The sequence below is a fragment of the Hydrogenobaculum sp. Y04AAS1 genome (genome assembly GCF_000020785.1).
In the GTDB taxonomy this organism is placed as follows: Bacteria; Aquificota; Aquificia; order Aquificales; family Aquificaceae; genus Hydrogenobaculum.
The window spans coordinates 1,479,883-1,537,553 of sequence record NC_011126.1 but is presented as its reverse complement, the minus strand read 5'-3'; the positions used below and the strand labels follow the sequence as shown (position 1 = coordinate 1,537,553).

Below are 57,671 nucleotides of genomic sequence, written 5' to 3'. Positions count from 1 at the left end.
ACTCATAAAAGATGACAAGTGTTGTTGAGATATTCTATATAAAACCTATCCTCCACAAGTCTCAATTTAGAAACTCCAGTATTATCCGTGTGTATATTCCAAAGAGGTGCTCTAAAACCTGTAGTTTCCATGATAAACCCGTGTATAAATCCACCGTGAGAAACAACGGCTATATGCTCGTATCTTTGGGCTTTTACAATATCTATAAACTCTCTTACTCTTTTTAGAAAAGATTCTTTGGACTCTTGGGTAGGAAGAGGGTGCTCTAATGGGTTCTTTGACCAAGATATCATCATATCTTTATACTCTCTAAACATCTCTATAAAGTTTTTGCCCTCCAACTCTCCAAAAGATATTTCTCTTATACGAGGTTCTATGATTATTTCTTTGTTTAGGGCTTTTGATAAAAAAATAGCAGTCTTTAAAGCTCTTTTTTGAAAAGATGAGTAAATAATATTTATTTTCTTATTTTTAAAAGCCAAAGACAAAAGCTTTGCTTGCATATATCCAAGAGGGGTTAGCTCACTATCTAAACTTCCTTGAAATATACCTTTTTCGTTGTATTCACTCTGAGCATGTCTTATAAGATATATATGTTTCATCTTTGATATATTTTAGCATAAAAGCCCTCTTTATCCAAATCTACCGGTTATATAGTCTTCTGTAAGCTTTTCTTTTGGATTTGTAAAGATAGTTTCTGTTTTATCAAACTCTATAAGCTTACCCAGATACATAAAAGCCGTATAATCCCCTATACGAGCGGCTTGTTGCATGTTGTGAGTTACTATCACGATAGCCATCTTCTTCTTAAGCTCTATGATAAGTTCTTCTATTTTGGCGGTGGATATCGGGTCAAGGGCAGATGTAGGCTCATCAAACAAAAGCACCTCTGGATTTACCGCTATAGCCCTTGCTATAACAAGACGCTGTTGTTGACCGCCAGACAAGGAAAAAGCGTTCTCGTTTAGTCTATTGCCCACTTCGTCCCAAAGAGCAGCCATTTTTATAGCCGCTTCAACCCTATCTTTTAACTCTGTTTTGTTGTTTATGCCCATCAGCCTAAGACCAAAAGCTACGTTTTCAAATATAGACATTGGGAAAGGCGTTGGCTTTTGAAAGACCATACCAACTCTACTTCTTAAGAGTATAAGGTCTGTGGATTTTGAAAGAATATTTTGATTATCTAAAAGTATCTCACCCTCATAAAGAATCCCTGGGTAAAGATCGTGCATACGGTTTAAGCATCTTAAAAGCGTGGTTTTACCACATCCACTAGGACCTATAAGAGCGGTTACTCTTTTGTCAGGTATTGGCATATTTACATTTTCCAAAGAAGGTTTTAGACCTTTCTTATAATAAAAATTTAGGTTTTTTATTTCGGCTTTTGGACTCTCAATAGCTATTACACTACCCATACGCACTCAATCTCCTTTAACCTTTGTTTATCTTGGCAATACGTCTTGCTACATACATAAAAGGCGCTGTAAAAGACCCTCCATGCACCAAAAACTTGGCTATTATAACCGCAGCCAAGACGCCTAACGTAAGGACAAATCCCGCCGCCCAGGCTTGTTCGTGCCATTCATGGTACGGACCAGTAGCGTATATAAATATCGTTATAGTAAGAGTGGCCATAGGTTTTAAAAGATTGAAGGTAGTATGGTCGTTGTTAAAAGATGTAAACAACAAAGGTGCCGCCTCACCCGCCATTCTAGCAAGACCTAATATAACACCGGTAAGTATACCAGTTTTAGCGGCTCTCATGGTAACTTTTTTTATCACATAGTGTTTGTAAGCTCCTAAAGCGTATGCAGCCTCCCTCATCTCCTTTGGCACAAGCTTTAGCATCTCATCAGTGGCTATCGTAATGTAAGGAAGGGACAAAATTGAAAGAGCCACAGAACCAGACAAACCGTTGAAGCTGTGAAGAGGTGCCACAAGCACTACATAAACAGCAGCACCAATGACTATAGCTGGCATAGAAATTACAATATCTGATAAATTTCTTATAAACATAGCCCACCAAGTACCTCTACCGTATTCTGCCAAGAAGATACCAGCCATTATGCCTATCGGCGTACCTATAAAAGCAGCTATAACGGTGATTAAGAATTGACCTATGAAAGCCATTCTGAGTCCACCACCGGGCATCCCAGGTGGGGCTGGATCTTTAGTAAAGAAATCAAGGTTTAGATATTGATATCCATGGTAAATAATAGAAACAAGTATCCATCCCAAAAATACTATACCATATAAAGCTGCCAATGTAGATAAAATCATCACAACGTTGCTCTTTACAACCCTTGCTTTGATTCTTACGTTTTCCATTTTCTTTCCAATCTCCACACAATAAATTTTGCTATAGCAAGAGTACTAAACGATATAGTAAGAAGTATCAAAGCTATATAGAACAAAGCTGACAAATAAAGATGCGTCATAGCTTCCGTAAACTCATCCGCCAGCGTAACTGTTATAGTGGTAACGGAGTTTAACAAAGATAACATATCGAAAAAATTACCAGGGTTGTGGTTGTTGCCATTTACAAAAGACACTGCCATGGTTTCACCCAAAGCCCTACCTATGGCAAATATACCAGATCCAAGAATACCAGAAGATACATATGGCATCACCACTTTTCTTATGACTTCCCATCTCGTAGCACCAAGCCCATAGGCGGACTCTTTCACCACCTCTGGTACCAAAGAAAAAGCATCTTTTATAAGTGAAGACATAAAAGGCGTAATCATAATAGAAAGTATCACGGCTGTTGTAAATGTATCTATTCCTATACCAGGACCGTTAAATAGAAATCCAATCACTGGCAACGTAGCAAGATGATCCAGTATCCAAGGTTCTATATGATTTTGCATAACTGGAGCCAATACAAAAAGTCCCCACATCCCGTATATAACAGTAGGTATGGCTGCTAAAAGCTCAATAGCGGTGGTAACTATAGGTTTTAACCAATGAGGGGCTAATTCAGTTATATATATAGCCACCCCTATACTTATGGGCGCGGCAAATATAAAAGCCCATATGGTAACATATATAGAACCAAAAAGCGGTGTGAAAGCACCAAAATGATTATCTACTGCATCCCAGCTTTTACTGGTAATAAAATGCCAAACTCCAAAAGCTTTTATAGCAGGGTATGCCTCTATGAAAAGAACAACAAATATAGTTATCACTACAAACGGAATCAAAGCCGCTGCTGTAAAAGCCGCAATTTTAAATAAGGTATTTCCTACCTTGCCGTTTCTTTTCATAGAAGCAGCGGGGCTTATAACCCCGCTATCTTTTAATTCTATCATAAATCTATACCTTGGTCATTACCAGCTTAAGCCATGCTTTTTCCAAGAGGCCATTATATCCTTTTTGACAAAATCTGGAAGTGTAATGTAATCAAGAGCTCTCAAATCAGCATCACCATGGTTAAAGACCCATGTATAGTACTGCAACACGTAAGAGTTGGTAGCTTTGCCTTTTGGAAGCAATATAAATGTCGGACCTTCTATAGGATAAGAGTCTTTACCTGGAGGGTTTGGAAGCTCCATATAAAAATCTTGTTTAATAGCTTCGTTCCAATTTGCTTGTTTAGCAGCAGCTATCATGGTTTGCATAGTTGGAGCAACCCACCAACCAGCCTTGTTTTCTAAGACTGCAACGTTGAAGTGGTTTTGCTTGAAATAAGCGTATTCTACATAACCTATAGCACCTCTAACTCTCATTATATAGTTTGTCACACCCTCAGAACCTTTACCACCTATACCCACCGGCCATGGTACAGAGGTGTTAAACCCTATCTTTTGTGCCCAAGCTGGACATACTTTTGTAAGATAGTTTGTGAATATCCAAGTGGTACCAGAACCATCAGCTCTGTGAACCGGTGTGATCGGTACGTGGGGTAAATTTAATTTTGGGTTTGTGGCTTTTATCCTTGGGTCATCCCAATATCTTATCTTACCCATATAAATATCGCATATTTGCTTACCGGCGAGGTGAAGTTGATAGTTTCCAACACCTGGTATGTTATAACCCATTACCACACCACCTATAGCATCTGGCCACTGAATAAGGCCCCTTTCCTTCAACTCTGCTGGTTTTAACGGAGCATCAGATGCACCAAAATCTATCGTTCTTTTTGTAGCTTGGAGTATACCACCGCCAGAACCTATACCTTGGTAGTTTACATGGTTTCCGGTGGCTTGCTTAAAGTGAAGAGCCCATCTTTGCATAGCAGGTTCGATAAATGTAGAACCAGCTCCTGTTATAGTCCAAGCCATAGCTCCTTGAATGCTACCAGCAAAAACAGCTACCGCTAAAACTTGTTTTAACTTCATACAAACCTCCTTACGTTTTGATGCTTTTATTATAAAAAAGAATTGTTAATTTTTCGTTAAGATGCCAAAGAAAATTCTATACCGTATTTACTGAGTTCTTCTATGAGGGTTTTTGAAAGCACCACATCCTTGGAGGTTTGTACTATAGCCCTATAGGAGCTAACGTCTAGTTCCAATACAACTTTTTGAGTTTTCATAACATCTTCGTTAGTCTTAGGCGTATATTTGTCCAGCATAGATTTAAGCTTTTCTAAAAAGCCGTTTTTCGCTTTTTCCTCATCTATCTTAAGAGTTAGCGTGTTGTATTGATTTAGCAAAGAATCTATAGAATAAAGATCATTTGCCACTATCTTAAGGTTTTCATTTTCAATGTCTATGTCTAAAACACCCTTTACCACCACCACTTCATCTTCTTTTATAATACCTTCAGAAGATGCATACCTATCCGGGAAAACCACAACTTCAACAATATCCGTTTTATCCACAAGGTTAAAAATAGCCATGTAAGAACCATTTTTGGTTTTTTTAATCTGTAAATCGCTTATAACACCCACAATCGTATATTCCGCCGATGCGTTTTGCCCAGCCTCGCTGTCTATGGCTTGGTTTGGCATATTGTCAAAATCTATATCTTCTATATTTGTTATGTCTTTGTTGTGAGATAAAATCCAGCTGTATTTGTCCAGTGGATGCCCAGATATATAAAAACCAAGAACCTCCTTTTCTAATTTTAATATATCTATAGAAGAGCTTTGTTCCATCTGCTCAGTGGATTTCGAGGCTTTTATACCAAACAACGACCTCTGGGCTATGCTTGATATATCCTGAGAATTCAAAAGCCTTGAGAGAAAATCTTCTCTATTTTTATAACCGCTTTTTTCTATAAGACTATCAAAAGCCCCTGCTTTTGAAAGAGCTTCTAAAACTTTTTTATTCACTTTCCTATTGTCTGTGTTTTTGGTAAAATCTTGAAAACTTAGAAAGTCTCTTCCAATTTTTTCTTGCATAGATTTTATATGTCTTGCGGTATCCTCACCAACACCCTTTATTCTTCCAAGCCCAAACCTTATGTGTCTTGGAACTTCTATCTTAAAATCTACATCGGATTTGTTTACATCTGGAGGTAATACTTTTATACCAAAAGACTTCGCATCTTTTAAAAGGTTTATAAACTTCTTATCGGAGTTCTCTGTAGAAAATTTCACAGCATAAAACTCATCTGGATAGTAAAGCTTCACGTAAGCAGTCCAAAAAGATATGTAACCGTAAGCCACAGAGTGAGATTTGTTGAAAGAATAAGAGGCAAACTCCTCTATTTCAGACCAAAGTTTTTCTATTTTATCCTTAGGATAGCCTCTTTCACAGCTTCTTCTTATGAAATCATCTTTTATCTTTGCCATGAGATCAGCCTTTTTCTTACCTATAGCCTTTCTCAAATTATCTGCCTCTCCCATGGTAAACCCAGCAAGAATGTTTGATATAAACATGATCTGCTCTTGATAAACAATGAGACCATAAGTTTCTTTTAGCACCTCTTCAAGCTCTTCAAATTCGTATACAACTTTTTCTTTACCAAGTTTTCTATTTATAAATTTATCTACCATCCCGCTTTTTATAGGACCTGGTCTATAAAGGGCTAAAGCGGCTACAATATCTTCAAATCTATCTGGTTTTAAACGTTTTATAAGCTCCCTCATGCCCTTTGATTCCAGTTGAAACACCCCTATCGTTTCACCGGTAGCTAAAAATTCGTAAATTTCTTTGTTGTTAAAATCCAAAGACAAGAAATCAATATCTACACCTTTGTTTTGTTTTACAAGCTCTTTCATCTTCCATAGCTCTGTAAGCGTTTTTAATCCGAGAAAGTCCATTTTGACAAGCCCAAGCTCTTCTAAATGAGCCATATCGTATTGGGTAGCTATGTTGCCAGTATCATCTTTTACCGATTTATCAAGATACAAAGGTGCCAACTCTATAAGGGGTTTTGGAGCTATCACAATACCAGCAGCATGCAAAGATGTATGCCTTGTAAGACCCTCAAGTTTTATAGATATTTCCACAAGCTCTTTTATCTGAGGGTCTTTTTTTGCAAGGTCTCTAAATTTTTTTACATTATCTTCAATATCTCCTCTGTGTCCATAACGCTCCATCAACTCTTCTATGGGCGTTATATACATCTCTTCAAGGCTTAGCCAAGTACCTTGGACGTTGCCTTGAGGTATAAGTTTTGCTAGTACATCGGCGTCTTTGTAAGCCATACCCATGGCCCTTGCCACATCTCTAAGGGTTTGTTTAGCTTTCATCGTATTGTAAGTAATGATCTGAGCTACAGAATCTTTGCCGTATTTTTCTTTTACATACTCTATAACCTTATCCCGGTTGTCCATGCAAAAGTCTACATCTATATCTGGCATAGATATACGCTCTGGATTTAAAAATCTTTCGAAGATAAGTCCGTGCTTTAACGGATCAACGTCTGTAATGTTTAGAGCAAAAGCCACCAAAGACCCAGCCGCAGAACCTCTTCCAGGACCCACGGGTATGTTGTTTGATTTTGACCAGTTTATAAAATCCGATACTATCAAGAAATAACTATCAAAACCCATATTTTGTATTACTTCTAATTCATAATTTAGTCTGTCCCAGTACTCTTTTTCTGGTATATTTTTGCTTATTTGAGATTTTTGTATACGGCTTTTAAGACCCTCAACGGCTAAATTTCTAAGGTAAGAAGATATATTGACATTTATATCATCACCTTTAAAAAACTCAGGAAACTTGTAAGATTTGTCTTCAAATATGCTTAAAGAATCTGCAACTTTTTCTGATATTTCAACAGTGTTTAAAAGCGCTTTTTCCCACTCACTCCACTTTCCTTCAAATTTCTTTACCATCTCCTCGTATGAGGCAAAGTGCATACCATCATAGTGCCCAAAAGCATCTTCTCCAAGCTCCTGAAGTGTTTTTTTCATCTGAATTGCCATCAACACGTTGTGAGCCCTCAAATCTTCTTCCAAAAGGTAATGACAATCGTTGGTGGCCGCAAACTTTACGTTGTATCTTTTGGCTATATCTATAAGGGTTTTATTGGCGGTTTCCTGAGCTGGTATATGATTTGATTGAAGCTCTAAATAAAGATCATCCCCAAAGATATCTTTAAACTTTTTAACCCAATTATAAGCCATCTCTTCGTTGCCTTGAGCTGCGTAAAAAGTAGGCACTCCCTTAAGACAGGCCGTCAAAGCGATTAGACCTTCCGCATGCTGCTCTAACACTTCATAATCTATCCTTGGTTTATAGTAAAAGCCTTCAATAAAAGCTATAGAAGAAAGCTTCATGAGGTTTTTAAGCCCAGTGTCGTTTTTTGCCAAAAGTATGATATGGTGGTTTATTCTATCTGTTATGTTATCTTCAGAACCTTTTCCTTTATGCTCAGTTCTTTTTCCTGTGGTAAAGTAAGCTTCCATACCTATAATGGGCTTTATACCGTTTGCCTTCATCTCTTTGTAAAAGCTCATAGTACCAAAAAGGTTACCATGATCCGTTATAGCCACAGCCTTATAGCCGTATTCCTTTGCCTTTTTAGCCAAATCCTTTATCTTTATAGCTCCGTCCAAAAGCGAATATTGGGTGTGAAGATGAAGATGCACAAAATCTTTCATAAATTTGATTATATGTACAAACAAAAAGTTTGGAAATAGCTTCTTAGCTTTACCACAAAAAGACCTTCAAGCTCCATCATCTTAAGTATCTAATGTTCTCAATTTTTATATTTTGTTATAATAAAAGCTATGATACCATATAAAAATTTAAAGTTTTTGGCTTTTAGGAAAATAACATGAGAAAAAGGATTTTGATAACAGGCGGTGCTGGTTTCATAGGATCTCATCTTTGTGAGAGACTTCTTGAGGAAGGCAACGAAGTTATATGTGTAGATAATTTTTTCACGGGTTCTAAGGAAAATATAAAACATCTTCTTGGAAATCCTTACTTTGAGGTGCTAAGACACGATATAACGTTTCCTCTTTATGTGGAAGTGGATGAAATCTACAACTTAGCCTGTCCTGCTAGTCCTATTCATTATCAGTTTGACCCGGTGCAGACCACCAAAACCTCTGTTATGGGTGCTATAAATATGCTTGGACTTGCAAAGAGATTAAAGATAAGGATACTACAAGCCTCTACCTCAGAGGTTTACGGAGATCCAACGGTGCATCCTCAAAAAGAAGATTATTGGGGCAATGTAAATCCAATTGGTCCAAGGGCTTGTTATGATGAGGGTAAAAGATGCGCTGAGACGTTGTTTTTTGATTATCATAGGCAACACAATCTTGATATAAAAGTGGTTAGAATATTTAATACCTATGGACCTCGTATGTTGCCAAATGACGGAAGAGTTGTATCAAACTTTATAGTGCAAGCTCTAAAAGGTGAAGACATCACAGTATACGGCGATGGTTCTCAAACAAGAAGCTTTTGCTATATAGATGATATGGTAGATGGCATCATAAAAATGATGAATAGCCCAAAAGGCTTCACAGGTCCAGTAAACCTTGGAAACCCAGGAGAATTTAGCATATTAGAACTTGCAGAAATGATATTAAAACTCACTAAAAGCAAATCAAAGATAGTCTTCAAACCCCTTCCCCAAGATGATCCAAAACAGCGTCAGCCAGACATTACTCTTGCTAAAAGCCGATTAAACTGGGAGCCAAAAGTCCCACTACAAGAAGGTCTTATCAAAACCATCGAGTATTTTAAAGCATTTTTGGGTGTTTGATAGTATAATCTAATCTATGATAAAGTTTATAGATGAAAAAGAAGCTATAGAAAAATATGGCAAGGGGTTAGAAACACCTGTTTTATATACAGTATTTAATAGGCTTGATTTAGTAGAAAAAGCTTTTAGGCAGATAAAGAAAGTAAAACCAAAAAAGCTTTACATAGCTCAAGATGGACCAAGAGAACATGTAGAAGGCGAGAAAGAGAAAGTATTGGCAGTCAGAGATTATATATTATCAAACATAGATTGGGGTTGTGAGGTTAAAACGCTGTTTAGAGAAAAAAATTTAGGACTTAATAATGCATTGATCGGCGCTATTGATTGGTTTTTTGAGAATGAAGAGCAGGGCATATTTATAGAAGAAGATATATATATGAGTTTATCCGGATTCCATTTTTTAGAAAAAATGCTAAATAAATTTAAATATGACAAAGATGTATGGTTTGTGCTGGCTTATAACATTCTTAACAGGACAGATATGCGTTATGACTATGCAAAAACAGATTTTTTTATTTCTTGGGGATGGGCTGGCTGGAAAGATAAGTGGGAAAAGATTAGCTTTAAGGAAGTAAAAAATATTGATTTTATAGATAATAGCTTTAAAAACAAACGTTTAGCAAACGCTCTAAAGGCTTTTATTAAATCAGTAGAGCCTTTGCTTTATGACTCTCAAATGAATCTTGAAACGATATTAAATCATGCTTATACTATAATACCAAAATATCCTTTGAGTGTTCATTTAGGGTTTAGTGAGAGTACATATAATACAACACTATTTAACGAAAGCCTACGTATATACCATCCAAAGATAGAAGATATTAGAGAAATAGACGTAGATTACTTGGAAGATTATAAAGAAATACCTACAGTCAAAACATTTGAAAATTGGTGCACCATATGGGAAAAAATCATAGATTTTCCAATATCAGATAGCAAATCTGAAGCAAGTATTTCTAATATAGCTTCTCATTACAAAAAAATAGTTATCTACGGTGCTGGTATAGCAGGACGTCAGTTCTATGCTGCTTATGAAGATATGCTAGCTGATAAAGTTTGTTGCTTTGTAGATGATGATCCTAAAGATATTGAGTTGATGGGAAAACCTGTTATAAAACCTCAAGATATGCCAGATGATGTAGATTTGGTTATTATATCGCCACAATCTAGAAAAGCTTATGAAAATATGAAAGAGAAAGTAGCTGGTAAGAATGCGGTGTGGCTTAAGGATTTATTGTTTTCGCCATGATAAAGTTTATAGATGAAAAAGAAGCTATAGAAAAATATGGCAAGGGATTGGAGACACCTGTTTTATATATACCATTTAGCAGACTTGATTTAGTAAAAAAAGCTTTTGGTCAGGTAAAAAAAGTAAAACCAAAAAAGCTTTATATAGCTCAAGATGGACCAAGAGAGCATGTAGAAGGAGAAAAGGAAAAGATACTGGCAGTCAGAGATTATATATTATCAAACATAGATTGGGGTTGTGAGGTTAAAACGCTGTTTAGAGAAAAAAATATGGGTATGCGAGAAGGTATTATAGAAGCGTTAAATTGGTTTTTTGAGAATGAAGAACAGGGTATAGTTTTAGAAGAAGATATATATATAAGTTTATCTGGTTTTTGGTTTTTAGAAAAGATGTTAAATAAATTTAAGCATGATGAAGATGTATGGTTTGTTTGTGCTTACAATATTGTAGATATACCGTGTGATTATGCAAAGACAGATAACTTTAACACGTGGGGATGGGCAAGCTGGAAAGATAAGTGGATTAAAGTTAGATACGGGAGTGTAGATAGAAATGAAGGTAGATTTTTAGATAACTATTTTGAAAACAAAAGAATGGAAAAATTTTATAAGGGGGTTGTAAATACACCAAAACAATGGCTTATAAGATATGGATACGATGTTGAAATACCTATGGAGCTAATTTATTATAAAAAATATAGTATAGTTTCCAACATATCTTTGTGCGTGCATTTAGGATTCGAAGAAGGGGCTACCTTCTCATCAGAAGAGACATACAAATTGGATGTGTTTAGATACAACATAGCTTTAAAAGATTTAAAAGAAATAGATATTGAACAACTGGAAGGATGCGATGGCATCATAAAAACATTTGAGAAAAACCAGATAATGCACTCACACTACAATATCTTTATGGCTATTTATTCTAAAAACCTTGAAAACAATATAAAAGATTTGGCTGGAGAATATAAGAATATAGCCATATACGGAGCTGGTATACTTGGATATTTAGTATATGCTACTTACGATGATTTATTGTCAGATAAAGTATGTTGCTTCATAGACGATAATTCAAAAGATATAGAGCTTATGGGAAAACCTATCCTAAAACCACAAGATATGCCAGATAGCGTAGATATGATATTGGTATCGCCGCAATCCAAATATGTTTATGAAAAGCTGAAAGCCAAAATAGATAAACAAATACTGTGGCTAAAAGACCTAGCTTTTAGCCATGAAAAAATTTAAAAATCTATACCTTACAAAACGCTTTTGTACCATTCCAAAAATCAATTGGTGATTCATTGTTTAAAAGCCATATTTTATATTCTGGGACTATAGATTTTATAAATGTTGGGATCTCATAAAAGTGCTCTGGTTTGTGATAAATGCATATTGCCAATTTTGGTTTGAAGGTTTTTATAGTATTTATAGCTCCTTTTAGAGCATCAAGCTCAGCGCCTTCTATATCCATCTTTATAAAATCCACTTTTGGTATATTTTTCTCTCTAACAAAATCATCTATTGTTGTTAGCTCCACTTTTATATTACCGCTGTTGCTAACTTTGCTCCTAGCACTAAAATCTTCAAAATAAGCTTGTTGACTTTTATCAGATAAACCTTTATTTATAGCTATTACATTGTTATATCCTTTTATATCTTCCAAAAGCTCGTTATATATCCTTGGTATAGGTTCAAAAGCGTAAACTTTACCGTTTATACCAGCTTTTTTAGCAAAATAAATACAGTTTAATCCGCCGCTTTTAGAACTATTCACACCGCAATCAAGCACAATATCTCCTTCTTCTACGTCAAAATTTATTTCTTTGTAAGAATATTCCTCCTCGTTAGCGTTTACTTTGTATTTTAAAAATAAGCTTAAAAGTTTAATATTTATTTGGATAAAACTTTTCGTAATGTTAGTATTGTAAAATTTTATATCGTTAAAGTTGTTTATCAAATCTTTCTTAAAATCGTTATCTTCAAATAAATTTATGTAGTCATCTATACACTTTGGTGGAGAAAAAATTTCTATTTTATTACCGCTTTTATCACAAGCTGGTATAAGAGAATACAATATCCTTTCTTTATCTACATAATGTTCGAGCTTACTCGCAAAATCAAAGATTTTCTTCACGCTCTCCGCTGTTCCTATAAAATAAGCATCTGCTTTGTATTTGTTCAAATCTTCAAGTTTTATAATAGGTTTTCCAAAGTATTCTCCGCTCTTAAAATCATCTATAAAAGCTATTACTTCTATACCGTTTTCTACAAGATGCTCATATGTAATAGCTCCGTTATTACCAGCCCCGTATATGATAGCGGTTTTGATACCTTTGTATAAGCTCATGAGAGTACCTCTTTTATTAAATCTTTTGAGATTATAACACCGGCTCTGTGAGATTTTAATTTATCTTTTATATTTCTAATCTGATCTACTCTTGTTACAGCTATAAATATAGGTATATCTTTTCTTGCTTCTGAAAGGGGTATTATATCTTTCTCAAGAAGCTTCCCACCAGCGTTGTCATCTACAAAAGCTACAAGTTTTTCTTTTAAAAGCTCCATATAAACATTATAGAATATATATCCAAAAAAGCCAGCCCCGTAAATATATATAGAATCGTAGTTTTTTAGGATTTTATAAATACGATTATAAACTTTATCTGAGATAAATGAAAAAAGTATATCTTTTTCCAAAAACTCATAGCAATGTTTTATCAAGGCTGAATCATCTTTACAAGGTATCAATGCGTTAAAATCGTATTCTTTTATGTCTATATATTTGCTAATATCTCCTAACCATGTATCGACATGAAAACTGGTAGCATATTCTGAATCAAAATCAAGATGCTTTATAAGATTTTGCCTTGGGAAAACACAACATCCGCCATTATACTGTATAACAAACCTAAACTTTAAATCCCAAGTTATCTTGTCTTTAAATTGATGAAGATTTTGAGTTAGTATATTTGCGTAAGATAGCACAATATCTCTCATCTGCTTGTTTTTATAAACTCTGTTTAAAAATTCATAAGATGTTATATTTTTAAGCTCAAAATCCTCAAACTTAAACCATCTATTTTTCCATGTCGCAAAAGCCCATGAGTAAAATGTTATATTACTAATAGTATAATCACAATTTACTTCATTTTCATCAGCACAAGCCGAAAATCCACAAACTGCATATATGCTTTTATCATCTTTATATTTTTCCAAAAGTTTTTTAGAAAAGCCAAAAAAACTCAAAGATGGAAAGCCATCTTCTTCTAATATTACCCCCATATCTTCTTTTTCGAATAACCAATTTATAGATTTGTATATAAACAAGTTAGGTCCATAGTTTTTATCGCTTTTAAACAAATTTAATTTACAATCCCAATCTACATTTTCTTTTATAAAATCCAATACTTTTTCCAACTCTTCTTTTTCTTTATCATCCCTTGCCCCGTCTTGAGCTATATAAAGCTTGTACGGCTTAATGGCTTTTATCTGCGAAAACACGTCTTTTACTATATTAAGCCGTTTAAAGGGTATATATAGTATAGGTATATCGTAATATATCATATAAATATTATATCATACTGGAAATATGTATAAGTTTATTACATCGTGAACACATAAACCGTGGCAGACTTGTAAGCCGTGGAATACTTGTCGTATAATAAGTGCCTGCTAAAAAGAGAAGCATCTGAAACGTGCTCACACACTCTAGTGTACCAAAGGTATTTTTACTAGCCAAAAAAGTATAACTTCCCCCGCCTTCTTTGTATTAAAATAGATTTATGGATATACAACCACACGATTCATTTTTTAAGCAGATATTTTCTGATCCTAAGAGAGTAAAATTGCTTCTTGATATCTTTGCTAAAGATGTAGCTAAAAGTATAAACTCTATAAGCTTAGTAAATACAGAAAAGTTTTCTTCTAAATTTCAAAAGTTTATGCTTGATTTACTTTTTAGCTGCAAGGTAAAAGATCAAGATGCTTATATAAGGATTGTACTTGAACATAAATCTTATCTTGATAAAGAACTACCAGTTCAGCTTTCTTACTATAACAGTGCTATCTGGGAAGAGGCTATAAAAGGAAAAGAGTATTATCCTCCTATTATCAATATTGTTTTTTACCATGGAAAAGGTGAATGGAATATACCCACATCTTTACCAGTATTAGAAGACCAAAACTTAGAAAAATATGTATCTAAACTAAATTATATACTTATAGATCTAAATCAAATATCTGATGAAGATATTATAAGTGAGACATACCAAGATCTTTGCGCACAATGGGCTATGCTTGCAATGAAGCATATATTTGATAGCATAAAAGGCTTTATAAAAGTACTTGAGCTTATAGCTGATTATATCAAAACCCACGATTATATAGAAAAATCTCATTGCATATTTATAGTACTTGATTATATTGTATCTGTGAAGGATAACCCTGAAGAGGTTGAAAGTATTTTAAAAGAACTAACAGGAGGTGATAAGAAGGTTATGACACTAACAGAAAAGTGGATGATGGAAGGATTACAAAAAGGGTTAATTAAGGCTAAAAAAGATGACGTTAAGAGCGCTATCCTTATCAAGTTTGGAGTACTGCCAAAAGAGCTTGAAGAGAAGATAGAAACCACAGACGATATAAAAGTTTTAGATGAGATGTTTAAGAAGGTGATACTTGCTAGTAAGATTGAAGAGATTTTATAAGCTCATATACATAAGGTTTGGAACAAAACCTTCAAACCCTCAATATTATATTTGAAAATTTATCACTGCAAATAGCATTGATAAGATAGAAAAGATGGTATACGAAACCAACAGACAATGTTTAGGCTTTTAAAAATACTTAAAGCTTTAAGTATCTTTTAATCTTTTATATACTTGCTTAAAATTTAACAAATCCATATACTCCCATTCTCTAAAAGCCATAGCATATATGTTTTGCTTGGTAAGGTATTTTAATATATCTGATTTTATTCTTAAAGATGCAAAAATAGGTATAAGCTTGTAATCTTTGTATTCTTCAAAAAGTTCTCTAAAAAGCTTTAATTTTTTTTCTTTAAACTCATTTACATAATCTATCCTTGGTGAGGATTTTACTTCTATAAGAAATACAGTCTTACATTTATCGCTTGTGGCTACTATATCAAATTCACCTTCCAATTTACCTTTTACTTTTTCTATATTTGTGCTTATATAGGTTATCTTGCATTTAAAATAGCTTTCTAACACTGGTCTTGTGGCTGGAAATATAATATCTTCTACTATAGTCCCAAGTTTGTTTGACAAAGCTCCCCACTCTTTATTGAAGCGCTTTATCTCTTTTTCATGGTTTTTTTCCATCTTATCTATACGTTGCAATATCTTCTCATTTTCTTTGCTTGATTTCTCAGCATTCTCTCTTATACTTTGCCATATCTTCTCGTGTTCTTTTTCCGCTTTTTCTGCATTTTCTCTAATGCTTTGCCATATCTTCTCGTGTTCTTTTTCCGCTTTTTCTGCATTTTCTCTTATACTTTCCCATATCTTCTCGTGTTCTTTTTCCGCTTTTTCTGCATTTTCTCTAATGCTTTGCCATATCTTTTCATGTTCTTTTTGGGACTGTTCCATGCTTTTGTTTAGTTCTTCTACACTTTTTCTAAGTTCTTCTATACTCCTTACATTCTCTTTTGTAATTTCATATAGAGATTCTATGTTTTTACTCATTTCATTATTGCTTTTTTGAAGCATCAACATACCAGCCATAAGCTCTTTCAGCATCTCTTCAAGTTCTGAAAGTCTTCCCTCTACAGATTCCATACTATAAATATATAGGTTACTAAGATGTTTGTCAAATTATGCGTGGCAGACTTGTTGCAAATTTAAGGTTTAAACATTAAGACAGTGTATATAAATCTATCCAATCCAAGTTTAAAACACGTAAAACATGATCCATAATCATTTTATCGTAAAGCTCTGGGAATTTTTTAAACTTTTCGTATTTTTGAAGGATCATAGATTTTGCCTCTTGGCTAAGCGAATCCCACTCTTTTTCGAAAATCTGCTTTTTTATTCGGTTTAAAATGCTTGCAGCTTCTTCTTCTGTGGTAGGATAAGGGATTTTGTCTAAATTTATATTGTATTTTTTGTCTAGGCCGGTGTATTTAAGGCGTTTTATATGTAAATCAAACCTTCCTATATACCAATGTTCATCGGAATTTGCCCACATTCTTCTTATAAAATCTGTGATAGAGGCATTTATATCGTTATCACACATAAAAAGCATAGCCTTTCTTCTTTTAAACTCTGGAAGCCTATACATATATTTTTCTATACCACTTATTATCACTTCTTTAGGAACTTTCTTCTTTAAAATATGATCAAGATAAAGCTCTTCTGCATAAGAAAGATAAAAACTGCTTTGTTTTAAATCAAGGAAAAAATCTTTTATAGCTTGAAAGTCTTCTATGTTTCTATCGTTTTGCTCTAAAAATTTATCTTTGATAACGATATCTTTTTCATTGTCTTTCATATTTAACTTTGGTTTATATCATCTAAAGCTTGTTTTATGGCTTTTATTTGAATCAAAATGCCCTCTAAATCTTTCAAAGGTATGGAATTTGGACCATCGGACAGCGCCTTTTCTGGATTTGGATGCGTTTCCATAAAAACCCCGTCTACGCCCACTGCCACAGCAGCCCTTATAAGATACGGCACAAATTCCCTTTGACCTGAAGAAGACCCACCTGCACCACCAGGAAGCTGGACGCTGTGAGTAGCATCAAATATAACTTTTGCATACTGTCTCATAATAGGTAGCGATCTCATGTCCACTACAAGGTTGTTATAGCCAAAGGAGGAACCTCTTTCTGTAAGATAAAATGTAGCGTCTTTGTTTTTTGATTTTAGCTTATCTATTATATACTTAGTGTCCCAGGGAGCTAAAAATTGTCCTTTTTTAACGTTCACACTTTTACCAGTTTCTGCAGCGGCAAGAAGTAAATCCGTTTGCCTACATAAAAAAGCCGGTATTTGAATGATATCCACCACCTCTGCCACAGGTTTTACTTGATAAGTTTCATGCACATCCGTGGTAACTGGCATAGAAAATTCTTCTTTTATTCTTTTTAAAATCTCGAGACCTTTTTCAAGACCAGGCCCTCTATAAGAGTTTACAGATGTTCTATTGGCCTTATCAAAAGAAGCCTTAAATACAAAATCAAACTCCTTATACTTTAAAGAAAACTCTTTTAAATGAGAGGCCACTTCAAAGCAAAGCTCATAAGACTCTATTACACAAGGACCAGCTATTATAAGAAATTTCTTTTCCATCAAAAAACTCCGTAAGTTTTTCAAAACCACCCATCTCAAAAGCCCCTACAAAACAAACGGCTTCATCCTCTTTTAAGTTTAAAATTATATCCTCTACATCAAAACTTGGTTTATCAAAGTATCCTTCATAGGTTTTGTAAGCTTTTATACTAGATATATCTTTTATAGGGCTTTTAGAGATTATCAAAATACTGGAATCTTTATAAGAAAGCTCTGATTTTATATGTGCTTTTATCTTTTTGGCGTTGAGAAGTTTTTCTTTATACTCCTCATCTACTATAAAACACGGTGAAACATCTTTGTTTGCCACAAACTCTTTTGAAAAGATTATTTTTACATTTTGTTTCGTAAGGTATAAAACATCTTCTTTTGAAATAGAAAAATCTATATTTGCCTTCACAACACCGTTGGTAGGTTTTGAATAATACCTTATGTAAGAAGGGATTGGCTCATCATCTACAAAGATATACCCATTAAGTAAATCCCAACCTAAGAAGCTAAAGTTTATCTCTTTTGTATAAAATCCCATTGACTCTGCTAAAAGCCTAATACTTTTTATAAAAAGAAGCTCTTCTTTGGAACCAGGGCTAATCTTTGCCCACATAAAAAGCTCTGTATCTGGTTTTTGATTAAAAAGCCCATGTATGCATCCGCAATAATCTTGGGAGTATATTTCGTTTAGTTTTGTAAGCTCGTGCATTATCTGAACCCCACCACCCTTTCTATAATCTACGCTTATAAAATCTATACCGTACTCCTTAGAAAAGATAGAAGCTACATAATTTATTTGATTTATACTTTTTTTTGGACTCATCAAAAGCGTAGTGGTAATAGCTTTAGCATCTAAACTTCTTGCAATCTCAAAAGACTCTTTTAATCTTATATCAAAACAAACTTCACAGCGCTTACCCTTTTCTGGTTCTTTTTCAAGACCTTCTACCGCCAAAAGCCATGCATCGTCGTCATATTTTCCTTCTATAAGCGGTATACCTAGCTTCTCACACACTCTTTTTGTTTCTACTAGCCTCAAATCATACTCTGTTTTAGGATGTATGTTTGGATCGTAGAAAAATCCTATCCATTCGTAGTCTTTGTAATCGTTTTTTAGCTTTTCTAAAAAGTATATACTATCTGGTGCACAACATATATGAACAAGTCCTTTCATTTCTGAACTCCCAACTTCAACACAAGATTTCCACTTTTAATCTCGTAGTCCTTTATTATAACACGCTCTTTAAACTGATTTGGCACCTTGGTATAAAGCTCAGATGCCTTTATATAAGGCCAAAAGTTTATATAAGGCTTTCCATTTATCACCTCAAAAGCGTTTGGCAAAAGCTCTATATCTTTTTCCAAAAGCATATCAAACCCAATAGCCCTTTTACCAGCTTTTCTATCGTTTATAAAATATTCCCCTTCTTTTAACCTTATTTTATAATCTTTGCTAAAAGCCAAAAACTTCTTTTTTACCACCACATCCATTACATGTGGCTCTAAATAAACCGGGACTTCCAATATATTTTCTAACTTTTTTTGATTTATCGGGAAATCTATGGTAGCTTCCATTAGGTTGCCAAAGTTTATTAAGTCTTCTGCAAAAATTCCCATGCTATAATATTAACTATGGTATCAAACTATGCAATAGTTTTAATCACAACAAAAACTATAAGTTCTATTTAACAGTCCATCTGAACTTATCAAACGTTTTGTATCAAAACGTTTTTGACTCAAATTCGTTCTAATAGAAAACGACTTTTATTTTGAAGTATTAAGCTTTTCCACATCTCCTCTTATCACTTCTGCATCTATATCCATTGTAATTGACTGCGCTCCTACTATTATTATCTCCAACGGTTCTTTGGTCTTTATGGCGATATCTTTAAAAACGCTTATTATATCCATTTAAAGAGCTCTCAAAACTTCAAAAAATCTCCTCACATCCTCGTTTGATATCTTTTTATCTACAAAAGGTAAAGGCTTTTTCCTTTTTATAAGATAGCTGTAGTTTGAATATATAACGCAGGCTTTTTCAAAATACTCCCTAAGTTCTTCTGTGACATACTTTTCCCAATCAACATCATCGTTAAATACTATCTCATAAGGCAGTATACTCTTACCAGCTCTATTTGAAATAAGCTCTTCAACGCTTGCTCTATCTTTACCATACAAGCTTTTTAACTTTAAATCGATCTCCATATGTTTTATTATAATATGTTATAATATTAACTATGGGATCAAACTATGCAGTAGTTTTAATCACAACACCAAAAGATAAAGCAAAGGATATTGCTAAGTTTATAGTAGAACAAAAGCTTGGGGCTTGCGTTAACATAATAAGCGGTGTGGAGTCTATATACTGGTGGAAAGGAGAGATCGAAACCTCAGAAGAATCTCTTCTTATTGTAAAAACCCTAAAAGAAAAGATTGTGCTTTTGATAGAAAAGGTAAAAGCTATTCACCCATACACAGTACCAGAGATTGTATCACTTAACATAGAATCTGGTATAGAGTCTTACCTAAAATGGATAGAAGACTCAATTGGATAGATAAGTTTTCTTAAACCATCTATTAAATATCTCCACCGCCCAGACGTGGTGTTTGTAAGCTTTTGAATTACCATTTTCATATAAAAATCTCAAAAACCCTTCATCAAAAAATCCATGTTCTTTGTTTATCTTAAGCCAATCTTCCAAAAAGTTTTTCTTTTCTTTGTAAAACCATTCTATAAATGGATAAGAAAATCCCTTTTTCCTTCTATACACTATCTCTTCTGGTAGATATTTTATAGCTATTTTCTTAAGAAGGTGTTTGTTTTGGTTTGATATACGAAGTGCTGGATCTACATTTAACACAAGCTGATGAAGTTCATGATCAAGCATAGGTGCTCTTAGTTCTACAGAATGAGCCATAGCCATTTTATCCACTTTCATCATAAGCACTTCCCCTATCCACATATACATATCTACAAAGTAATACCATATAGATATATGATGATGAGAAAAAGGCTCAAATCTTTTTGAAAATAGCTCAATATTATCACTCTCATAAGAAAATCTTAAAAACCTTTTAAGCTCATCGTTTGTAAAACACTCCCCTATAGTCCTAAAGATAATCTCATCTTTTAAAGCTCTTTTTAAAAGCTCCGATGCTTTAGACAAGTCTGCCACGTCCCACAAGTCTGCCACGTCCAAATTCTTGTCTGAAAGTGATTCTAATATAAGTTCTTTATGAGGTTTTTTTAGGCTTTTAGAGATATCTTCATAGTTTAGATACTTATAATAAAGATCGTATCCAAAAAATAGCTCATCAGAACCCTCTCCAGAAAGAGCAACTTTTATACCGTTTTGTTTGATGTAAGAAGATATAACGTATGTGGGCAAAGTGGCAGGATCGTTTATAGGCTCATCTAAAAAATAAACCACCTCATCTATTTTCTCTATAAAATCCTTTGAGTTTATGTTGATAGGATGATGGCTTGATCCAATAAACTTTGAAACTTTCAAAGCCCAATCAAGCTCGCTGTAGTGCTCATACTCGCTGTACCCTATAGAAAATGTGTTTATATTTTTACCAAATGTTTCTTTGGCGATCTTTGAATACAAAGCGCTTACAAAAGAAGAATCAAGACCTCCAGAAAGAAGCGATGCCACTTCCACATCTCCCACAAGCCTAAGCTCAATAGATTCTATAAGCTTATTTTCTATATCTTTTAGTATTTGATCTTCGTTTTGATAGCTTTTAGAAAGATAATCAAGGGGATTGTAATACTCTTTTATACTAAGCCCATTTTTATCTAAAATCCCAAAACAAGAAGGAGGAAGCTTATATATACCCTCATACATAGTCTTTCCATAAGAAGGGGCCAAATATCTAAAATAATCTGCCATAGAATCTTTATCTGGAAGTGGCGTTTTGTCAAAAAACTCAAGCAGTGCTTTTATCTCCGATGAAAATAAAAAGTTATCTTTTATAAAAGCATAATAAAAGGGTTTTTTACCAAACCTATCCCTTGCAAAAAAGAGAGATTTTTTATCTGCATCGTATATACAAAAAGAAAACATACCTCTTAGCTTGCTAAGGACCTCTACACCAAAATATCTATAAGCTTTTAAAAGCACTTCGGTGTCCGAAGATGAGTTAAAGTTTATTCCTTTTGATATTAAAAAATCCCTTATGGATTTAAAATTATAGATCTCTCCGTTAAAAACGATAACATTAACCGTGGAACCCTTGTCGCCTGTTTCTTCATCCACCATAGGCTGATTGCCCAAAGGCGATAAATCTATGATAGAAAGTCTTCTATGGCCAAATATGATATCTTCGTTTTGGTAGATACCATGAGCATCTGGTCCTCTATGAGCTATTTTATCTAAAGCTTTTTTAAAAAGATTTGTATCTATGGATTTAGACCGTGGCAGACTTGCTGGATTTCCAAAAAGTCCCAATATACCACACATATCAATATCTTTTTAGGTCTTTGGCTTTTAAAATAGTATCTGTTAGAAAATCTAAATCCACCTTCATAGAACCCCAAACGTTTTGAGCAAGCTCATCGAAGCGTTTTCCTATAAGCTTTAAAGCGGTATTTACCAAAGAGTCTTTGTCGTTTACCCATTTCATAAGCCCCACATCCACCACATACTTATCGTAATGACTTATAAAGCTTCTTGTGGATATAACAGGTGTTCCAAAGTAAGTGGCTTCAAGGTTTATGGTACCACCACCTCCGATAAACAAAGATGCGTATGCAAGAAGATGCTGTATCTTGTATTTTTTTTCTAATATGATGGCAAAATCAAAAAGCTCTTTTAAGGGCTCTGCCTCGTACCTTGGTATTATTACAAACGTTGCATCTATTTTATCTTTTAATTCTAAAAGCCCATCATACAAAAGGCTGTATTTTTTCATCACGTAAGAGGCTTTAAACTCCTCTTCCCTTACCACTATAATAGGTTTATCTAAAGGTATCTTCATTACATCCTTTACATAGTTTATATCTGGTTTAAAATCATAAAGCCATATCAAAGGATCTATGAAATCGTATGTGTAAACCTGATCTTTTTCCAAAGCAAACCTATAAAATATCTCATCTGGCACTACAAAAGGCTTTAGGGCCACAGTAGAAAGAGGAAGCGTAAGCCTTGCCTGAGGTAGAGCTTTTTTAAAATCATACTTATAATCAGATAAAGGTATATCGTAAAAATTTACTATAGGTATACTAAGCCCGTAAGCAACTCTGTTGGCATCCACAGAGCATATGCTTACCATAATATCTGGATTGTACTTATCAAGAACTTTTGTCATTTGATACATTCTTTCTATGCTCGCATGAAGCTTGCCGTTTAGGGTACCACCCCCAAATCCCCCTACAACTTCGTAAGGGATATTAAGCATATCAAGAAGCTCTACAATCTCCTCATAGCCTTCTGATTTTCTGGTGGTAATTAAAACATGCTCCCCTTGGCTATCAAATTTTCTTATTATGGGACTAAAAAAAAGGGCTGCTTTAGGTGTTACTATATCAAACCATATCATTCAACATATTATAACAAATTATGCTTTATCTTCTAAAAAGAATATTTAACAATATTGTTAGTAAAATACTTAAAATTATAGAGCTCATTAAAGGAAAGTAAAACACAAAGTTTCCATTTTTATAAACAATATCTCCCGGAAGCCTTCCAATTGGTATGTTTAATTTTCCAAATACCATTATCAAAAGCCCGAAACCAATGAGTATAAAACCAAATATTATTAGGAGTTTTGCAAATTCGTTCATAGCTTTACCTCTACAGGGTAATTGTCTGTAAAGCAAGCATCACAAAAAGAATCTGGTTCTTGAACAGACCTCATAAGCCCTTCTAAGGATAAATATTTTAAAGAATCGGCTCCTATAAACCTTCTTATATCTTCCACAGACATATGGCTTGCCATAAGCTCTTCTTTTGTGGGCGTGTCTATACCGTAATAACAAGGCCCTATAACTGGTGGAGAAGCTATCCTCATATGTACTTCTTTGGCTCCGGCTTCTTTTAAAAGGTTTACTATACGCTTTGAGGTAGTCCCCCTTACAATAGAATCATCTATCACCACTATGCTTTTATCCTTTATAATACCTTTGTTTGGATTTAGCTTCATCAAAACGCTTAGATTTCTAATATCTTGAGTAGGAGCTATAAATGTCCTTCCTATATAGTGATTTCTAACAAGTCCCATTTCGTAGGGAATATTCTTGTATTGGCTATATCCTATGGCTGCTGGCATACCAGAATCCGGCACTGGAATCACTATATCTGGAGTTATATCGTCCTCTTTAGCAAGTTCCATACCCATTTTCTTTCTAACGTTGTAAGAGTATTCAGAAAATATAAAGCTATCAGGTCTTGCAAAATATACATGCTCAAAGATGCATTTTTTTGGTTTTGGGCTTTTAGCAAAAAAGTAAGTTCTTATACCATTTTCATCTACTATAGTGATTTCCCCAGGCTTTATCTCACGCCAATAATCCGCTTCTATAATATCAAAAGCACAAGTCTCAGAGGCAAATACGATAGCGTCTTGACGTCTCCCCATCAAAAGTGGCCTAAAACCAAGAGGATCCCTAGCGGCTATAAGCTTACCGTTTATTATCATAAGTATGCTATAAGCTCCCTCCACAAGCTTTAAAACACTAACAAGATAGGGTATAAGCTCTTCATCCAACATATGAGCATTTATAGATGCATCTTTTTCTACTACATCTAAAAGCCCTAAAAACACCTCTGTATCAGAAGAGCATTTTAACTCCACTTCGTTTGCAACAAGAAGCCTTCTTAGAAAGTTATAGTTTGTAAGGTTTCCGTTATGAACTACAGCCACTTTTCCAAACCTTTTACTTTCTCTAACTATAGGTTGAATATTTTGAGCAGAATCACCACCAGCAGTAGAATATCTAACGTGAGATATAGCTACCTTACCTTTTAAATTTTTTAACTCTTCTTTGGAAATGGCCTCCAGCACAAGGCCTTTGTTAGCAACTCTTTTAATATCATCCTCATAATAAGAGCATATACCAGCGCTCTCTTGGCCTCTATGCTGCAGAGCGTATATACCAAAGTAAGCAAACGTTGCTGCCTTTGGGAAATCTAAAGTTTCCTCTTCGTTCAAATAAACGCCAAAAACACCGCACATCAATTATAATATAAATGATTTTTGTTAAAAAGTTATGGCAAATTTTATAACTACTCTTAGAATATTTTGTGGCATAGTGGCCTTTTACTTTATAATATCTTCTCACTACTTTATAGCTCTTATAACATTTAGTATAGGAGCAATATCGGATTGGTTTGATGGCTCTATTGCAAGAAACAACAACGCTATCACAGAGTTTGGAAAAGTGTATGACCCTTTTGCAGATAAAATCTTAGTTTTAACAGCGGTTATGGGGCTTTTATACAAACATATGTTAAACCCCTATGCAGCTACGTTTTTGATGATAAGAGAACTAACGGTGTCTTTTCTAAGAAGCATAGCAAAGAATAAAGACAAAGGGGCTATTTTAAGTGGAAAAATAAAGGCGTTTTTTGAGATGTTTAGTATCATTGTAATACTTCTTGGTGAGGTAAAATTTGGTAATATGCTTTTCGATATAAGCCTTATTTTTGCATATATTTCTTTGTATGGTTATTTAAAAAGATGGTTTTATGAGTGATATAATAGAGATTTTTGGCAAAAAACATACCGCCCACGGATTAAATTTTTACCTCACGCACTTTGACCTTTTAGCAAAATGCCTTGATAGAGACCACTACGCTTTCTTGGTGGGAGGATACGTAAGAGATAGAATAATAGGAAAACCAATAGACAAAAGTGTAGATGTGGATATTATAACCACTCAAGAACCAATAACTGTTGCAAACCGTTTTAAAGAACTTCTTTTCCAAACATACAACATAAAAGCCGATGTATTTGAGTTTGAAAAAAAAGAGCCTTGGATAAAAAGAAACAAAATAGCCACTATAGTATTTAACGAAGGAAGTTTCAAATATAGATTTGATATAGCAATATTAGAAAGTGGTGGATTAAAAAGTTTTTTTGGTCTAAGACCAGGCCCTGAAGAGTGGGAGAAGATCCTTGAAAAAGATTTAAAAGATAGAGATTTTACCTGCAACGCAATAGCTGTAAACTTAGATGATGTGCTATCTGTGGGGGCTCAGCAAACTATTCTTTTTGATCCAACCGGTGGTATAAAAGACTTAGAAAATGGACTTGTAAGAGCAATATCTTATGAAAATCTCAAAAAAGACCCTATAAGGCTTTTAAGGGGAGTAAGGATAGCAAACGAGCTTGAGTTTGAGTTAGAAGAGGGTTTTATAAATTTCTTAAAAGAAAACCATACACTTATAAAAACCAGTGCAAAAGAAAGGATAGCAGTAGAGCTTTTTAAGCTTTTAAAATTAAAAAAATCCTACAAGGGAATGGAGCTTCTTTTTGAGACAAATGCCATTTACAGCATAATACCATATTTAGAGGATATAAAAAAAGTTTCAAATCAAGGGCATCATCACATATACCCCCTTGATAAACATACGTTAAAAGTCTATGAGTATGCGGATAAAATCCTTGAAAATGAGGATGTAAACTTTGACAAAGAGCTTTTATATTTTATAAAAAGCCAAATAGCAGCCTATCAATTTTTAGGGGATTTTGGCACAAAAGAGGCTATAAAACTAAGCGCTTTACTACACGACATAGGAAAGCCTCACACCATGAAAATAGATGAAAAAGGTAACATCACCTTTTACGAGCATGACAAAGTAGGAGAAGAACTAACAGCAAAAATATCTAATGAGCTTACCTTTGGAGAAGATCTTTCAAGGTTTTTAAAAAAAATGGTAAGAATGCACCTTAGGATATTTTATCTAAGGGAATCTTTGGAGCATCTCACACCAAGAGCCTATGGAAAGCTCTTAAGAGAAGTAGAAGATGATATATACCCTCTTATGATACTAACTATAGCAGATGCCTTGGGATCTAAAGACGATGAGCCCACTATGAAAGCTTTAGAAAAAACCATAAAAAATATAATAGAATTTAAATTAAAAAATGTACCAAAGCGTATAGAACCACTTCTTAGTGGAAAAGATATAATGAATATACTAAATATACCAGAGGGGCCTACCGTTGGGCTTTTAAAAAATAAACTATTAGACCTTCAATACGAAGGTGCAATAAAGACAAAAGAAGAAGCGATAGAATGGCTTAAAAAAGAAGGTGAACATATAAATATATGAAACTCTGGGACCTTTATGAGGGCAAAGACTACAAGATAAACCCCACTTTAGATAGAATACTAAAAGCAAGAGACTACGTAGGAAACCCAGAAAAACACTATAAATCTGTAATAGTGGGCGGTACCAACGGCAAAGGCTCTACCTGCGCTTTTTTAAATTATCTTCTGATAGAGCATGGCCTTAACACCGGATGGTTTGTATCTCCTCATCTTGTTAGAGAAAACGAAAGATTAAGAGTAAACAACATTCATATAAAAGATGAAGAGTTAGAATACTATGTCAAAAGCCTAAAACCTGTATTTGAAAAATTTGAGCTAACTTACTTTGAAGCTATAACTCTGATAGGGCTTTTATACTTTAAAGACAAAAATGTAGATATAGTAGTATGGGAAGTAGGAATGGGCGGAAGATGGGACGGCACCAGAGCCTCTTCACCTTTTATTGGGGTTTTAACAAACATAGGAAAAGACCATATGAAATGGCTTGGCAACACTGTAGATAAAATAGCAGCAGAAAAGCTTGAAATAGCAAACGGCACAAAAGCACTTCTAATAGGAAACAACAGATACCCACTATACCCAATGGCAACAGAAAAAGCAAAAGAGCAAAACACAAAGCTTTTTGCAGCAGGGGAGGATTTTGAATACAAAGGTTATGTAGATAAGCATAGCACTTATATAGAAGAGTTTAATTTTTTAGATTTTAACATGAAAAGCCTAAAACTTGGGCTTTGGGGCAAACATCAAATAGACAACGGAGCTTTGGCATTGGCATCGTTTCTTAGTATACCTACGGTAGAAGCTCTATTTAAACCAAAAGAAGAGCTTATAAAAAGGGCGTTAGAAAAAACCTATTGGGAAGGGCGTATGGAGATTATAAGAGAAAAACCCCTTATAATGATAGATGGAGCTCACAACGTAAGCGCTTTGGTAAGGATAATAAAAGATATAAAAGAGCATTTTGATATAAGGCTTGTGATGGGAAGTTTAAAAGACAAAGAATGGCAAAAAGAGTTAGATATACTAAGGGCTTACTTTGATGAGATTACGTTTGTACCCATTCACTACAAAAGAGCAGAAGATATAGATAATATGCTAAATTATGCAAAAAGTATAGGTTTTAAAACCCATACTTTAGAAGACGCAAAAGATATTTTAAATCTAAAAGATGATGTATTTGTCTTTGGTTCTTTGTATCTTCTTGGTGAGTTAAAAAGAGCTTTGGAAAAATCATAATTTAAATATTCTTTTCTATCTCATTTATTACGCTTTTGATAACAGGTAGATATTTCTTAATATTTTGAAAAATCTTATCGGCAACCTCTTCGTGATAAGTGTGAGATGTAAGATTTCGATCGTCTATTGCCTCTAAAAGTGTAACAACATCCTGAGAACTTAGATAGCCAGACCCGAAAAAATCTCTTATACAAGATTTTGGAGATCTGCATTCTATTCCTTCTTTTAATTTTAAAAACTCTTTAACAGTTTTCCATAAAATCTCTATGGTAACCTCAAGCCGCTGTATAGTAGAATCTCTGAAAAACGAATAATCGGCGGTATTTTGAGAGTTTATAGTTTTATCGTAGGACTCTTTTAACCTTGAAAACGCATTTTTTAAATCTGACAACAATCTATCTAAAGCCATCTTTGTCCTTTTTTGTAAACTATAGGTTTAAGATGAGGTGCCATCTTTAAATCCACAAAATCCACCTTGTAAGGAAGCGTGCTTTCTTCTATTATATATCTTAACAAAGTCAAATACTCTGTTATATCCTCTTCTGTGTCAATAGCTATATCAACATCGGAAAAATCTGAATTGTTTCCATAAGCCCTAGAACCAAACAGATAAATTTTTACATTCTTATCTTTGAAATAATCTTTTAAAAACTCTTTTAAATCTTCTATAGTTTTTATCTTAAAAGCCATAAACTGGTATAATAGTATAGCATGATCATATACGTAAAAGCGTTTTGGAGGTAGAAAGTGTATTTTCAGGATATAATACTTAATCTTCAGGATTTTTGGTCTAAAAATGGATGCGCCATAATGCAAGGATACGACATAGAAGTGGGAGCTGGCACTATGAACCCAGCTACTTTTTTAAGGGTGCTTGGCAAAAAACCCTTCAGCGGGGCTTACGTAGAACCATCCAGAAGACCAAAAGATGGAAGATACGGGGAAAACCCAAACAGGCTTCAGCATTATTTTCAATTTCAGGTGATACTAAAACCTGCCAAAGAAGACTCTCAAGAGCTCTATCTTAAAAGCTTAGAAACCCTTGGTATAGATCAAAACCTTCACGATATTAGATTTGTGGAAGATGACTGGGAAAGCCCTACACTTGGGGCTTGGGGGCTTGGTTGGGAAGTGTGGTTAGATGGGATGGAGATAACACAGTTTACATACTTCCAACAAGCAGGGGATATAGATTTAGATCTTATAGCCTGTGAAATCACCTACGGGCTTGAACGTATTGCTATGTATCTTCAAAATGTTGACAACGTATTTGATTTAAAATGGAACAAATATCTTACTTACAAAGATATATACTTTGAGTTTGAAAAAGAGTGGTCTATCTACAACTTTGAAAAATCAAACCAAGATAGACTTTTTAAGCTTTTTGAAATATATGAGCAAGAAGCAAAATCTCTTATAGAAGAAAAACTCGTTTACCCAGCTTATGATTACATATTAAAATGCTCTCATACATTCAATCTTCTTGATGCAAGAGGTGCTATATCTGTCCAAGAAAGAACAAACTACATAAAACGCATAAAACAAATGGCTTCTTTAGTGGCTTCTTTATACATAGAAAAGGAGAATAGCCTATGAACGATATTCTTTTAGAGCTTCAAACGGAAGAACTACCCTCTTTATTTTTACTAAAAGCCAACGAAACCTTAAAAGATATAGTAATAAGCTTTTTAAAAGATAAAAATATAGAAAAAGATAAAACTATCAGCTTATTTACAACCCCGAGAAGAATAGGTATTTTGATAGAAAATTTACCAGATCACAACAAAAAAGAAGAAATCCTTGTAATAGGTCCTCCTTATGAAGCCTGTTATAAAGACGGAGTTCCTACAAAAGCTTTAGAGGCTTTTTTAAAGAAAAATAACGCTTCTTTAGAAGAGACTTTCAAATACGAAAAACAAGGAGGAGTTTATATAGCCATAAAAAAACAAACCGGTGGTATACCAATAGAAGAGCTTTTTAAAGAGTTTCCAGATTTTATAATAAAATCTCTAAACTACAAAAAGATGATGAGATGGGACAACTCTTCTATGAGGTTTCCAAGACCCATAAGAGGTATAGCCCTTGTTTTAAACGACAGACCAATACTGCCTTATAAAAACACATCAAAAGGCCATAGGTTTTTATCCAATGAGTTTGTAATAGAACATGCAAAAGCCTACGAAGAGCTTTTAAAAAAGCATTACGTAATACCAACATTCAAAGAGCGTAAAAGCATCATATTAGATCTTGTCTTATCAAAAGCCAAAGAACTAAATGTTACACCAGATTACGAAGAGGAACTTATAGATGAAATCACAAACTTGGTAGAATACCCATATATTGTGATAGGGGAGTTTGAAAAAGAGTTTTTGAGTTTACCAGATATAGTTATAAAAACTGTGTTAGCTCATCATCAAAAGTTTATTACCACAAAAAAAGATGGCATTACAAACATATTTTTTGGTATATCAAACATAGAAGATAAAAAAGGTTATATAAAAAACGGTTATCAAAAAGTGGTAAAAGCAAGGTTAAGAGATGCCATATTTTTCTACAACGAGGATCTAAAAAAACCTTTTCATTTTTTCGTGGAAGAGCTAAAGGGTATTATGTTTCATCACAAGCTTGGAACACTGTTTGATAAAACCAAAAGGCATATAGCTTTGGGAGAGTATTTAGACCATCAAAACAGCGTACTAATAAGAGCCTGTGAACTTTCTTTGTTTGATATAGCTACAAACATGGTAAAAGAGTTTGACGAGCTTCAAGGCTATATGGGTATGATATATGTAAAAGCAAAAAACGAAGATGAAGAACTGTCAAAAGCCCTTTTAGAACAATATATGCCTGATAAAATAGAAGGTATTCAGTCTACCAAAACAGGGGCTTTGCTTGGTATCATAGTAAAATCAGACAACATAGTATCCCTTATTGCCGCTGGTGAAATTCCAAAAGGTACATCGGATGCTTACGGTATAAAAAGAAACATATACGGTATTATAAAAACTATTTTAGATCATGAACTTGATATAAATTTAGAAGAGCTTTTTGGAAAAGTTTTTGAGCTTTTAGAAAACAAAGAAAAGCTTCTTAGCTACGAAGAGATTTTATCTCACATCAAAAACCTTTTCAAAACAAGACTAAACACTTACTTTGAAGAATATCCTTACGACATAGTAAGAGCTGTTTTGGAGGTAGAAGACCCTCTTAAGGTAAAAGATATAAAAAACAAAATAGAGCTTTTATCTTCCAACCGAGATATTGTAGAAAACATAGCAAAAGCCTACAAAAGGATAAGAAAAATACTACCAAAAGACTTTAGCCCAAAGGATATAAAACAAGAGCTTTTTGAAAGCGACTTAGAAAAAGAGCTTTACAAGATATTAGAAGATATAAAAGACAAAGAACTCTCAAAAGAGCTATTGGAATACATAGACCACAAGAAAAAGATAATAGATGAATTTTTTGATAAAATACTTGTTATGGCTGAAAATATAGATGTTAGAAACAACAGACTTAGCTTACTTTACAATATCTATAAAAGCCTAAAACAGATAGCAGATTTTGAACACGTTGTTATAAAGGAGGCATAAAATGAGTATCGGTAAAAAAATAAGACTTGAACGTATCATCAACAGAGAAACCCAAAAGACCATCATAGTACCGATGGATCATGGTGTAAGCTCAGGACCTATAGAGGGTCTTGTGGATATGAAAAAAACCATAGAGGCCGTATCAGAAGGTGGTGCCAATGCAGTTTTAATGCACAAAGGCCTTGTAAAAGCAGGACACAGGGGCTCTGGGAAAGACATAGGTCTTATAATACATCTTTCTGCTTCCACAGATCACTCACCTACAAAAAATGATAAGGTGCTAGTTTGCACAGTAGAAGAAGCTATAAGGCTTGGAGCGGATGCAGTGTCTATACACGTAAACATAGGGGCTCCAATGGAAAGAGAGATGCTAAGAGATTTTGGTTATGTGTCAAAAGTGTGCGATGAATGGGGTATGCCGCTTTTAGCGATGGTATACGCAAGAGGTCATGAGATAAAACCCCAAGACCAATACGATAAAACTTTTGTAGCCCACTGCGCAAGGATAGGAGAAGAGCTTGGGGCTGATATTGTAAAAGTCCCATATACCGGCGATGTAGAGTCTTTTAAAGAAGTGGTAAAAGGCACCCACATACCTGTGGTGATAGCAGGGGGACCCAAGATGAAAACCGAAAAAGATGTGCTTGAAATGGTGGAAGGGGCCATAAAAGCTGGAGCAGCTGGGCTTTCTATAGGAAGAAATATATTCCAAGCCAAAGACCCTAAAAAGATAACAAGGGCCATGTATATGATAGTACACGAAGGCAAAACTGCAGAAGAAGCATCTAAATTTTTACACTCATAAATAAATAGGAGATAACGATGATATTAAAAGGTAAAAAAGCTCTTATAATGGGTTTAGCAAACGATAAGAGTATAGCCTATGGTATAGCTAAAAGCTTCAAAAGAGAAGGAGCTGATATAGCTATAAGCTACGCCGGTGAATCTGTGAAAAAAAGAGTGATGCCTATAGCAGAAGAACTTGGCACTGAGCTTGTTTTTGAATGCGATGTATCCAAAGACCAAGACATAGAAAACCTAGCAAACAACATAAAAGAAGCTTGGAACAACATAGACATAGTAGTGCATTCTATAGCCTATGCTCCAAAAGATGAGTTTAAAAACGGTGTCATAGATACCACAAGGTCTGGTTTTAACATAGCCATGGATATATCCGTTTATTCTTTCATAGCTGTGGTTAGGGCATTCTCAAACGTCATGAACGAAGAAGGGGCATTTTTGACGCTTTCTTACTACGGAGCCCAAAAGGTAGTACCTCATTACAACGTTATGGGTATAGCAAAAGCGGCTTTAGAAAGCGCCACAAGGTATTTAGCTTTTGATATAGCAAAGAAAAATCAAAGGGTAAATTGCATATCAGCAGGACCTATCAAAACACTATCTGCATATAGCATAACTGGTTTTCATATTCTAATGGAGCACACTGTTAAAGTAAGTCCCCTTGGAAGACATGTCACCATAGAAGAGGTAGGTGATACAGCTGCATTCTTATGCAGTGAATGGGCAAGGGGCATAACAGGACAAACCATATACGTAGATAGTGGTTATAGTATAATGGGTGTTTCCGATAAAGAAGAGGAGTAAAAGGTTCATTGATAGAGCATCTTAGTTCAAAAAACTTTGATAAAGAGCTAATAGGTCATTGTATAGGTTGTAACTGTGGTTGTAAGTTTATAGCTTTTGTTAAAGATAACAAAATAATTGACGTAACAGGACACCCTTCCGATAGGCTTGGAATGGGCAGTTTTTGCACAAAAGGCATAGCTCTTGTTCAAGAGCTTCCTTTTTCGGACTTTAGATTAAAAGATGTAAAAACTATTGATATAGATATAACAAATAAAGACACAGCTATATACGTAGATAGATTTTGTACAGAGGAAGAGCTTCAAAGGGCTTTTTCTTTTACAGAAAATATATATTCAAACATGCTTTACGTAGAAAATCCAAAAACTATAGAAATAGAACATATACCAGACAAAAAAGTCATATTAAACATATCAGAACCCTCTTATTACGATGTGATGCTATCAAGATGGATCATAGATGCCAAACAAAAAGGTGCTAAGCTCTTTAGCGCTGGTGCTATTTATACGAATATGAGTTTTAAAGCAAACTACAAAAAACTTATACCGCCTTCAGAGTTTTTAAGCTTTTTAGAAAATATAAAAAATGCTTTTGAAAAGGGATATCACGAAGATGAATTTATAAACAAGTTTTCGCTTTTTTCAACAAAACTAAGCGATACTCTTATAATAATAGAAGATATCTATATTAGAATAAATAGAGATTTTGTTTTGGGATTTTTAAAATATATGAAAGAAAAACATAACATAGATTATATCATCACCGGCGACATAACCCATTGGCCTGTGAGGGGAATAGAAGGAATAGATAAACATGAGGTTATTATAAACTTAGGGGATATGTTTAGATATATACCGGACAACCAAATAGAGAACTTTTCTAAAATGAATATAGCAAGTATCTCTCATATGGCAAACATGAGCGTAAACTTATCAAGATACTATCTTCCAAGAAAGTTTTTTATAGAGATGGATTTTACCAAAAAAACAGCGTTTTTAGATGTAAATAGTCAAAAGCTTTTTGAAAATGAAAACGCTTATACGCTTCTTGATATAATACCACAAGTAGATAAAAATATATCTCATAGCCCAAAACAAGAAACTATAACCTTACAAGGTTATACCCTTTTTATGGGACATAGTGTAGTAGATGATATTGGGCATTATTCAAGATGGCTTCACGAGATAGAACCAAACCAATACGTATATATAAACAAAACCCTTGCCGATAGTATAGATATAACTGATGGAGAGCTTTTAGAAATAACCACTGAGTATGGAAAAGCAGTCTTAAGGGTAAAAATATCTGCCAACATACCAGAAAACACATTTTTCATTTCAGATGGCTTTGATGAATATCAACCTTTCTACGAAGGTGTAAGACCCGGGGTGCTGGCTATTGACAAAAGTTTTATCCCAGTGATAAGATATAGGAAGTTATAAAGTTAGGAGGTTTTAAATGAATAAAAGTTTAGAAGATAAACTGGTGGTTTTCCTAGACGAGGTAGGTATTGAGGATATACCTTACGTTGGAGGAAAAAACGCATCTTTGGGGGAGATGATAAGACACCTAAAACCAAAAGGGGTAAACGTACCTTACGGATTTGTAGTAACTGCTGAAGCTTACAGATATTTTGTAAAACACAACAACCTTGAACAGAAGATAAAAGATACATTAAAAGATTTAGACCCTTCAAACTTAGAGCAGCTTGCCAAAAAAGGGCATGCTGTAAGAGAGATGATAAGAGCCGGGGAATTTCCGCAAGACTTGGAAGATGAGATAACAAAAGCCTACGAAAAACTATCCCAAATGTATAAAACACATGCTGTAGATGTCGCTGTAAGATCATCTGCCACAGCTGAAGATTTGCCGGATGCCTCTTTTGCAGGTCAACAAGAAACTTATCTAAACGTAGTGGGAGCCCAAAATGTCTTAGTAGCAGTAAAAAATGGTTTTGCATCGCTTTTTACAGATAGAGCTATCTCATACAGACATTCTCACGGCTTTGATCATTTTAAAATAGCGATATCGATGGGTGTACAAAAGATGGTGCGCTCGGATTTGGGTGCATCTGGTGTTATGTTTACCATAGATACAGAAAGCGGGTTTAAAGACGTGGTAGTTATAAACGCTATATACGGTCTTGGAGAGATGATAGTACAAGGTATGGTAACTCCAGACGAATATATGGTCTTTAAACCAACACTAAAAAAAGGCTTTTCTGCCATCATAGAGAAAAAACTTGGCAAAAAAGATAGAAAAATGGTATATGGGATGGGGTCTGATAGGGTAAAGATAATAAACGTACCTCAAAATGAGCAAAAAGTTTACGCTTTAAACGACGATGAGATATTAACACTTGCCAAATGGGGTATAGAAATCGAAGAACACTATCAAAAGCCAATGGATATAGAATGGGCTAAAGACGGAAACGACAATCAGCTCTACATAGTCCAGGCAAGACCAGAAACAGTCCAATCAAGGCGCGCTCAAGATAAGCTCGTTGTATATGAAATAAAAGATCCTCTTGAAGAAAGGATCCCACATAGAATACTAAGCGGTATAGCTGTAGGCGATAAGATAGCAAAAGGCACGGTAAAAGTAATTCACAGTATAAAAGAAGCTGTAGATTTCAAAGAAGGGGATATATTGGTCACAGACATAACAGATCCAGACTGGGAACCTATCATGAAAAAAGCAGCTGGTATCATCACCAACAGAGGTGGTAGAACTGCCCACGCTGCTATAGTAGCAAGAGAGTTTGGAGTACCAGCAGCTGTAGGCACTCAAAAAGCAACGGAAGTACTGAAAACCGGCATGATGGTAACGCTTTCTTGTGCTGAAGGAGAAACTGCTTACGTATACGATAAAGAACTTGATTTTGAGACAAAAGAAATAGATTTATCCAACATCAAAAAGCCAAAAACCAAAATAATGATAAACGTAGCAGATCCAAGCTCTGTGTTTAGATATGCAGCTATCCCAAATGACGGTGTTGGTCTTGCCAGAGAAGAGTTTATAATAGCAAATTACATAAAAGTACATCCTTTAGCCCTTATAAATTTAGACTACGTAAAAGAAAAAGACCCAGAGCTTTACAAAGAGATAGAAAATCTAACATTTGGATATGACAACAAAGAAGAATACTACGTAAAGAAGCTTTCTTACGGTATAGCAAAGATTGCTGCAGCTTTTTATCCAAATCCTGTGATAGTGAGGTTTTCTGATTTTAAAAGCAACGAATACGCAGGTCTTTTGGGTGGTAAGTACTTTGAGCCAAAAGAGGAAAACCCCATGATAGGCTGGAGGGGAGCATCCAGATATTACTCAGATAAGTTTAAAACGGCTTTTGGTATGGAATGCAAAGCCATATTAAGAGTTAGAAACAAGATGGGCCTTGACAACGTAAAGGTTATGGTACCTTTCTGTAGGACACCGCAAGAAGGTGCAAAAGTGTTAGAAACCATGAAAGAGTTTGGGCTTGTAAGAGGGGAAAATGGTCTTGAAGTATATGTGATGGCAGAAATACCAAGCAACGTTATATTGGCAGAACAATACGCAGAGATATTTGATGGATTTTCCATAGGTAGTAATGACCTTACACAGCTTACCCTTGGCATAGATAGAGACTCTGATTTGGTGGCTCATCTTTACGATGAAAGAAACGAAGCTGTAAAAATCATGGTAGCAAACCTCATAGATATAGCCAAGAAAACCGGTAGAAAAGTAGGGATATGCGGACAAGCTCCCAGCGATTTTCCTGATTTTGCCCAGTTTTTAGTGGAAAAGGGTATAGATAGCATCTCATTAAATCCAGATTCTGTATTTAAAACTATGCTTGCCGTCGTAGAAATGGAGGAAAAACTAAATAAATAATATAGGATGGAGTATTTTTATGGAACGAGTAGTTCCTCTTGCCAACAAACTTTTGGAAGAAAACGGTAGTATACTCTTGGTTTGTCATGAGAACCCAGATGGTGATACCCTTGGCAGTGCATTGGCACTTTATATTTTTTTAAAAAAGCTAAATAAAGATGTATATGTCTTTTGCAAAGACAATATACCAAAGTTTGCTCAGTTTTTACCAAGGGTAAACGAAGTCCTTCATCCAAAGGATTTGGAAGGCAAAACCTTTGATTTGGCTATAATAGTAGATGCCGCTGGCTTCAAAAGGGCTAATTTTGAAATATCCTCACATCTCAAAGCCCGCATCGACCATCATGTGGGTGGGGATTTCTATGGGCTTTACGATTTTATAGATTTCACATGTGCTTCCACTACACTTTTGGTATATGAGCTTTTAAAATACATAAACAAAGACCTCATAGACAAAGATATAGCCCTTTGTCTTTACACTGGTCTTTGCACAGATACTGGATTTTTTAGGTATTCCAATACCACAAAAGAAGTTTTTGATGCAGCCTCTTCTTTATGCGCTTACGGAGTAGAACCAAACTACGTCTGGAAAAACTTTGGAGAAAGAGAGAGCTTAGCAAAGCTAAGACTTATAAGCAAAGCCTTAGAAAACCTTGAAATATTCCACAACGGAAAAACCGCCGGTATCGTTATAACTCAAAGTATGATAGAAGAAACAGGGGCTCTTTACGAAGACACCGAAGGGCTTGTAAACTATCCAAGAAGATTAGAAGGAGTTTATGTGGCTTTTGCTATGATAGAAACCAAAAAAGAAGATGGGTCTACATTTTGGCGCGTATCTTTAAGAAGCAAAGAAGAGTCTGTAGATGTATCTAAAATAGCCCAGCGTCTTGGTGGCGGTGGTCATAAGTATGCCTCTGGTTGTAAATTGTACGATGATATGCATACATCCTTATATAAGCTTTTAGATAGCATAGCTTTAGAACTAAGTAATCTTGAAAAAGCCAAAGAGCTTTCTTTAGAAGAAGTCCAAGTTTAAAAAATTATATAAAATTATATTTTTAAAAGCCCCGAGGCAAAAAGCCAAGGGGCCAACTATAAACACTAATCAATCGTTGTCATCTTCTAGCATAATATTTCCAGTAAAGTATACACTAGAAGTACAGTTTGATAAATCGCAAATGTTCACATCAAGAAGATAGCTACTGCCTACTGTAAATGAGCTCCAAGTCATAGAAAGTGGGTAAATAACAGGGTTAAAAAGTGATATGGTATCTGAAGCGTTGTCTTCTCTTAATAGCGTTAAGGAATTGTTAGAATATCCTTCATAAACACCGCCTACTGTTCGAGCTATAATAGATGCAGTACATATATTGTTTGTAAAGCTACTGCACACCACAGCCACTTTTAAACTATTAGAAGAAGCGCTTTGAAGAAGACTAGATACGCTTGAGGTTAGAGAACTATACACTACAGTATAAGAATTATCATCTTTTACAATATTAAAAGCTGTAGTAGATAAGTTGCTTACATATCCTCTTAGCCTTAGCATAACATTGGATGGCTTGTTTTCATTTTCCATAGTTATAGGCATTGTAGCAAAGCTAAATTGGCAGTTAGTACCAGATGTAATCGCATAACTACTATCCTTTAGATCAAAATCAATATCTACGTAAGAGTTTGTACCCGATAGTGCACCAATGTTTCCGGTCATATCAAGCGTACATGAAGAACCACTCCCACAGTTTACGGTATTTGGCAGTGTAACGCTTGAACTAGCATTTGGATTGTAAGAGGTGAGTGTACACATAGCGGGATTATAAGTGTCTGTAATAACACTTACTGTATTTGAAAGAACTATATCAAGCCTATTGTAAGCACTATCGGATGGACAGGCAGTTGTACTTATATACTGGGCAATGCCCGATAAGCTCGCAAGATTTATATAAACTGGAGTAGAGCTACTAAACAAAACGCAAGTATTACCATCTCCAGTATTAGCAAGAGATATGCTGTATATACCCACTGTTACGTTTGGAAAATTAGAAGCATCATCTTGGACGTAAGCGCTTGTTGTAGTAAAGCCACTGCCTGAACCACCTCCGCCTCCACCACAAGCGCTTAAAAGCGCTCCAATACCTAAGACAGCAACAGCTACACTACCCCTTTTAAGGATAGTGTTTTTCATAAAAAAACCTCCACAGATAATCTTAAACATATAATAACATAAACATTATGAATATAGTATGAAAATCATCATCATATCAAAAAACCGCTTAGAATACAAGTTCACTACATCTTGAACACATAAACTGTGGCAGACTTATCGTATAATAAGTATATGTCAAAAAGACATGTATCTGAAACATGGTAAACCACTCTAGTGTGCCAAAGGCATTTCTTAAATCTCTTGATTGGCTTTGAAACTCTGGCATACTTGTCTGTTCTTTAGCTCTGAAATACGATACCATCGCTCTAGTGTGGCGTTTCTTACATCATATGATAAGTGTCTTTTAAAAAGATAGGCATCTGAAACGTGCTCACGCACTCTAGTGTGCTAACGGCACTTCTTACATCGTGAGTAAAATGTCTTTTAAGAAAACAGACATATGAAACGTGGTAAACCACTCTGTTCATATTCTATCTTAACTTATACATATATGAGCTCAGTACTTCTCCCACTCAAAGCCCACAATGTTCTTATCTTTCTTACTAAACTCTACCCCTATTAGGTATATATCATTATATTTGTCCATATACTTTTCATAATACCTTTTATCTTTTATCTGTTTTAAAGCAACGCCCTCTTCCTTGTCTTCTACTACCTTAAACTCTATGATATAAACGCTGTCTTGGTTAAAGACACTAAGATCTATCTGGCCTTTATTTGTATTGTCTTCTGCTATTACATTTAGCCCTGCTCCGTTAAAAAGCGCATATACGATAGATGCGTAAAATCCCTCATAGGAGTCTATATCGTTTTTCCTGTACCAATCATGGGGTATACTTGCAAAAAATCTATGTAAGATGTCTTTTAGTTTTTCTACTTGTTTATTCTCAAAAGCCTCTATTAGACCTATATCAGTTTTATATTTTGCTGAGATATCTTCTATTGTATAGGTTAGAAAATAACTGTTGAAGCTTTTTCTCACTTCTAAGTTTGGATAGGACAATGTGTATATTCCGTATTTTTCTTTAAAATCTTTTATTGTAAGATAACCAGATTGAAACAAAAGATTTTCTATCCTTATATTATCCACATCAAGGTTTGATAGAATCTCGTCTCCTACTTCAAGGTTCTCAAGCTCTGGTATGTAGTATCTGTTTTTCATAAACATCTTAATAAGAAATGTAGGTGTCCCTGTTTCAAACCAAAAGGCTCTAAACCTTTTTTCTGAGAACAAAAGCAGTATATCAAAAGGATTGTAAACACTCTCTCCAAGCCAACTATAGCCGTTATACCACTGTTTTATCTTTTCTTTATCAAAATCCTTTAATCTGTCTTCAAATACACTTTCAAGCTCAGATTGGGTATAACCGCACACTGTAGAAAACTCTTCATTTAAAGTGATATCCTGAAGCTGATTTAATCCACTAAAGATTGTTACTTTTGAAAACCTCGATACCCCTGTAAGAAAAACAAGTTTTAGATAAGGATCAGCATCTTTTAACACCGAATAAAAATCTTTCAATATTTCTCTGTTTTCCCTGGCTACTTCTATATTCTCTATCGCATCTAATATCGGTTTATCGTATTCGTCTATAAGTACTACTACTTTTTGATTGTATTTTTCGTATAGTTTTTGGATGAGTTCTAAAAACATTTGGCTTGGACGCTTTTCTTTTAAGTTTATCTGTTCTTTTTCTGATATCCTATTTACTTGAGATGTCATTAGATCCAATAAAATATCTGAAGTTCTTATATTTCCACTTGCAAAGCTTATTTTTATAATAGGATATTTCTTATCCCAATCCCAATTATCATATAGATAAAGCCCTTTAAATAATTCTTTGTTACCAGAAAACGCTTCTTTTAGTGTGTCAAGAAAAAGAGATTTGCCAAATCTTCTGGGGCGAGATAGAAAGTAATACCCACCATTTTCTAATTTTTTAACAAATATTGTTTTATCTACATAGTAATAATTGCTATTTCTTATCTTCTCGAATGTTTGTATACCTATTGGTAAAAGCTTCATAATGTGATTATACCACAGCCTTTTTTATAAGGTTAAGTTGGCTACATCGTGAATACATAAAACGTGACAGACTTCATTATATCAAAAAACCACTTAGAGTGTATAATTAATTCTTATGATTTATACATTGGAAGAGGCGGTAAAAAGGATAGAGGATTATAAATCTCAAAATAAGAAAATAGTTTTTACAAATGGATGCTTTGATATAATCCATGCTGGGCATGTAAAGTACTTAAACATAGCCAAAACCTACGGAGATATATTGATAGTAGGGCTAAATTCCGATAACTCTATAAAACGTATAAAAGGAGATAAAAGACCCATAGTACCCCAAGAACAAAGGGCGTATGTGCTTAGCCAGTTAAAACCTGTTGATATGGTTGTTATCTTTGAAGAAGACACACCTTATAATCTTATAAAAGCCATAAAACCAGATGTGCTTATAAAAGGAGCAGATTGGAACATAGAAAACATAGTAGGAGCAGATATAGTACTTTCAAACGGAGGTAGTGTAAATACAATAAAATTTGATTACGATACATCCACATCTAAGATTATTCAAAAGATAATAGAGCTTTACTGTGAAAAGTGATATAATTATATAATAAGGGTTGCTAGCTCAGTCGGTAGAGCAACGGACTCTTAATCCGTAGGTCGGGGGTTCGATCCCCCCGCAACCCATGTCTAACATTTATCCCACCAAGATTGATGCATGCTTAGTTTTTTAACAAGCCATTTTGGTAGTTTATCGTAGTTTTGTCCAAGCTTATAGCCTATATACTTCATAGCATTTCTTACAAACCACTCTGGTATCAGATGATAAGCTCTGTGATTTAATATATATTTAAGTTCAGATTTTATATATCTTATACCTTCTCCTTCTGCTTTTCCAAAAAGTTCTATTATCCAGTGCTCTTTTTTGTGGAAAACTCCTATATCAAAATACCTTTTAAACTCTTCAAATACAGAATAACTATGAGAGTGATAAACTTTCGCCTGCGGGACATATGCTATCTTATAACCTTTTAAAAGTAGCTTTGTCCCAGCGTATGTATCTTCTCCAAGTATAAGATTATCTTTAAACCATCCTATTTCTTGTAGTGCTTTTTTCCTATAAGCGCTAAAACTATTTGATAAAAAAGCTGTTTTTATACCATACAAAGGTGTATCTTCTATGCTTCTTATATAAGCTTCATCCTGGTAGTTAAACTCCCTTAAGTGCTTTCCAAATAGATGCGTTTTTTCGTAGCTTACTTGTTTTCCGTAAGCTCCTCCTATTGATTTATCTTTCTCAAAAACCTTTACAATATTTTCTATACTATATTCATCGTAAGGCAGTGCATCTTGGGTAAGAAATACTACTATATCTCCACTTGAAAGCTTGGCGGCTTTTGTTCTCGTGCCTCCGTGATCAAATTCTTCTTTTGGTATGACGATGATTTTATCTGTATATTTTTTTGCAATGTCAATGGTTTTATCTTTGGAAGACGAATCTATAACAATAATTTCAGCATCTTTTACCGTTTGGTTTTTTAGCTTTTCTAATAAACTCGGTAGATAGTTTTCTGCGTTATAAGTTGGTATGATGATAGATATTTTCATAAGTCTTCTTTTGGCATAAGTAGGCATGAGATTATAAAGCCTATGTTTTTTAAAAACCCATATTTAAAATATCTACATTTTATCATTGTAATAAGCCTATTTGAAGGATTTTTTTCACACAGACTCATAAAGTTGTAAACGATGTCCTTTTGGCTTTTATCAAGAAGATTATAGTATATCTTATAAAAATTTTTAGCCTGCTTTATTAACCTTTTGTTTGATGAAAAGAATTTTGATAGATCACCTCTTAGTATTAAGTACACCATAAGCCCGTATTTTTGAGCACCTGTGTCGTTTTTACCATGTTGTCTATAAAGAACAAGTGGTTCTTTTATAAAATCAAGCTCTCCAAACGACGCTCCAACAAGCCCAAGCCACCAATCGTGCATAATCTCATCATCTGGCATAGTTATAAGCGTATCTTTAAGTTTATCGTTTATCATCATAGTACAGCCAGTTATAACATTTTGAACCAAAAGATGGTTTAGTTTGTTTCTTTTTGGGTCTATGTGCTGATATTTCCAAAAAGAAGGAGCTATAAGGTTTAAATCTTTATCCACTACTTTTAGATCACTATAAACAAGCAAAGGTTTATCATTGTGTTTTTTTTCAAGCTCTTTCATCTTGTTGTAGGTTTCTTCTATCTTATAAGGAAGCCAAACATCGTCCTGATCGCAAAACATAATATATTTGGCATCTGAGTATCCTAAAAGCCTAAAAAAACTTTTAGAAGCCCCAAGATGCTTTTGCCCGTCTTCTATAAGCACTATCTTATCTTTGTGCTTTCTTAAATAATACTCTAAAATCTCAATGGTTTTATCCTGAGATCCATCATCTCTTATCAAAAGTCTCCAGTTTTTATAGGTTTGATTTATTATAGATTCAATCTGATTTCTTAAATATTGCTCTCCGTTATAGGTAGATAGCAGTATGTCAATATCCACAATCTATATTTTAATAGAAAAATCTTCTCTATCCAAAGTAAGATTTGGATTGTAGTAAGGATCACCCTTTTCTAAAATATGTCCCCACTTCTTTTTAAAAAGCTCAATTTCTTTTTTAAATCTCTCTTGTTTTTCAGGTGTATCTTCATAACCACGAGATTTAGACTCATAATGATAAAGTTCAGCATAGGGTGTCCAAACAACTAGATATCCTTTTTCTCTTACTTTTAAACAAATATCTATATCACTTAATGCCAAAGGATATCTTTCATCAAAGCCCTCAACTTCGTTAAATATATCTTTCCGCATCATTAAGCATGCTCCAGTTACTGCAGATAAGTTTTGTACAACAACCAACCTTCCAACATTTCCATAAGAAACTCTTGGGAAAAACCTATGAGAATGCCCTACCTTTCCACCTATACCCAATATAACACCTCCGTGCTGAATAGTGTCATCAGGATAATACAATTTTGCACCTACAGCACCTACATCCTTTCTTTGAGCATACATAAGCATTTCTTCTATCCAATTTTCATTTATCACTTCTGTATCATTATTTAAAAATAGTAATATATCACCATTTGCATATTTAGATGCAAAGTTATTCACAGCTGAATAGTTAAATTTATCTTTCCACTCTAGTAATACAATATTATTATATTTATTCTGTAAATATTTGTAGTATTCAAAAGTCTTTTTTTCTTTACTGTTGTTTTCAACAATTATTATTTCGTAATTTTTATAAGTGGATTTGTTTATAATAGATGTAATACATTTCTCCAAATCCTCTTTATGATCTTTGTTTGGTATTATGATAGACACTTTATGATGATAGCTTATATCATAGTCTATTTTATATGAACCAAGAAATACACCGTCTCTAACTTTTCCTTTTAATCCCACTCTGTCTAAGTGATCTTGTAAAGCTTTTTTAGCAGCATCGTAAGCATACATTTTGTTTTTAGGGTCCTGAGCTACGGAATTATCATTGATTCTCCAATTATACAAAATCTTTGGGATATGAACTATTTTTTTTGCTTTTTCTGTGCATCTAAGTATCAAGTCATAATCCTGAGAGCCATCATATCCTTCTCTAAACCACCCCACTTCATTTAAAAGCTCTTTCTTTACTACCGAAAGATGTGTTATGTAGTTGTAGCTTCTAAGTGTATCTGGGCTAAAGTCCGGTTTGAAAAATGGATCAAATCTCTTAAGTCCATCTTCTGTTATCTTGTCCTCATCTGAATATATAAAATCAACATCTTCATTTTCGTTTATGGCTCTTACCACTTCGTACAAAGCAAAAGGAGCCAAGACATCATCGTGATCTAAAAAAGCTATATACTCGCCAGTAGCTAAAGCAATTGCTTCATTTGAATTTCCAGCTATCCCTTTGTTCTCTTTTAGATATTTTACTTTTATTCTTTTATCTTTAAGAGTATAGTGTTCTAAAGTCTCTTTAACATGTTTTTCTTTGCTGTTGCCATCAACAATGCAAAGTTCCCAATTTGAATACGTTTGATTTAAGACAGATTCTATCATATCAATTAAAAATTTTTTTGGCGTATTCCATACTGGTACCACTATACTTATTTTCGGCTCATACTTAAATTTTATATTTTTCTGAGCAGTTAACTCTTCCTCTGTCGGCTCATTTATCTTAATCCAAACCTCATATTGATAAACCGAGTTTAGTTTAGTACTTGCTTTATTTATAAAAACCCTAAAACCGTATTTTCTTATATAATCCATACTTTTTTTGATATTTGATTTATTAATAAACAAAAATAAGCTAGACAACTTCCTATAATTATACAACTTTAGCTCTCTATCTGTCTCTATCTTCGCTTTTCTTCCTTCATATTGCCCATGTAAAATGTAGTGTAAAAGTGGATTTAGTCCTGCTTTTTTGACATCTGGATTGCTAAGCAAATAAAATCCAGAGTTAAAATTAGGCCCTGCCCATCTTCCTTCTTTTGCGCCATACAAGATATAGTGTAAAAGAGGGTTTATTCTGCTTTTAGCAACATCTTCATACCTGTTTAAGTAAAAAGTTGTGTCAAAAAATGGGTTTGGATTTCTTCCTTCTCTTGCACCATGCTTTATATAATGTATTATTGGATCTATATCTCCTAACCTTATATCTGGATAGGATTTAAGATAGTATCTTTCGTCAAACAAGCCACTTTTTTTAATAATATATCTTTGTAGATAAATATTATATTTCAACAACTTCCACATAAAGTTAGCCAAACCTCCTCTTTAAGTTGCGAAATCTATTTGCTATTTTTCTTAGAGGTCTTGTATAACGCCAGCTTTTGCTAAGCAAAATTGATATAACTTCATTTTCTAAAGATTCTATTTTGGAGTTTAGCTCTTGGATAGTTGAGTTTTTATTAGCAAGTTCGTTATTTAGATCGTTGATAATAGCATCCTTAGATATAACTTCATTTTCTAAAGATTCTATTTTGGAGTTTAGCTCTTGGATAGTTGAGTTTTTATTAGCAAGTTCGTTATTTAGATCGTTGATAATAGCATCCTTAGATATAACTTCATTTTCTAAAGATTCTATTTTGGAGTTTAGCTCTTGGATAGTTGAGTTTTTATTAGCAAGTTCGTTATTTAGATCGTTGATAATAGCATCCTTAGATATAACTTCATTTTCTAAAGATTCTATTTTGGAGTTTAGCTCTTGGATAGTTGAGTTTTTATTAGCAAGTTCGTTATTTAGATCGTTGATAATAGCATCCTTAGATATAACTTCATTTTCTAAAGATTCTATTTTGGAGGAGATAATTTTAAAAATATCAGGATATTCTGTTGATTCTATCAAATCATTTAAATTATAAGTATTAGCTAAGCCATTTATCTTGGTTAGCACAAATATATGCTGAAGAATTTCAAGATCATGATTGCCACTCAAAATCATATTATATAAATTAGAATATTTTACTTTTATATCTTCTAAAAATTCTGAAATATAAGTAGTGCCACCTAAATATTTAACATCAAATTTAAATCCTTTCTCTTTGTAAAACTCGTTAGCATTCTTTATCCACTCTAAAAATGATCTTTTTGTAAAAAATCTCAAATGTGTATTATCTAAAATACCAAATTCAGAGTAATTAAACCTACCTTGCAATAAGTTTAGAATAATATCCATATGAGCAATATTCGGTACGCTAACTAAAACCTGCCCACCAAATTTAAGCTTTGAAGTTATAAAATCTAATGCATTCGTAGGATTTTTTAGATGCTCTAATACATTTCCACATATTATGAAATCAAACATTTCTTTTAATTGTAAAAATCTTTCATATTCATCTTTCGTATTCTGTAGATAGTCAAGATCTAAGAGAAATACATCTTTATAATATCCTCTATCTTTAACGTAGCTTATGGCATCTGCATCTATGTCTATTCCATACACTTGACAATTCTTATTCTTATTCAACCACTCGCCCAAATAACCATACGAACAACCTACATCAAGCACCGTAGAGTTATCGGTTATAGCTTTGACAATGTAAGAAAGAGAGTTGTTTTCTATCTCTGGGTGTATATCATCTGCGGTTGCAAAATACTTCTTGTCGCTTTTTACTACAAATAATTTATTTTCTTCTGCGTTTCCAAGATTTGAAACCGCACGGTAATTAGAAACTTGAGTTCTATACTCCTCTCTTAAAATATTAAATTCGCACAAAATCTCATCTGTACAGTTTGATTTATTAACAATTAAATATTCATATAGTTTAGCTATTTTTACAATAAATTCTGATAAAACATCATGTGAATCAGGTAGTTGTAAGTTTTGATGCTTTAATTTCTTTTCCAAGAAATCATTAATAGTATCCTTTACCTTTTCAAAAGGAGTTGGAAAACGAATATCAAGAACTTTTTCGATTAATTCTATTGTCTCAAAGCTATTATTTAAAAGATTATCGTAGCCAATAAATACTCGCTTATAATTTCGGCTATAATATTCAGCATATAGAACATGCTTTGCCCAAAGCAACAAGCCTTTTTCTGTCTGGAAACCATCCCTTACTTTTAGAGAATTTGCAACCTCAAAGGGATTTCTGTATGGCAAAATACACTTAATTTCTATATTTAAATCGTTAAGGATCTTCTCCCAAAATGGCATTAATATGCACATTCTTGGATCTTTAATGCCAAAAATATCAAGATTTTTATAATCTTCTTCTATAATTCTTGATGCTTCTTCTATTAAATCTTTGGGAATATTTGATAATCTTTTTTCTATATCTAAAGGCTCTAACTTGTGCCAAGAACTTTTAAAATATGGAAGAAGTTTAGATTCGTTGTAAAATACAATATTTTCATTTTCAAAAAATCCTTTAGGGTTATCAAAAGCTGGTTGCAATAATTCTCTCCCCATCGAGACACCGAGATTTTGCAAAACACCACCTACAGCTGATGTTCCACTTCTATGCATCCCTAAAATCATTAAACAAGTTCTCTTCATATACATTCCTAATTAAAAGCTTATAAAATTAATACACAAAATTAATCTATGCATCTTCAAGATTTATACCAAGAATCATCACCAACGACAGCGGATAATATATCATAGGTTTGTTGTATATAGGCAAAAGATGCTTGTTTAACACTTCTGTAGTGTGGTATAGTCTTGTACCAGAACCCCCTGCCAGGATAACAGCTTTCATATTTACCATGCTTATTTATTATAGCATATCTGAACTTATACATATACAAATGTTAATTTCACAGTAAAAATCCTCTTTCCTCCAAATATTTCACTATCTTATAAGCGCTTTCTTGAGGTGATAAGCTTTTGGTATCAAGTACTATCTCAGGATTATCTGGGGGTTCATAAGGATCGTCTATACCTGTAAAGCCCTTTATAAGTCCCTCTTTTGCTTTTTTGTAAAGACCCTTTACATCCCGCTCTTCACATACTTCTATGGGTGCATTTACATAAACCTCCACAAACTTCTCTTCTCCAAACATGTTTCTTATTTCTTCCCTTGCCATCTTGTAAGGGCTCACCAGTGAGCATATAGCCACACCATCATGTTTTACTATCTCAGAAGCCACAAAACCAACCCTAAGTATATTTTTTATCCTATCTTCTTTGGAAAACCCAAGTCCTTCGCTTAGATGAGTCCTTACCACATCCCCATCGAGGAATGTTATCTTTCTTCCCCTTGCCTCAAGCATAGCTTTTAGTATCTTTCCTATCGTTGATTTTCCAGCACAGGGAAGTCCCGTTAACCATATACAAAAACCCTGTAGGTGTTTTGGCTTGTAGGTGCTTAAAAGTATCTTGGCAATCTCTTCTCTTGTAAACCACTCTGGAAGCATCTTGCCGTTTTTGACAAACTCATTTCTCACTTGAGTCCCAGATATAGATAAGTATGTGTATTTGTTTTTTTCTGCAACGCTTTTTTCTACATAATCGTTTAAATCTGGCACATAAACAAGCTCTTCAAAAGGTATCATCTTCATACCTATTTCATCTTGATATTTTTCAAAAAGCTCCTGCGCCTCATAAGGTCCATAAAAGGGCTTTCCTTTGGAGTCTTTTCCAGGTCCTGCATGGTCTCTTCCTACTATAAAATAGTTTGCTCCATAATTTCTTCTTATTATCCCATGCCAAAGGGCTTCCCTTGGTCCAGCCATACGCATAGCCAAAGGTATAAAGGCCATAAGCGTTTTATCTTTTTCATAGTATTTCTCATACAGCACTTTGTATATTCTCATTCTGGTAGATGGATCTATATCGTCTTCTTTGGTTTGTCCCACTGCTGGGCTTATGAGCAAAGCGCCGTTTATTCTATCTCTTGCTCTTTTGGTAAGCTCCTCATGTACTCTATGTATAGGGTTTCTTGTCTGAAAAGCAACGACGTTTTTGTATCCAAGCTTTGATAGTCTTTCCCTTACTTCTTTTGGTGTAAGTCTATACTCTGGAAAATCGTAATATATAGGAAGTTCAAAAACTTTTAGCTCACCGCTTATAGCGTAATCTCCCCACAAAAATATCTGTGGTACCAAAGGATGGTAAGGATCAATGGTTTTAAGCACTTCCTTTGCTTCTTTTTCTTTATCCCTTAGATAAACCTCTTCTACCCTCATAATAGCCAAAGGCGTGTTGTATTGATCTTTTAAAGCAATCCACTCCCCTTCTTTTAAATCTTTTAAAGTATCTTTATCTACAGGCAGATAAACAGGTATAGGAAAAACAAGACCATTTTTCAATCTCATAGTCTCTATTACACTTTCGTAATCATTTTTCCCCATAAATTTATCCAGCGACGACAAAGCTCCCGTTGCAAGCATTTCAAGATCACATACAAACCTATTTGAAAGCTGTATACTTTTTAGATAAATGCTTCTTTCTTTTAAATCTCTCTTTTCATCTTCAGACACCACAAGGTTTACAAGCTTACCACCGTAAGGCGTGATAGTGTTTGCATCTTCAATACAATCCATATTTATAGCACCGCTGTCCATTTTTACCAAGTATAAGGTATTTCATACGCTATATACCTTATCCCAATACTCTTTTAGGTATTTGAGTTTTTTCTCTACCCATGCCATATTTTCTATATACCATTTTACAGTTTTTTCTATACCTTCTTCAAATGTAGTTTTTGCTTCCCAGCCAAGCTCATTTTTTATCTTTGTAGTACCTAAAGAGTATCTAAAATCATGTCCTGGCCTATCCTTTACAAATTCTATAAGATCTTCATTTTTATGTAAAAGTTTTAATATATTTTTTACCACATCTATGTTTCTTCGTTCTTGATTGCTACCTACGTTGTAAATCTCACCAATCTTGCCTTTTTCCATTATCTCAAATATAGCCTCAGCACAATCTGAAACATAAAGCCACTCTCTTACATTTTGTCCAGTGCCATATACAGGTATCTTTTCGTTGTTTAAGGCCTTTAAGATGACAACAGGTATAAGCTTTTCTGGATATTGCCAAGGACCGTAGTTGTTGGAGGGTCTAACGGTGATAACTGGAAGCTTGTAGGTTTTATAGTAAGCTCTTCCAAGCATATCAGCAGCTGCTTTTGATGAAGAGTAAGGGGAGTTTGGAACAAGGGGTGAATCTTCTTTGAACGTTCCCTCTTGCCCAAGTTCTCCATAAACCTCATCTGTGGCTATGTTGATAAACTTCTCAACGCCTATATCTTTTGCTACATCAAGAAGCACTTGTGTGCCTTCTACATTTGTCTTTATAAAAGGGCTTGCATCCAATATACTTCTATCCACATGGGATTCTGCTGCAAAATGAATTACAACCTTTGGCTTTTCAGTTTTAAAAATATGCTCTATAAACTCTTTGTTGGTAATATCTGCTTTGTAAAATGTTATATTCTCTTTTACTTCTTTTAGTCTTTCTAAATCCCCAGCATAGGTTAGCTTATCTACCACAACAATCTCATATCCTCTTTTTACAGCTTTTCTTACAAACTCACTGCCTATAAAACCAGCTCCACCTGTTACAAGTAATTTCAAAATTTATCCTCCGTATAAAAAGTTGTTGTCTGCTTGTTCTAGTGTTGGTAGATTTTTATCTTTATCAGATAAAATAATCTCTTTTATATGTTCTAAAGGCCATTTTATGCTTATGGTTTTATCGTTCCATATTATACCTTTGTCGTGTTCTTTTGAATACTCGGCCTCAGATACTTTGTATATGATCTCAGCTTCTTCTGAAAGGGTCAAAAACCCATGGGCAAAGCCCTTTGGTATAAAAAGCATCAGTTTATTTTCTTCTGAGAGCTCATACCCTACCCATCCGCCGTAAGTGGGGCTATTTTTTCTTATATCTACAGCCACATCAAATATTTTACCCTTTATACACCTTATAAGTTTTCCTTGGGCTGCTGGTTCTTTTTGATAATGAAGGCCCCTCAGTACTCCTTTTACAGATTTTGAATGATTATCTTGGATAAAGATATCTGTTATGCCGTTTTTCTCAAACTCAGATTTTTTATAGCTTTCTAAGAAAAACCCTCTTTCGTCTTTAAAGACCTTTGGCTTTATCAGTATCACCTCTTTTATATCTGTTCTTATAAACTCAAAAGGCATGATCTTGGGCTATCTCCATCAAGTATTTTCCGTAATCTGTCTTTCTCAAATTGTGTGCTAGTTCTAAAAGTTTTTCTTTTGTGATCCATCCGTTTTTGTAGGCTATCTCCTCTATACATCCTACCATAAGACCAGTACGCTTTTCTATTGTTGATATAAACTCAGAGGCTTCCATAAAACTATCGTGGGTTCCAGCATCAAACCAAGCAAAACCCCTTCCCAGTATATAAGCGTATAGCTTATTAGCTTTCAAATAAGCTTCGTTTACAGATGTAATCTCAAGCTCTCCTCTATGAGAAGGTTTTATATCTTTTGCTATATAAACTGCATCTTTATCGTATATGTACATACCAACCACTGCATAATTGGATTTTGGATGCTTTGGTTTTTCTTCTAAAGAGACCACCTTACCATCTTCTGATATTTCTGCTATACCAAAGCGCTCTGGGTCTTTTACATGATAGCAAAATATAGATGCCCCGTTTTCTTTTAAAATCCTTTCTTTTGCCAAGTTTACAATCTTGGGCAAATCATGTCCAAAGAATATGTTGTCTCCCAAAAGATAAAGCACATAATCATCTTTTATAAAATCCTTTGCCAGAATAAGCCCTTCTGCTAAGCCCCTTGGTTTTTCTTGAATGATATAAGTTATATTTATACCAACATGAGACCCATCTTTTAACAAGAGTTTAAAACTCTCCAAATCTTGTGGGTTTACCACAATGGCTATATCCCTTATACCAAGAAGCATCACCAGCGACAGCGGATAATATATCATAGGTTTACTGTATATAGGCAAAAGATGCTTGTTTAACACTTCTGTAGTGGGATATAGCCTTGTACCAGAACCCCCAGCCAGTATAATAGCTTTCATATTGATTTATTATATAATATACTTAGTTTTTATGCTTTTAAAAGTAGAAAATTTAAACGTATTTTATAAAAATAAACATATTTTAAAAGATGTTAGTTTTGATATAGAAGAAAATGAGATATTTTCTATAGTGGGAGAATCTGGTTCTGGTAAATCCACCATTGCAAAAGCTATAATGGGACTTATTGATTATAAAGGGCTTATTGAGTATAAGGGTAAGGATATATTTATGATATTTCAAGACCCAGGCAATTATTTGGATCCTCTTTTTAACGTATATTCACAGATAAAAATGGTAAAAGAGGCTATAAAAGAAAACGCTGGCATAGATGTAGATAAAGCTATAAACCTTGTAGGGCTTGATGTAAATGAGTTAAAGAAAAAATATCCCCATCAGCTTTCAGGGGGTCAAAAGCAAAGGGTGATGATAGCGATGTCTTTGGCAAGAGGCTCTTCCTTGGTGATAGCCGATGAGCCTACATCTTCTTTAGATGTTTTGATACAAAAAGACGTTTTGTGCGCTTTTAAGAACATGAAAGATTATTTTAGTTCAATCATCATAACCCATGATATAGATGTGGTTTATTATATAGCGGATAAGGTGATGGTGTTAAAAGATGGTATAGTGCAAGAGATATCTAAAAAAGATGAGTTTTTTAAAAGCCCAAAAAGCGAATATGGTAAAAAATTGCTAGAGAGTTTTTATTGATTTTAACATTTAAATGTTTTGCTTGATTTATCATTGATTTAAATATAGATTGGTAAATATGAGAAAAGTGTTCAAAATAAGCGGGATGACCTGTGTAAACTGCCAAAGGACTATACAGATAGGTCTTAAAAAGACAAAAGGTGTAGAGGATGTTGATGTGTCTTTGGTTTTAGAAAGGGCTATAGTGAGCTTTGATGAAAATATTTTATCAAAAGAAGATGTCGTTAAAAAAATAAAAGAGCTTGGATACGAGGCCCAAGTAGTAGAAGAGTCTGGTGTTTTAAACCTATACCTTGATAAAGTAGATTGCTCCACTGACTCTTGTGCTTTACTTACAAAAGAGGATTTAGAATCCTTAAATGGTGTAAAAAAGGCAGTTTTAGACAATATAAAACAAACCCTTTACATAGAATACGATAAAGATATTATTTCCTCTGAAGATATAATGGCTTTCATAAGATCAAAAGGGTATGAAGCCTCTATTTTAGAACTTGACAGATCAAAAGAGATAGTTCTAAAAATAGCTTTTGGCATAGCATCGGGTATTCTTATAATGGCTCTTAACTACAGCTCTATAGCCTACAAAGATTATATAGAGATGGTTTTAGCAATAGCTGTTCAGTTTTACACTGCCAAAGATTTTTACAAAGGGGCTATCGCTTCTTTAAAAGCCAAAACTGGTAATATGGATCTTTTGGTGGCTTTAGGAAGCTTTGTATCTATAGTGTATAGTTCTTTTGTGGTATTTGGGCTTTTAAAAGGAAACACGTTTTTTGAAACACCCACTTTTTTGGTATCTTTTGTTTTAATAGGAAAACTCATAGAGTATAGGCTAAAGAAAAAAGCAAGCGCTTATCTTAAAAATCTTACATCTTTAAATCTAAGAAGTGCAAGGGTTTTAAAAGGTACTGAAGAAGTGGTTGTAGACTCTTACTCTTTAAAAGAGGGGGATATTGTTTTATTTAAAGCTGGAGACAGGGTATCTTTGGATATAATTGTAAAAGAAGGAAGCGCTTATATCGATACATCTTTTATAAACGGGGAGTTTGAGCCTGTTTTTGTAAAAGAAGGAGACAACGTAATATCTGGTTCTTTGGTAAAAAGCGGTTATATAAAGGGGGTTGTGGTAAATATAGCTGAGAAATCTTTTATAAATGAGCTTGTAAGGGCTTCAAACCTAAGCCTTGAAAAAAAACCAAACATTCAAAGAATAGCCGACACGGTCTCTTCTTACTTTGTGCAGGCTATTATCTTAATATCTTCTTTTGTGTTTGTGGTATGGAAAATAATAGGCGTACCCACAGAAGAGGCTTTAAACTATGCTGTATCTACACTTGTGATATCGTGTCCTTGTGCTATGGGTATAGCGGTGCCTATATCTGTTATGGTGGCAGTTTCTATGGCTTTTAAGAATGGTATTTTGATAAAAAACGCCGCTTCTTTAGAAACCCTTTACAAAGCCGATACTTTTGTGTTGGATAAAACTGGTACTTTAACAGAAGGTACATTTAAAGTTGTAAAAGAGGATATAAAAGAGGATAAGGAAAAAGTATGCTCTTTGATAAAACATGCCGAAAGGTTTTCAAACCATCCGATAGGAAAAGCCCTTTATGAACACTGTAAAGATTACAATATGGATATAAATTTAACGTGTGAGGAGATAGAAGGTTTTGGTATAAAGTGTGAAGATATTTATATAACAGATGTTTCTTTTTGGGATAAAGATATAAACAAAAAAGCTATAGGTATAGGCACAAAAGAGAGTCTCATGGGCATTTTTTATCTTGAAGATGCTATAAGCCCATACGCTAAAGATTTTATTAAAAGCTTAAAACAAAGAAAAAAGAAAATCATACTTTGTTCTGGAGACACCGAAAACAACGTTAAATATATAGCCGATACTCTTGGTATAGAGTACTACTTTGCTTCTATGAGTCCTACTGATAAATCAAACCTTATTAAACGATTAAAAGATGAAAATCATATAGTCTGTATGGTGGGAGATGGTATAAACGATGCAAAGGCTATGGCGCTTTCTGATATTGGTATAGCTGTTTCAAAAGCTTTAGATGCTGCCAAAGTAAGTACAGATATTGTAGTGTCAAGTGGTGGCCTTGAAAAAATAATATATCTTTTAGACCTTACGGATAAATTTATGAAAAATGTAAAACAAAATCTATTTTGGGCTTTTGGTTACAACGCTGTCATGATACCCTTTGCCGCTGGTATTTTTTCTAAATACGGCATTTACATAGAACCTCAGTTTGCTGGGCTTTTGATGGGGTTTTCATCGGTGAGCGTAGTGCTAAACGCTATGAGGCTTTCAAAAGCTTAAATCATAGTTTTATAGCTTTTAGTATTTGAAGTGTGGCTTTTGATTTGTTTAGCGTGTAAAAGTGAATATGTTTTATACCGTTTTTTATGAGATCTTCGCATTGATTTATAGCTATTTCAACACCTTTTTTTACTACATCTTCTTCGTTTAGGTTTTCCAACGCATCTGTGATATAAGAGGGAATGGTGGCACCGCACATACTTGCAAACTTAGATATTTGTTTTATGTTTGTAATAGGCATAATCCCAGGTATTATGGGTATATTTATGTTGGCTTTGTGGCATAGGTCTAAAAACTCATAGTAATAGCTGTTGTCAAAAAACATCTGTGTAATGGCAAAACTTGCTCCTTTTTCTACCTTTTGTTTAAAATATTTTATTTCCCATTCCATGTTTGGAGATTCTGGATGTCCTTCCGGGTAGGCTGCCACCCCTATGCAAAAGCTCTCATCAAAATATGTTTTTATAAGATCTATAAGCTCTGATGCATGAGAACAGCCTCTTTTTTCACCGTTTTTTGGTATATCACCTCTAAGAGCTAGTATGTTGTCTATGCTGTTTTCTTTGTAAAAGCCCAATATACTTATAAGTTCATCTTTTGTATGAGATATGCACGTAAGATGAGCCATTATGTTTAAACCAAGGGAGTTTTTTAACTCAAGCACCGTCTCTTTTGTGTATTCTATGGGTGGTTTTTGGGATATGGAGTTGCCACTTGCTCCATGGGTTACAGATACAAAGTTTGGTTCAAAAACCTTTAATTCTTTTGCAGTTTCCAAAAGAGCTTCTTTGTCTTTTTGGCTTTTAGGGGGAAAAAATTCAAAAGATACCCCCTTTTTATTCTTAAGAAGCTCTATTATTTTCATATTTGCATACTTAAGCTTTCTTTGTACATTTGTTTAAAATCAGATGCTGCTCTTTTTACATCTTCAAAACCAAGTATCGCAGATACCACCGCCACTCCTTTTACTTTGCACTTTAATACATCTTTTAGATTGTAGTGTGTTATACCTCCTATTGCTATAATAGGTATAGATGTGATATTTGTGGCTTTACAAAGGGCTTCAAGTCCTACGTATTTGTAATCTTTTTTGGTCTTTGTATGGAAAACAGAGCCAAACCCTATATAGTCTATTGGCATTGTCATAGCATCTTTTAGCTGTTCTAAGTTGTTTACCGAATATCCTACTATCATATCTTCTGGTATTATCTTTTTGCAAACATCTGGTGGTAAGTCCTCTTGTCCCACATGCACTCCATCGGCTTTTACAGCTATGGCCAAATCTACCCTGTCGTTTACTATAAGGGCTACTTTGTTTTGTTTAGTGATATCTCTTAATACCAAAAGCTCTTCATACATTTTTCTAGAAGGCTTGTTTTTAAACCTATACTGCACAGCTGTTATACCGCCTTCTATGGCCTGCTCTATCGTTCTTACAACGTCTCTATCCACAAAAAAAGCGTCATCCGTTACAAGGTATATGCTAAAGTTAAAATCCTTAAACATAGCATTATTATACTATAGTCATTAGATTGTGGCAAGCTTCTATGCTAAAATAATTCTTTTATGAGAATTTTTTTGTTTTTCCTCAAAGGTTTGCTTGTAAACGTATATTTTTACACCATGATAATATGTTTTATATTTTTTTCCATAGAATCTTT

The 57,671-nt window shown here is 34.2% G+C and carries 53 protein-coding genes, 1 tRNA gene and 1 pseudogene (2 of these 55 only partly in view); 20 read left to right on the top strand and 35 right to left on the bottom strand.

Features of this window, described 5'->3' with window-relative positions:
• The 7 genes in view from HY04AAS1_RS08165 to dnaE are tightly spaced (at most 56 nt apart) and all read right to left on the bottom strand, a layout consistent with a single transcriptional unit that may run on beyond the window.
• Window positions 1–6 carry the 5' portion of a DUF2103 domain-containing protein gene (locus HY04AAS1_RS08165; protein WP_012514653.1) on the bottom strand. It extends 282 nt beyond the left edge of the window, so only the first 6 of its 288 coding nucleotides appear in the window; the start codon lies at window positions 4–6; its stop codon lies beyond the left edge, outside the window.
• Entirely contained in the window at window positions 3–602 is a 600-nt protein-coding gene (locus HY04AAS1_RS08160) for a histidine phosphatase family protein (RefSeq protein WP_012514652.1), read from the bottom strand. Before HY04AAS1_RS08160 ends, HY04AAS1_RS08165 begins: the two co-directional genes overlap by 4 nt.
• Window positions 603–632: 30 nt before the next feature.
• On the bottom strand, window positions 633–1,415 hold the full coding sequence (pstB, locus tag HY04AAS1_RS08155) for a phosphate ABC transporter ATP-binding protein PstB (protein ID WP_012514651.1): 783 nt from the start codon (window positions 1,413–1,415) through the stop codon (window positions 633–635).
• Window positions 1,416–1,431: 16 nt separating this feature from the next.
• The gene (gene pstA / locus HY04AAS1_RS08150) at window positions 1,432–2,328 is read right to left on the bottom strand and encodes a phosphate ABC transporter permease PstA (protein WP_012514650.1); all 897 of its coding nucleotides are present in this window, start codon (window positions 2,326–2,328) and stop codon (window positions 1,432–1,434) included.
• Complete coding sequence (gene pstC, locus HY04AAS1_RS08145) at window positions 2,316–3,311, bottom strand: phosphate ABC transporter permease subunit PstC (RefSeq protein ID WP_012514649.1); 996 nt, start codon at window positions 3,309–3,311, stop codon at window positions 2,316–2,318. The genes pstA and pstC overlap by 13 nt, the downstream gene beginning before the upstream one ends.
• A gap of 18 nt (window positions 3,312–3,329) precedes the next feature.
• Window positions 3,330–4,340, bottom strand: coding sequence for a phosphate ABC transporter substrate-binding protein PstS (pstS, locus tag HY04AAS1_RS08140; RefSeq protein WP_012514648.1), 1,011 nt, complete (start codon window positions 4,338–4,340; stop codon window positions 3,330–3,332).
• A gap of 56 nt (window positions 4,341–4,396) precedes the next feature.
• The gene (gene dnaE / locus HY04AAS1_RS08135) at window positions 4,397–8,002 is read right to left on the bottom strand and encodes a DNA polymerase III subunit alpha (RefSeq protein WP_012514647.1); all 3,606 of its coding nucleotides are present in this window, start codon (window positions 8,000–8,002) and stop codon (window positions 4,397–4,399) included.
• Window positions 8,003–8,178: 176 nt separating this feature from the next.
• Here dnaE and HY04AAS1_RS08130 point away from each other — a divergent pair, with 176 nt between their 5' ends.
• Genes HY04AAS1_RS08130 through HY04AAS1_RS08315 form a run of 3 tightly spaced genes read left to right on the top strand, consistent with a single transcriptional unit; the run spans window position 8,179 to window position 11,616 of the window.
• On the top strand, window positions 8,179–9,120 hold the full coding sequence (locus HY04AAS1_RS08130; RefSeq protein WP_012514646.1) for a UDP-glucuronic acid decarboxylase family protein: 942 nt from the start codon (window positions 8,179–8,181) through the stop codon (window positions 9,118–9,120).
• Window positions 9,121–9,136: 16 nt separating this feature from the next.
• Window positions 9,137–10,369, top strand: a complete 1,233-nt coding sequence (locus tag HY04AAS1_RS08320; protein WP_012514645.1) for a hypothetical protein — start codon at window positions 9,137–9,139, stop codon at window positions 10,367–10,369.
• A complete protein-coding gene (locus HY04AAS1_RS08315) occupies window positions 10,366–11,616 on the top strand; it encodes a hypothetical protein (RefSeq protein ID WP_012514644.1) in 1,251 nt (416 codons plus the stop codon). Before HY04AAS1_RS08320 ends, HY04AAS1_RS08315 begins: the two co-directional genes overlap by 4 nt.
• A gap of 4 nt (window positions 11,617–11,620) precedes the next feature.
• Here the strand turns inward: HY04AAS1_RS08315 and HY04AAS1_RS08115 are convergent, their stop codons facing one another.
• Together HY04AAS1_RS08115 and HY04AAS1_RS08110 are read right to left on the bottom strand one after the other, a co-directional pair.
• Entirely contained in the window at window positions 11,621–12,718 is a 1,098-nt protein-coding gene (locus HY04AAS1_RS08115) for an FkbM family methyltransferase (protein WP_012514643.1), read from the bottom strand.
• Window positions 12,715–13,935, bottom strand: a complete 1,221-nt coding sequence (locus tag HY04AAS1_RS08110) for a hypothetical protein (RefSeq protein WP_012514642.1) — start codon at window positions 13,933–13,935, stop codon at window positions 12,715–12,717. Before HY04AAS1_RS08110 ends, HY04AAS1_RS08115 begins: the two co-directional genes overlap by 4 nt.
• Window positions 13,936–14,153: 218 nt before the next feature.
• On the opposite strand from HY04AAS1_RS08110, the gene HY04AAS1_RS08105 reads away from it, so the two are divergent.
• Window positions 14,154–15,077 (top strand): Rpn family recombination-promoting nuclease/putative transposase, encoded by a 924-nt coding sequence (locus tag HY04AAS1_RS08105; RefSeq protein ID WP_012514641.1) that lies wholly within the window; start codon window positions 14,154–14,156, stop codon window positions 15,075–15,077.
• Window positions 15,078–15,224: 147 nt separating this feature from the next.
• Here the strand turns inward: HY04AAS1_RS08105 and HY04AAS1_RS08100 are convergent, their stop codons facing one another.
• The 7 genes from HY04AAS1_RS08100 to HY04AAS1_RS08075 all read right to left on the bottom strand — a co-directional run bounded on the left by HY04AAS1_RS08100 (window position 15,225) and on the right by HY04AAS1_RS08075 (window position 19,877).
• Window positions 15,225–16,169, bottom strand: a complete 945-nt coding sequence (locus tag HY04AAS1_RS08100) for a hypothetical protein (protein WP_012514640.1) — start codon at window positions 16,167–16,169, stop codon at window positions 15,225–15,227.
• 76 nt (window positions 16,170–16,245) lie between these two features.
• Window positions 16,246–16,881, bottom strand: coding sequence for a hypothetical protein (locus HY04AAS1_RS08095; RefSeq protein WP_012514639.1), 636 nt, complete (start codon window positions 16,879–16,881; stop codon window positions 16,246–16,248).
• Between the two features lie 2 nt (window positions 16,882–16,883).
• Window positions 16,884–17,681, bottom strand: a complete 798-nt coding sequence (kdsA, locus tag HY04AAS1_RS08090) for a 3-deoxy-8-phosphooctulonate synthase (protein ID WP_012514638.1) — start codon at window positions 17,679–17,681, stop codon at window positions 16,884–16,886.
• Complete coding sequence (locus HY04AAS1_RS08085) at window positions 17,629–18,846, bottom strand: epoxyqueuosine reductase QueH (RefSeq protein ID WP_012514637.1); 1,218 nt, start codon at window positions 18,844–18,846, stop codon at window positions 17,629–17,631. The genes kdsA and HY04AAS1_RS08085 overlap by 53 nt, the downstream gene beginning before the upstream one ends.
• The gene (locus tag HY04AAS1_RS08080) at window positions 18,843–19,289 is read right to left on the bottom strand and encodes a hypothetical protein (RefSeq protein ID WP_012514636.1); all 447 of its coding nucleotides are present in this window, start codon (window positions 19,287–19,289) and stop codon (window positions 18,843–18,845) included. Before HY04AAS1_RS08080 ends, HY04AAS1_RS08085 begins: the two co-directional genes overlap by 4 nt.
• Window positions 19,290–19,436: 147 nt before the next feature.
• Window positions 19,437–19,583, bottom strand: coding sequence for a hypothetical protein (locus HY04AAS1_RS08455; RefSeq protein ID WP_012514635.1), 147 nt, complete (start codon window positions 19,581–19,583; stop codon window positions 19,437–19,439).
• Window positions 19,584–19,877 carry a hypothetical protein gene (locus HY04AAS1_RS08075; RefSeq protein ID WP_012514634.1) on the bottom strand — a complete coding sequence of 98 codons (294 nt, stop codon included), beginning with the start codon at window positions 19,875–19,877 and terminating at the stop codon, window positions 19,584–19,586.
• Between the two features lie 32 nt (window positions 19,878–19,909).
• Here HY04AAS1_RS08075 and cutA point away from each other — a divergent pair, with 32 nt between their 5' ends.
• Complete coding sequence (gene cutA / locus HY04AAS1_RS08070; protein ID WP_012514633.1) at window positions 19,910–20,227, top strand: divalent-cation tolerance protein CutA; 318 nt, start codon at window positions 19,910–19,912, stop codon at window positions 20,225–20,227.
• On the opposite strand, the gene asnB is transcribed toward cutA, so the two are convergent.
• The 4 genes from asnB to purF are packed head-to-tail and all read right to left on the bottom strand — an operon-like array spanning window position 20,216 to window position 24,851.
• Complete coding sequence (gene asnB, locus HY04AAS1_RS08065) at window positions 20,216–22,138, bottom strand: asparagine synthase (glutamine-hydrolyzing) (protein ID WP_012514632.1); 1,923 nt, start codon at window positions 22,136–22,138, stop codon at window positions 20,216–20,218. The two genes, cutA and asnB, sit on opposite strands and share 12 nt — an antisense overlap.
• Before the next feature lies 1 nt (window position 22,139).
• Window positions 22,140–23,216: a DUF354 domain-containing protein gene (locus HY04AAS1_RS08060; RefSeq protein WP_012514631.1), complete on the bottom strand. Its 1,077-nt coding sequence runs from the start codon at window positions 23,214–23,216 to the stop codon at window positions 22,140–22,142.
• A 25-nt stretch (window positions 23,217–23,241) separates the two neighbouring features.
• Complete coding sequence (locus HY04AAS1_RS08055; RefSeq protein WP_012514630.1) at window positions 23,242–23,460, bottom strand: DUF2905 domain-containing protein; 219 nt, start codon at window positions 23,458–23,460, stop codon at window positions 23,242–23,244.
• Window positions 23,457–24,851, bottom strand: a complete 1,395-nt coding sequence (purF, locus tag HY04AAS1_RS08050) for an amidophosphoribosyltransferase (RefSeq protein ID WP_012514629.1) — start codon at window positions 24,849–24,851, stop codon at window positions 23,457–23,459. Before purF ends, HY04AAS1_RS08055 begins: the two co-directional genes overlap by 4 nt.
• 34 nt (window positions 24,852–24,885) lie before the next feature.
• Between purF and HY04AAS1_RS08045 the strand changes: the two genes are divergently transcribed.
• The 3 genes from HY04AAS1_RS08045 to HY04AAS1_RS08035 are packed head-to-tail and all read left to right on the top strand — an operon-like array spanning window position 24,886 to window position 28,188.
• Window positions 24,886–25,371, top strand: coding sequence for a CDP-alcohol phosphatidyltransferase family protein (locus HY04AAS1_RS08045; protein WP_012514628.1), 486 nt, complete (start codon window positions 24,886–24,888; stop codon window positions 25,369–25,371).
• Complete coding sequence (locus HY04AAS1_RS08040; protein WP_012514627.1) at window positions 25,364–26,953, top strand: HD domain-containing protein; 1,590 nt, start codon at window positions 25,364–25,366, stop codon at window positions 26,951–26,953. The genes HY04AAS1_RS08045 and HY04AAS1_RS08040 overlap by 8 nt, the downstream gene beginning before the upstream one ends.
• A complete protein-coding gene (locus HY04AAS1_RS08035; RefSeq protein ID WP_012514626.1) occupies window positions 26,950–28,188 on the top strand; it encodes a folylpolyglutamate synthase/dihydrofolate synthase family protein in 1,239 nt (412 codons plus the stop codon). Before HY04AAS1_RS08040 ends, HY04AAS1_RS08035 begins: the two co-directional genes overlap by 4 nt.
• Before the next feature lies 1 nt (window position 28,189).
• Here HY04AAS1_RS08035 and HY04AAS1_RS08030 read toward each other — a convergent pair whose 3' ends face one another.
• Both HY04AAS1_RS08030 and HY04AAS1_RS08025 read right to left on the bottom strand, forming a co-directional pair.
• Window positions 28,190–28,597, bottom strand: coding sequence for an HI0074 family nucleotidyltransferase substrate-binding subunit (locus HY04AAS1_RS08030; RefSeq protein ID WP_012514625.1), 408 nt, complete (start codon window positions 28,595–28,597; stop codon window positions 28,190–28,192).
• Window positions 28,588–28,878, bottom strand: coding sequence for a nucleotidyltransferase domain-containing protein (locus tag HY04AAS1_RS08025; protein WP_012514624.1), 291 nt, complete (start codon window positions 28,876–28,878; stop codon window positions 28,588–28,590). Before HY04AAS1_RS08025 ends, HY04AAS1_RS08030 begins: the two co-directional genes overlap by 10 nt.
• Window positions 28,879–28,935: 57 nt before the next feature.
• Between HY04AAS1_RS08025 and HY04AAS1_RS08020 the strand changes: the two genes are divergently transcribed.
• Genes HY04AAS1_RS08020 through HY04AAS1_RS07990 form a run of 7 tightly spaced genes read left to right on the top strand, consistent with a single transcriptional unit; the run spans window position 28,936 to window position 38,301 of the window.
• Window positions 28,936–29,784 carry a glycine--tRNA ligase subunit alpha gene (locus HY04AAS1_RS08020; RefSeq protein ID WP_012514623.1) on the top strand — a complete coding sequence of 283 codons (849 nt, stop codon included), beginning with the start codon at window positions 28,936–28,938 and terminating at the stop codon, window positions 29,782–29,784.
• Window positions 29,781–31,781, top strand: coding sequence for a glycine--tRNA ligase subunit beta (glyS, locus tag HY04AAS1_RS08015; protein WP_012514622.1), 2,001 nt, complete (start codon window positions 29,781–29,783; stop codon window positions 31,779–31,781). Before HY04AAS1_RS08020 ends, glyS begins: the two co-directional genes overlap by 4 nt.
• A 1-nt stretch (window position 31,782) precedes the next feature.
• Window positions 31,783–32,586, top strand: coding sequence for a 2-amino-3,7-dideoxy-D-threo-hept-6-ulosonate synthase (locus HY04AAS1_RS08010; RefSeq protein WP_012514621.1), 804 nt, complete (start codon window positions 31,783–31,785; stop codon window positions 32,584–32,586).
• A 17-nt stretch (window positions 32,587–32,603) separates the two neighbouring features.
• Window positions 32,604–33,386, top strand: coding sequence for an enoyl-ACP reductase (locus HY04AAS1_RS08005; RefSeq protein WP_012514620.1), 783 nt, complete (start codon window positions 32,604–32,606; stop codon window positions 33,384–33,386).
• Window positions 33,387–33,394: 8 nt separating this feature from the next.
• Window positions 33,395–34,828, top strand: a complete 1,434-nt coding sequence (locus HY04AAS1_RS08000; RefSeq protein WP_012514619.1) for a molybdopterin dinucleotide binding domain-containing protein — start codon at window positions 33,395–33,397, stop codon at window positions 34,826–34,828.
• Window positions 34,829–34,844: 16 nt separating this feature from the next.
• Window positions 34,845–37,262 carry a phosphoenolpyruvate synthase gene (ppsA, locus tag HY04AAS1_RS07995; protein WP_012514618.1) on the top strand — a complete coding sequence of 806 codons (2,418 nt, stop codon included), beginning with the start codon at window positions 34,845–34,847 and terminating at the stop codon, window positions 37,260–37,262.
• Between the two features lie 19 nt (window positions 37,263–37,281).
• Window positions 37,282–38,301, top strand: coding sequence for a bifunctional oligoribonuclease/PAP phosphatase NrnA (locus tag HY04AAS1_RS07990; protein WP_012514617.1), 1,020 nt, complete (start codon window positions 37,282–37,284; stop codon window positions 38,299–38,301).
• Window positions 38,302–38,370: 69 nt separating this feature from the next.
• Here HY04AAS1_RS07990 and HY04AAS1_RS07985 read toward each other — a convergent pair whose 3' ends face one another.
• Together HY04AAS1_RS07985 and HY04AAS1_RS07980 are read right to left on the bottom strand one after the other, a co-directional pair.
• On the bottom strand, window positions 38,371–39,450 hold the full coding sequence (locus HY04AAS1_RS07985) for a DUF4382 domain-containing protein (RefSeq protein ID WP_012514616.1): 1,080 nt from the start codon (window positions 39,448–39,450) through the stop codon (window positions 38,371–38,373).
• 478 nt (window positions 39,451–39,928) lie between these two features.
• Complete coding sequence (locus HY04AAS1_RS07980) at window positions 39,929–41,458, bottom strand: ATP-binding protein (protein WP_012514615.1); 1,530 nt, start codon at window positions 41,456–41,458, stop codon at window positions 39,929–39,931.
• A 115-nt stretch (window positions 41,459–41,573) separates the two neighbouring features.
• Here HY04AAS1_RS07980 and rfaE2 point away from each other — a divergent pair, with 115 nt between their 5' ends.
• Together rfaE2 and HY04AAS1_RS07970 are read left to right on the top strand one after the other, a co-directional pair.
• Window positions 41,574–42,050 carry a D-glycero-beta-D-manno-heptose 1-phosphate adenylyltransferase gene (gene rfaE2 / locus HY04AAS1_RS07975; RefSeq protein ID WP_012514614.1) on the top strand — a complete coding sequence of 159 codons (477 nt, stop codon included), beginning with the start codon at window positions 41,574–41,576 and terminating at the stop codon, window positions 42,048–42,050.
• A gap of 16 nt (window positions 42,051–42,066) precedes the next feature.
• Window positions 42,067–42,139: transfer RNA gene (locus tag HY04AAS1_RS07970), tRNA-Lys, on the top strand.
• Window positions 42,140–42,142: 3 nt separating this feature from the next.
• Here HY04AAS1_RS07970 and HY04AAS1_RS07965 read toward each other — a convergent pair.
• The 9 genes and pseudogenes from HY04AAS1_RS07965 to rfbA all read right to left on the bottom strand — a co-directional run bounded on the left by HY04AAS1_RS07965 (window position 42,143) and on the right by rfbA (window position 52,966).
• A complete protein-coding gene (locus HY04AAS1_RS07965) occupies window positions 42,143–43,087 on the bottom strand; it encodes a glycosyltransferase family A protein (protein WP_198002727.1) in 945 nt (314 codons plus the stop codon).
• Window positions 43,057–44,004 carry a glycosyltransferase family 2 protein gene (locus tag HY04AAS1_RS07960; RefSeq protein ID WP_012514612.1) on the bottom strand — a complete coding sequence of 316 codons (948 nt, stop codon included), beginning with the start codon at window positions 44,002–44,004 and terminating at the stop codon, window positions 43,057–43,059. Before HY04AAS1_RS07960 ends, HY04AAS1_RS07965 begins: the two co-directional genes overlap by 31 nt.
• Window positions 44,005–44,007: 3 nt before the next feature.
• Window positions 44,008–46,248: a glycosyltransferase family 2 protein gene (locus HY04AAS1_RS07955; RefSeq protein WP_012514611.1), complete on the bottom strand. Its 2,241-nt coding sequence runs from the start codon at window positions 46,246–46,248 to the stop codon at window positions 44,008–44,010.
• A 4-nt stretch (window positions 46,249–46,252) separates the two neighbouring features.
• The gene (locus HY04AAS1_RS08310) at window positions 46,253–48,493 is read right to left on the bottom strand and encodes a methyltransferase domain-containing protein (protein WP_012514610.1); all 2,241 of its coding nucleotides are present in this window, start codon (window positions 48,491–48,493) and stop codon (window positions 46,253–46,255) included.
• A 64-nt stretch (window positions 48,494–48,557) separates the two neighbouring features.
• A pseudogene (locus HY04AAS1_RS08390) lies at window positions 48,558–48,695 on the bottom strand (sugar phosphate nucleotidyltransferase); the annotation flags it as partial.
• Window positions 48,696–48,753: 58 nt separating this feature from the next.
• The gene (locus tag HY04AAS1_RS07945) at window positions 48,754–50,502 is read right to left on the bottom strand and encodes a bifunctional sulfate adenylyltransferase/adenylylsulfate kinase (protein WP_012514609.1); all 1,749 of its coding nucleotides are present in this window, start codon (window positions 50,500–50,502) and stop codon (window positions 48,754–48,756) included.
• Window positions 50,503–50,523: 21 nt separating this feature from the next.
• Complete coding sequence (gene rfbB, locus HY04AAS1_RS07940; RefSeq protein WP_012514608.1) at window positions 50,524–51,516, bottom strand: dTDP-glucose 4,6-dehydratase; 993 nt, start codon at window positions 51,514–51,516, stop codon at window positions 50,524–50,526.
• Window positions 51,517–51,519: 3 nt separating this feature from the next.
• Window positions 51,520–52,092, bottom strand: coding sequence for a dTDP-4-dehydrorhamnose 3,5-epimerase (rfbC, locus tag HY04AAS1_RS07935; RefSeq protein ID WP_012514607.1), 573 nt, complete (start codon window positions 52,090–52,092; stop codon window positions 51,520–51,522).
• Entirely contained in the window at window positions 52,082–52,966 is an 885-nt protein-coding gene (gene rfbA / locus HY04AAS1_RS07930; RefSeq protein ID WP_012514579.1) for a glucose-1-phosphate thymidylyltransferase RfbA, read from the bottom strand. The genes rfbC and rfbA overlap by 11 nt, the downstream gene beginning before the upstream one ends.
• Before the next feature lie 31 nt (window positions 52,967–52,997).
• Here rfbA and HY04AAS1_RS07925 point away from each other — a divergent pair, with 31 nt between their 5' ends.
• Together HY04AAS1_RS07925 and HY04AAS1_RS07920 are read left to right on the top strand one after the other, a co-directional pair.
• The gene (locus tag HY04AAS1_RS07925; RefSeq protein WP_012514580.1) at window positions 52,998–53,675 is read left to right on the top strand and encodes an ABC transporter ATP-binding protein; all 678 of its coding nucleotides are present in this window, start codon (window positions 52,998–53,000) and stop codon (window positions 53,673–53,675) included.
• Between the two features lie 58 nt (window positions 53,676–53,733).
• The gene (locus HY04AAS1_RS07920) at window positions 53,734–56,010 is read left to right on the top strand and encodes a cation-translocating P-type ATPase (RefSeq protein ID WP_012514606.1); all 2,277 of its coding nucleotides are present in this window, start codon (window positions 53,734–53,736) and stop codon (window positions 56,008–56,010) included.
• Between the two features lies 1 nt (window position 56,011).
• On the opposite strand, the gene metF is transcribed toward HY04AAS1_RS07920, so the two are convergent.
• Window positions 56,012–56,875 (bottom strand): methylenetetrahydrofolate reductase [NAD(P)H], encoded by an 864-nt coding sequence (gene metF / locus HY04AAS1_RS07915; protein WP_012514605.1) that lies wholly within the window; start codon window positions 56,873–56,875, stop codon window positions 56,012–56,014.
• Complete coding sequence (thiE, locus tag HY04AAS1_RS07910; RefSeq protein ID WP_012514604.1) at window positions 56,872–57,516, bottom strand: thiamine phosphate synthase; 645 nt, start codon at window positions 57,514–57,516, stop codon at window positions 56,872–56,874. The genes metF and thiE overlap by 4 nt, the downstream gene beginning before the upstream one ends.
• A 60-nt stretch (window positions 57,517–57,576) precedes the next feature.
• On the opposite strand from thiE, the gene HY04AAS1_RS07905 reads away from it, so the two are divergent.
• Window positions 57,577–57,671 carry the 5' portion of an LptF/LptG family permease gene (locus tag HY04AAS1_RS07905; RefSeq protein WP_012514603.1) on the top strand. Its footprint extends 775 nt past the window's final position, so 95 of the gene's 870 nt are visible here — the first part of the coding sequence; its start codon is at window positions 57,577–57,579; its stop codon lies beyond the right edge, outside the window.

Coding starts and splice junctions, on each gene's coding strand:
- HY04AAS1_RS08035 (WP_012514626.1), top strand. CDS start 26,950: ATGAAACTCTGGGACCTTTATGAGGGCAAAGACTACAAGATAAACCCC.
- HY04AAS1_RS08045 (WP_012514628.1), top strand. CDS start 24,886: ATGGCAAATTTTATAACTACTCTTAGAATATTTTGTGGCATAGTGGCC.
- HY04AAS1_RS07920 (WP_012514606.1), top strand. CDS start 53,734: ATGAGAAAAGTGTTCAAAATAAGCGGGATGACCTGTGTAAACTGCCAA.
- HY04AAS1_RS07990 (WP_012514617.1), top strand. CDS start 37,282: ATGGAACGAGTAGTTCCTCTTGCCAACAAACTTTTGGAAGAAAACGGT.
- rfbC (WP_012514607.1), bottom strand. CDS start 52,092: ATGCCTTTTGAGTTTATAAGAACAGATATAAAAGAGGTGATACTGATA.
- HY04AAS1_RS08105 (WP_012514641.1), top strand. CDS start 14,154: ATGGATATACAACCACACGATTCATTTTTTAAGCAGATATTTTCTGAT.
- metF (WP_012514605.1), bottom strand. CDS start 56,875: ATGAAAATAATAGAGCTTCTTAAGAATAAAAAGGGGGTATCTTTTGAA.
- HY04AAS1_RS08080 (WP_012514636.1), bottom strand. CDS start 19,289: ATGGGAATTTTTGCAGAAGACTTAATAAACTTTGGCAACCTAATGGAA.
- pstA (WP_012514650.1), bottom strand. CDS start 2,328: ATGGAAAACGTAAGAATCAAAGCAAGGGTTGTAAAGAGCAACGTTGTG.
- HY04AAS1_RS08455 (WP_012514635.1), bottom strand. CDS start 19,583: ATGGATATAATAAGCGTTTTTAAAGATATCGCCATAAAGACCAAAGAA.
- cutA (WP_012514633.1), top strand. CDS start 19,910: ATGGGATCAAACTATGCAGTAGTTTTAATCACAACACCAAAAGATAAA.
- HY04AAS1_RS08055 (WP_012514630.1), bottom strand. CDS start 23,460: ATGAACGAATTTGCAAAACTCCTAATAATATTTGGTTTTATACTCATT.
- ppsA (WP_012514618.1), top strand. CDS start 34,845: ATGAATAAAAGTTTAGAAGATAAACTGGTGGTTTTCCTAGACGAGGTA.
- HY04AAS1_RS08030 (WP_012514625.1), bottom strand. CDS start 28,597: ATGGCTTTAGATAGATTGTTGTCAGATTTAAAAAATGCGTTTTCAAGG.
- HY04AAS1_RS08320 (WP_012514645.1), top strand. CDS start 9,137: ATGATAAAGTTTATAGATGAAAAAGAAGCTATAGAAAAATATGGCAAG.
- HY04AAS1_RS08115 (WP_012514643.1), bottom strand. CDS start 12,718: ATGAGCTTATACAAAGGTATCAAAACCGCTATCATATACGGGGCTGGT.
- rfaE2 (WP_012514614.1), top strand. CDS start 41,574: ATGATTTATACATTGGAAGAGGCGGTAAAAAGGATAGAGGATTATAAA.
- HY04AAS1_RS08095 (WP_012514639.1), bottom strand. CDS start 16,881: ATGAAAGACAATGAAAAAGATATCGTTATCAAAGATAAATTTTTAGAG.
- HY04AAS1_RS08025 (WP_012514624.1), bottom strand. CDS start 28,878: ATGGCTTTTAAGATAAAAACTATAGAAGATTTAAAAGAGTTTTTAAAA.
- pstS (WP_012514648.1), bottom strand. CDS start 4,340: ATGAAGTTAAAACAAGTTTTAGCGGTAGCTGTTTTTGCTGGTAGCATT.
- pstB (WP_012514651.1), bottom strand. CDS start 1,415: ATGGGTAGTGTAATAGCTATTGAGAGTCCAAAAGCCGAAATAAAAAAC.
- HY04AAS1_RS07980 (WP_012514615.1), bottom strand. CDS start 41,458: ATGAAGCTTTTACCAATAGGTATACAAACATTCGAGAAGATAAGAAAT.
- HY04AAS1_RS07955 (WP_012514611.1), bottom strand. CDS start 46,248: ATGTGGAAGTTGTTGAAATATAATATTTATCTACAAAGATATATTATT.
- dnaE (WP_012514647.1), bottom strand. CDS start 8,002: ATGAAAGATTTTGTGCATCTTCATCTTCACACCCAATATTCGCTTTTG.
- HY04AAS1_RS08160 (WP_012514652.1), bottom strand. CDS start 602: ATGAAACATATATATCTTATAAGACATGCTCAGAGTGAATACAACGAA.
- HY04AAS1_RS08010 (WP_012514621.1), top strand. CDS start 31,783: ATGAGTATCGGTAAAAAAATAAGACTTGAACGTATCATCAACAGAGAA.
- pstC (WP_012514649.1), bottom strand. CDS start 3,311: ATGATAGAATTAAAAGATAGCGGGGTTATAAGCCCCGCTGCTTCTATG.
- HY04AAS1_RS08085 (WP_012514637.1), bottom strand. CDS start 18,846: ATGAAAGGACTTGTTCATATATGTTGTGCACCAGATAGTATATACTTT.
- HY04AAS1_RS08040 (WP_012514627.1), top strand. CDS start 25,364: ATGAGTGATATAATAGAGATTTTTGGCAAAAAACATACCGCCCACGGA.
- HY04AAS1_RS08100 (WP_012514640.1), bottom strand. CDS start 16,169: ATGGAATCTGTAGAGGGAAGACTTTCAGAACTTGAAGAGATGCTGAAA.
- HY04AAS1_RS08310 (WP_012514610.1), bottom strand. CDS start 48,493: ATGAAGAGAACTTGTTTAATGATTTTAGGGATGCATAGAAGTGGAACA.
- rfbA (WP_012514579.1), bottom strand. CDS start 52,966: ATGAAAGCTATTATACTGGCTGGGGGTTCTGGTACAAGGCTATATCCC.
- thiE (WP_012514604.1), bottom strand. CDS start 57,516: ATGTTTAAGGATTTTAACTTTAGCATATACCTTGTAACGGATGACGCT.
- HY04AAS1_RS07985 (WP_012514616.1), bottom strand. CDS start 39,450: ATGAAAAACACTATCCTTAAAAGGGGTAGTGTAGCTGTTGCTGTCTTA.
- HY04AAS1_RS07965 (WP_198002727.1), bottom strand. CDS start 43,087: ATGCCTACTTATGCCAAAAGAAGACTTATGAAAATATCTATCATCATA.
- HY04AAS1_RS08130 (WP_012514646.1), top strand. CDS start 8,179: ATGAGAAAAAGGATTTTGATAACAGGCGGTGCTGGTTTCATAGGATCT.
- HY04AAS1_RS08315 (WP_012514644.1), top strand. CDS start 10,366: ATGATAAAGTTTATAGATGAAAAAGAAGCTATAGAAAAATATGGCAAG.
- HY04AAS1_RS07925 (WP_012514580.1), top strand. CDS start 52,998: ATGCTTTTAAAAGTAGAAAATTTAAACGTATTTTATAAAAATAAACAT.
- HY04AAS1_RS08005 (WP_012514620.1), top strand. CDS start 32,604: ATGATATTAAAAGGTAAAAAAGCTCTTATAATGGGTTTAGCAAACGAT.
- purF (WP_012514629.1), bottom strand. CDS start 24,851: ATGTGCGGTGTTTTTGGCGTTTATTTGAACGAAGAGGAAACTTTAGAT.
- asnB (WP_012514632.1), bottom strand. CDS start 22,138: ATGTGTGGTATATTGGGACTTTTTGGAAATCCAGCAAGTCTGCCACGG.
- HY04AAS1_RS08060 (WP_012514631.1), bottom strand. CDS start 23,216: ATGATATGGTTTGATATAGTAACACCTAAAGCAGCCCTTTTTTTTAGT.
- HY04AAS1_RS08075 (WP_012514634.1), bottom strand. CDS start 19,877: ATGGAGATCGATTTAAAGTTAAAAAGCTTGTATGGTAAAGATAGAGCA.
- HY04AAS1_RS08110 (WP_012514642.1), bottom strand. CDS start 13,935: ATGATATATTACGATATACCTATACTATATATACCCTTTAAACGGCTT.
- glyS (WP_012514622.1), top strand. CDS start 29,781: ATGAACGATATTCTTTTAGAGCTTCAAACGGAAGAACTACCCTCTTTA.
- kdsA (WP_012514638.1), bottom strand. CDS start 17,681: ATGGAAAAGAAATTTCTTATAATAGCTGGTCCTTGTGTAATAGAGTCT.
- HY04AAS1_RS07945 (WP_012514609.1), bottom strand. CDS start 50,502: ATGGACAGCGGTGCTATAAATATGGATTGTATTGAAGATGCAAACACT.